This window comes from Bacteroides sp. L10-4, assembly GCF_013373675.1.
GTDB lineage: Bacteria > Bacteroidota > Bacteroidia > Bacteroidales > Bacteroidaceae > Bacteroides > Bacteroides muris.
Map to the genome: position 1 here is coordinate 1 of NZ_JABXJH010000006.1, position 57,671 is coordinate 57,671.

General features: G+C 49.3%; 37 protein-coding genes and 1 pseudogene (1 of these 38 running past the window's edge). 26 read left to right on the forward strand and 12 right to left on the reverse strand.

What is annotated here, in order from left to right; genetic code table 11:
- Nucleotides 1-277 precede the first annotated feature (277 nt).
- A complete protein-coding gene (locus HU824_RS03335; protein WP_176468079.1) occupies nt 278-793 on the forward strand; it encodes an outer membrane protein in 516 nt (171 codons plus the stop codon).
- 153 nt (nt 794-946) lie between these two features.
- On the opposite strand, the gene HU824_RS03340 is transcribed toward HU824_RS03335, so the two are convergent.
- From HU824_RS03340 to HU824_RS03370, 7 genes are all read right to left on the reverse strand, one after another.
- On the reverse strand, nt 947-2,497 hold the full coding sequence (locus HU824_RS03340) for a right-handed parallel beta-helix repeat-containing protein (protein ID WP_176468080.1): 1,551 nt from the start codon (nt 2,495-2,497) through the stop codon (nt 947-949).
- 31 nt (nt 2,498-2,528) lie between these two features.
- Nucleotides 2,529-3,218, reverse strand: a complete 690-nt coding sequence (locus HU824_RS03345; protein WP_176468081.1) for an SGNH/GDSL hydrolase family protein — start codon at nt 3,216-3,218, stop codon at nt 2,529-2,531.
- An 18-nt stretch (nt 3,219-3,236) separates the two neighbouring features.
- Nucleotides 3,237-4,601 carry a trehalase family glycosidase gene (locus HU824_RS03350; RefSeq protein ID WP_176468082.1) on the reverse strand — a complete coding sequence of 455 codons (1,365 nt, stop codon included), beginning with the start codon at nt 4,599-4,601 and terminating at the stop codon, nt 3,237-3,239.
- Between the two features lie 25 nt (nt 4,602-4,626).
- On the reverse strand, nt 4,627-5,751 hold the full coding sequence (locus HU824_RS03355) for a glycerophosphodiester phosphodiesterase family protein (protein WP_255260452.1): 1,125 nt from the start codon (nt 5,749-5,751) through the stop codon (nt 4,627-4,629).
- Between the two features lie 38 nt (nt 5,752-5,789).
- Nucleotides 5,790-7,655, reverse strand: a complete 1,866-nt coding sequence (locus HU824_RS03360; protein ID WP_176468083.1) for a beta-L-arabinofuranosidase domain-containing protein — start codon at nt 7,653-7,655, stop codon at nt 5,790-5,792.
- Between the two features lie 347 nt (nt 7,656-8,002).
- Entirely contained in the window at nt 8,003-9,508 is a 1,506-nt protein-coding gene (locus HU824_RS03365) for a RagB/SusD family nutrient uptake outer membrane protein (protein WP_176468084.1), read from the reverse strand.
- A 19-nt stretch (nt 9,509-9,527) separates the two neighbouring features.
- Nucleotides 9,528-12,752, reverse strand: a complete 3,225-nt coding sequence (locus tag HU824_RS03370) for a TonB-dependent receptor (protein WP_176468085.1) — start codon at nt 12,750-12,752, stop codon at nt 9,528-9,530.
- 800 nt (nt 12,753-13,552) lie between these two features.
- On the opposite strand from HU824_RS03370, the gene HU824_RS03375 reads away from it, so the two are divergent.
- Nucleotides 13,553-14,428, forward strand: coding sequence for an Rpn family recombination-promoting nuclease/putative transposase (locus tag HU824_RS03375; protein ID WP_176468086.1), 876 nt, complete (start codon nt 13,553-13,555; stop codon nt 14,426-14,428).
- 300 nt (nt 14,429-14,728) lie between these two features.
- Here the strand turns inward: HU824_RS03375 and HU824_RS03380 are convergent, their stop codons facing one another.
- Both HU824_RS03380 and HU824_RS03385 read right to left on the reverse strand, forming a co-directional pair.
- Nucleotides 14,729-16,543 (reverse strand): beta-N-acetylglucosaminidase domain-containing protein, encoded by a 1,815-nt coding sequence (locus tag HU824_RS03380; protein ID WP_255260453.1) that lies wholly within the window; start codon nt 16,541-16,543, stop codon nt 14,729-14,731.
- Nucleotides 16,544-16,682: 139 nt separating this feature from the next.
- Nucleotides 16,683-17,792 carry a glycoside hydrolase family 43 protein gene (locus tag HU824_RS03385; RefSeq protein ID WP_176468087.1) on the reverse strand — a complete coding sequence of 370 codons (1,110 nt, stop codon included), beginning with the start codon at nt 17,790-17,792 and terminating at the stop codon, nt 16,683-16,685.
- A 426-nt stretch (nt 17,793-18,218) separates the two neighbouring features.
- On the opposite strand from HU824_RS03385, the gene HU824_RS03390 reads away from it, so the two are divergent.
- The 15 genes from HU824_RS03390 to HU824_RS03460 all read left to right on the forward strand — a co-directional run bounded on the left by HU824_RS03390 (nt 18,219) and on the right by HU824_RS03460 (nt 43,950).
- Nucleotides 18,219-20,036: a glycoside hydrolase family 2 protein gene (locus HU824_RS03390; protein WP_176468122.1), complete on the forward strand. Its 1,818-nt coding sequence runs from the start codon at nt 18,219-18,221 to the stop codon at nt 20,034-20,036.
- A gap of 20 nt (nt 20,037-20,056) precedes the next feature.
- Nucleotides 20,057-24,040 carry a hybrid sensor histidine kinase/response regulator transcription factor gene (locus tag HU824_RS03395; RefSeq protein ID WP_176468088.1) on the forward strand — a complete coding sequence of 1,328 codons (3,984 nt, stop codon included), beginning with the start codon at nt 20,057-20,059 and terminating at the stop codon, nt 24,038-24,040.
- Between the two features lie 36 nt (nt 24,041-24,076).
- Nucleotides 24,077-25,855, forward strand: coding sequence for a DUF6057 family protein (locus tag HU824_RS03400; RefSeq protein WP_176468089.1), 1,779 nt, complete (start codon nt 24,077-24,079; stop codon nt 25,853-25,855).
- Complete coding sequence (locus tag HU824_RS03405; protein WP_176468090.1) at nt 25,852-27,315, forward strand: PD40 domain-containing protein; 1,464 nt, start codon at nt 25,852-25,854, stop codon at nt 27,313-27,315. Before HU824_RS03400 ends, HU824_RS03405 begins: the two co-directional genes overlap by 4 nt.
- Before the next feature lie 324 nt (nt 27,316-27,639).
- Nucleotides 27,640-28,749, forward strand: coding sequence for a DUF3575 domain-containing protein (locus HU824_RS03410; RefSeq protein ID WP_255260454.1), 1,110 nt, complete (start codon nt 27,640-27,642; stop codon nt 28,747-28,749).
- Nucleotides 28,746-29,684: a DUF5119 domain-containing protein gene (locus tag HU824_RS03415; RefSeq protein WP_255260455.1), complete on the forward strand. Its 939-nt coding sequence runs from the start codon at nt 28,746-28,748 to the stop codon at nt 29,682-29,684. The genes HU824_RS03410 and HU824_RS03415 overlap by 4 nt, the downstream gene beginning before the upstream one ends.
- A 32-nt stretch (nt 29,685-29,716) precedes the next feature.
- Entirely contained in the window at nt 29,717-30,982 is a 1,266-nt protein-coding gene (locus HU824_RS03420; protein ID WP_176468092.1) for a fimbrillin family protein, read from the forward strand.
- A gap of 27 nt (nt 30,983-31,009) precedes the next feature.
- On the forward strand, nt 31,010-34,294 hold the full coding sequence (locus HU824_RS03425) for a fimbrillin family protein (RefSeq protein ID WP_176468093.1): 3,285 nt from the start codon (nt 31,010-31,012) through the stop codon (nt 34,292-34,294).
- Between the two features lie 312 nt (nt 34,295-34,606).
- Nucleotides 34,607-35,029, forward strand: a complete 423-nt coding sequence (locus tag HU824_RS03430; RefSeq protein ID WP_138299126.1) for a polymer-forming cytoskeletal protein — start codon at nt 34,607-34,609, stop codon at nt 35,027-35,029.
- Between the two features lie 66 nt (nt 35,030-35,095).
- Complete coding sequence (locus HU824_RS03435; protein WP_176468094.1) at nt 35,096-36,247, forward strand: hypothetical protein; 1,152 nt, start codon at nt 35,096-35,098, stop codon at nt 36,245-36,247.
- Between the two features lie 37 nt (nt 36,248-36,284).
- Complete coding sequence (locus HU824_RS03440; RefSeq protein WP_176468095.1) at nt 36,285-37,061, forward strand: M15 family metallopeptidase; 777 nt, start codon at nt 36,285-36,287, stop codon at nt 37,059-37,061.
- A gap of 201 nt (nt 37,062-37,262) precedes the next feature.
- Entirely contained in the window at nt 37,263-38,528 is a 1,266-nt protein-coding gene (locus tag HU824_RS03445) for a class I SAM-dependent methyltransferase (protein WP_176468096.1), read from the forward strand.
- Between the two features lie 273 nt (nt 38,529-38,801).
- Complete coding sequence (locus HU824_RS03450; protein WP_176468097.1) at nt 38,802-41,570, forward strand: TonB-dependent receptor; 2,769 nt, start codon at nt 38,802-38,804, stop codon at nt 41,568-41,570.
- A 60-nt stretch (nt 41,571-41,630) separates the two neighbouring features.
- Nucleotides 41,631-42,560, forward strand: a complete 930-nt coding sequence (locus HU824_RS03455; RefSeq protein WP_176468098.1) for a metallophosphoesterase — start codon at nt 41,631-41,633, stop codon at nt 42,558-42,560.
- A gap of 184 nt (nt 42,561-42,744) precedes the next feature.
- Complete coding sequence (locus tag HU824_RS03460) at nt 42,745-43,950, forward strand: WD40-like domain containing protein (RefSeq protein WP_368044383.1); 1,206 nt, start codon at nt 42,745-42,747, stop codon at nt 43,948-43,950.
- Nucleotides 43,951-43,959: 9 nt separating this feature from the next.
- Here the strand turns inward: HU824_RS03460 and HU824_RS03465 are convergent.
- Nucleotides 43,960-45,574, reverse strand: a pseudogene (locus tag HU824_RS03465) (mechanosensitive ion channel family protein).
- A gap of 168 nt (nt 45,575-45,742) precedes the next feature.
- Here HU824_RS03465 and HU824_RS03470 point away from each other — a divergent pair.
- The 6 genes from HU824_RS03470 to HU824_RS03495 all read left to right on the forward strand — a co-directional run bounded on the left by HU824_RS03470 (nt 45,743) and on the right by HU824_RS03495 (nt 52,531).
- On the forward strand, nt 45,743-46,723 hold the full coding sequence (locus HU824_RS03470; RefSeq protein WP_016272294.1) for a calcium/sodium antiporter: 981 nt from the start codon (nt 45,743-45,745) through the stop codon (nt 46,721-46,723).
- A gap of 81 nt (nt 46,724-46,804) precedes the next feature.
- Nucleotides 46,805-47,941, forward strand: a complete 1,137-nt coding sequence (locus HU824_RS03475; RefSeq protein WP_176468099.1) for an N-acetyltransferase — start codon at nt 46,805-46,807, stop codon at nt 47,939-47,941.
- A 112-nt stretch (nt 47,942-48,053) separates the two neighbouring features.
- The gene (locus HU824_RS03480) at nt 48,054-48,305 is read left to right on the forward strand and encodes a hypothetical protein (RefSeq protein ID WP_136009197.1); all 252 of its coding nucleotides are present in this window, start codon (nt 48,054-48,056) and stop codon (nt 48,303-48,305) included.
- Nucleotides 48,306-48,524: 219 nt separating this feature from the next.
- Complete coding sequence (locus HU824_RS03485) at nt 48,525-50,435, forward strand: DNA topoisomerase IV subunit B (protein WP_016272291.1); 1,911 nt, start codon at nt 48,525-48,527, stop codon at nt 50,433-50,435.
- Nucleotides 50,432-50,890 (forward strand): pantetheine-phosphate adenylyltransferase, encoded by a 459-nt coding sequence (gene coaD, locus HU824_RS03490; protein ID WP_016272290.1) that lies wholly within the window; start codon nt 50,432-50,434, stop codon nt 50,888-50,890. Before HU824_RS03485 ends, coaD begins: the two co-directional genes overlap by 4 nt.
- A 24-nt stretch (nt 50,891-50,914) precedes the next feature.
- Nucleotides 50,915-52,531 (forward strand): S41 family peptidase, encoded by a 1,617-nt coding sequence (locus HU824_RS03495; RefSeq protein ID WP_176468125.1) that lies wholly within the window; start codon nt 50,915-50,917, stop codon nt 52,529-52,531.
- A 47-nt stretch (nt 52,532-52,578) separates the two neighbouring features.
- Here the strand turns inward: HU824_RS03495 and HU824_RS03500 are convergent, their stop codons facing one another.
- Nucleotides 52,579-53,181, reverse strand: a complete 603-nt coding sequence (locus HU824_RS03500; RefSeq protein ID WP_176468100.1) for a phosphatase PAP2 family protein — start codon at nt 53,179-53,181, stop codon at nt 52,579-52,581.
- A 297-nt stretch (nt 53,182-53,478) separates the two neighbouring features.
- On the opposite strand from HU824_RS03500, the gene HU824_RS03505 reads away from it, so the two are divergent.
- Genes HU824_RS03505 through HU824_RS03515 form a run of 3 tightly spaced genes read left to right on the forward strand, consistent with a single transcriptional unit; the run spans nt 53,479 to nt 56,949 of the window.
- Complete coding sequence (locus tag HU824_RS03505; protein ID WP_136009193.1) at nt 53,479-54,177, forward strand: succinate dehydrogenase/fumarate reductase cytochrome b subunit; 699 nt, start codon at nt 53,479-53,481, stop codon at nt 54,175-54,177.
- Between the two features lie 36 nt (nt 54,178-54,213).
- Nucleotides 54,214-56,160, forward strand: a complete 1,947-nt coding sequence (locus HU824_RS03510; RefSeq protein ID WP_136009192.1) for a fumarate reductase/succinate dehydrogenase flavoprotein subunit — start codon at nt 54,214-54,216, stop codon at nt 56,158-56,160.
- Nucleotides 56,161-56,193: 33 nt separating this feature from the next.
- Nucleotides 56,194-56,949 (forward strand): succinate dehydrogenase/fumarate reductase iron-sulfur subunit, encoded by a 756-nt coding sequence (locus HU824_RS03515; RefSeq protein WP_005830925.1) that lies wholly within the window; start codon nt 56,194-56,196, stop codon nt 56,947-56,949.
- Between the two features lie 606 nt (nt 56,950-57,555).
- Here HU824_RS03515 and dprA read toward each other — a convergent pair.
- A protein-coding gene (gene dprA / locus HU824_RS03520; RefSeq protein WP_136009191.1) for a DNA-processing protein DprA crosses the window boundary here: on the reverse strand, nt 57,556-57,671 show its end. Its footprint extends 1,003 nt past the window's final position; 116 of the gene's 1,119 nt are visible here — the last part of the coding sequence; its start codon lies beyond the right edge, outside the window; it ends in the stop codon at nt 57,556-57,558.

Consider the following 57,671-nt stretch of genomic DNA (forward strand, 5'->3'; position numbering starts at 1 on the left):
AGATACAAAGATAGCGATTTTATCTGACATTCACAAATAGAATCACTGTTATTTTGATGATAATCAGAGGATTATTCTAAAATTGTTGCTGACCAACCTGATTGTATTCGATTCGCTGAATAGTTACAAAAAAATGAAAAAGAAGTCATACTTCATATCGACATTTTTCATATATGTAATAATATACAGCAAACAAATGCAAGCAGCATTTGTTGTTTACATAAAAAGAGAACTGTTCTCTTTAAAAGAAACATTTTATTAACTAAATGCCTTAATTATGAAAAAATTATTTTTACTGGCCATGATTGCATTGGCATCAATGGGTATGAAGGCCCAGACAGTGAAAGGTGAAAGCTCTTTGATGGGCAATGTCGGTTATCAAACCAACTACGAAAGGTTTGGTCTGGGAGTACAAGGACGCTATGCAATAGCGAATAATCTTCGGATTGCTCCGGATGTGACGTTCTACTTTCCTAAAGACAAAGTTACCGGACTGGATGTAAGCGTGAATTTCCATTATGTCTTCAACTTCAAAGAAGACGGCCAAGGATTTTCGGTCTATCCTCTTGCAGGTATCGGTATGCAGAACAACTTTTATGGCAAAAAGAGTATTGAAATAGACGGGAAGGAAATGGAAATAGACCGGAGCAATTCTACTAAATTCGCTTTCAACTTGGGAGGAGGCATCACATTACCCATCTCCGAACGCAGTTATCTGAATGCAGAAGCCAGGTTTATGTTTGCCAAAGATGACAATGTGGCAATCATGTTGGGATATGGATACAAATTCTAAAAAGCCTGCACGCTGATAATCTAATTGTTCTTCAAACAATAAACACCTTTATCAGACATTTACAGTGTCATTTTACTTAACGGTAAAATGACACTGTATCTTAAGTAACACATCGCCCACGCTCTATATTACCTGCTCTTCTATTATACAAATTCAATGCAGAATGACGGGATTTTGATTTACCCCATAATCTTCCGGTTTATAATATCTGTCTTTGGAAGGAGTCGCAAAAAAACAACCATTTCCCAACACATCACAAATAGTAGGATACACTCTTCCTCGAGACATTCTCAACAGTAAGATACAATACTCATCCTTAACAACATACCCCAGCTGGAAGGAGGTTCCATCCGGACTTCTGAGCATCCTGCTATGTATTTCGGGCTTCTCTCTAGTAAAGAGCAAATCCAATTCTACCATACCATCTTTTGCCAAATCCAATTTTAACAAATTACGATACGGAGAAACAAATACTGCTCCCAAAACGTACCACTGCAAGCTATCCACTGCCTGCAAACCACTTGTTGCCTGCTCCGGTGCAGACAGTACATCATATCTTTTTCCCCTTATACGTTGCATCAGGGAAAAATCGAAAGGACTTAACAAGTGAGAATTCCTCATAGCACAATTTACAAACGAAAAATTCCCCTCCACATCATTCTTTATAGCCTCAGAGCTGACATCAAAAATCTTATAACCCTGTTTTGCCACTTCGATGATGCAGTTCGACATCTTCGCCTGAAACGGAGCCGCCGCCTTATGGTCCCGATAGAGGAAAGAAGTCCCGAAATCCGGCAAATAGGAATAGAAGATGTTCTTGTCCAGTACTAACGTAGGGTTCCTATCCGCCGCAACCACAATGCCACGGTCTACCGTATCATAATACACCTCGTTGAAAATGAAAAAGCCATCTGCTTCCACACGTATCCCTTCCGTAGAGCGGAAACCTTTCACCCCCAAGTCCAGACCGCCAGTGGTGTGCATGGAGAGAATATGCAGGTTATTCAAAATATGTCCCGCCGACTTTGTCACGAGTCCATACTTCGTGCTATATATGAAAGTATTGGAAATCTTACAGTCACAGCAAGCTTGGTCTATATAGATACCATATACCTCTTCGTTGGATGAAATGCCTTGTATCGTCACATTGTCTATTTTGGTATCACTGCTTCCCGTTCCTCTGAAGTCGTCGGTAACGCTGATGCGGATATGTGTGTTGCGCCCCTTAAACAAACTGATACTTTTCAGGGAAACCAGCTGTTTCAATCCGTTGACCATGATTCCGTTCTCCACATTATAGCAGTAGAACATCCCACCCTCGATATAAGAGAAGCGCCGGTGAGTAACGTCGGGCGTTGTCATCTCCGAATAACCCACTTTCAACAATGCTTCCATCGGCAAATCGGTCTTTATCAGCGCATTCTTATCAAAGAGGATGTTCACGTTCTTCGTATAGTCGTAGGGAAGTACAACGGGTTCCGACAGATTATATGTACCAGCGGGAAAATACAATGTCTTCCCGTAACTTCTCGTTACAAGTTCATTCAGCTCAGGGCCTATCACAGTCCCATCGTTCTGAATGCCATGCTTAATGACAGAAACAATGTCACTTCCCTCCCCTACTCGCTTTCCCGCCCAGAGCGGCAGGAAAGTATACAGAAGAAAACCACAAAGAATAATCAAACCATATTTCTTTTCTTTCATGATTCCATTTCTTCAAATTTAAAAGAAAGCATCATCGCAAAGTGTCGAATATCGCCTCAGCTATCTTTCGCATGCCTCGGTCGTCGGGGTGGGCAATAATAAACTCCTTAGTCACGGTATAAGGCTTTCCTTCCACATCATAGAGGGTATCGCCCACCTTGGGACGCGAATCATACAGACGGTCTATCCAGTCAATCGGAATAAAAGAAATGCCGTGAGTGCGGGCGGCATGAATGATGGCACGCTCCTTCTCGGCATCTTCCCAAAAACAACCGGTAATGACCACCCTGCCCACTTTCTGTTTGCAATATTCCACCAGGCGGAGAATACCCGAACGAAACGCTTGCTTATCTTGCACATTCTCACCCAGACGAATCACGATAAGGTCTTTGCTGCGAACTGCCGAACCTATCAATGAATCAATATCGCACGTCAGATTGCGTTCCCAGTAAGCAATGTTGAGTGGGGTAACCACCGTGCCGGGATGTTTTGTGCGGAGCAGTTTCTGCAACTGGTGGCAATAGTCGTTCTCTTCCTTCGAAGCTGCCATGCCCCACTCTGAAAACCATTCGATATCAGCCTTATATTCGTGCCGTGTAATGGAATTTCCCAAGCAAAGCACTTTGAGGGAAGCGCCGCCCGGTCTAGACTTCTTATTGTTTCCTCCCGAAGCGGGAAGACAGATTATGGCCATGATACAGGCCAGTAACAAATGTTTCATACTCTTGCTTGATAAAAATTAAAATTCATTCACCGTCTCTTTATCGTCCAGCCAGGCAGCCATGTTCAGCACCAGCAAATTCCAGTTCTGGAAGCCCTTGTTGAGGATGGGTTCACCATTGTCAGGCATGTAATATTCGTGCAACGCATCGAAACGCTCATAATCGCGTCCCAGCAGCAACACGGTCTTCTCCGCCAACTCCCGGGCATCTTCCGTATAGCCGTAGCGGAGTAGTCCCCGGAAAACAAAGTAGTTGACGCATATCCATACCGGTCCTTGCCAGGAAGAAGGATTGCCGCTGGCACGCACGTCGTACATTTTCTCCAATGGAGAAAGGGAACGCACACCTGCCGCTGCATTGAACAAACGGGAATCGCGATATTGCCGTTCCACGATTTCGCGCGCCTGCTCGGGAGTGGCAATTCCTGCCCACAACGCCATGAAGCCGCTCCACACACTGAAACGTTGTATCAAGCAATCGTAAGTACGGGGTTGTCCGGTGTGGTAATGAAAGCCCGGCGCAGCGGGCTTTTCCACCGGAAGCAGGTTGAGGTCTACACTGTAGTAGAAGCCGTCGCGAGGGTCCCAGCAATGCTTGCGGATATTTTCTTTCAGTTCCTCCGCTTCGCGGATGAACCGATTTTCCAGATCGGGCATGCGGAGCTGTCTTGCTAGATAAGCCATGGCAAGCAATTCCCTATACATCAAGGCATTGAGGAAGATGGAACCCGAGCTTCCGTGAGGACGATAGAAGGTACTGGGATCATTATCCACGCCAATCATTTCATCGTTTTCCCAATAGAGCAATCCGGTGGCCTTGTGACGATGGTAGTTGAGGTACTTGCCCACAAACGTCTGCAAGTTATAAAATCCCTCACGCAGCCATTCGGCATCACCGCCCGTCTGCTCCACTACGAAAGCAGCGTGCTGCGCCAGGACGGGTTTGTGCATATTTGTCTTCCAGGGATTGATTTTCTGCAACAACTGCCAGCGCTCTTCCGTATTGTCAAAGATGCAAATGGGAATCCATCCGTCGCCTCCGCCATAGCTGAGGAAGTTGAGAATACAACCTTTCTCGTATGCAATCAGTTCCTCACGGTCGTCACTGGTACCATTTTCCACGATGATTTGCCGCAGGGCTATGTCGCTCAGCCATGAATCCCAGTCCCACAACTGGTTGGCATACTGCCCGCTGCCGGGCACAAGAAAAGGATACTTCAATGCACCGACCGGTTGCCGGTACATACCCTTCATATTCTTATAAATATGCCGCCGGCATATCGCTTTGTATTTTTTCAAGTTATCAGCATTCCTTTCGGGTAATTGCGCCGTCAATGAAACGCTGACCACAAGCCCGAAGCACAAAAACAGTATCTTCTTCATATTTTTCAAAACACCTATTGATTTTTCATCTTAATCCCTTCTTCTCCAAGGCTGCAATCAACTCGGCAGGCACGTCCGTCTGAATCATCCTCACAGTGGGGAATATGTCAAACAGTTCGTCAAGTTGCCTATCGTCCAGTGCATATTCAGGTATGGCCTGGTCGAGCACCCACAGCAGGCAGACGGAGGGAATCATGCCCAACTCTACCGAATCGCCCAAAGAGGAGCTTCTGCCTTCGGTGGCATACGATGTCTGTACAAAAAACGTACGCGGCAATCCCTCCAGCAACTTGTGCCCTCCTACCCAAGGATAGATGTTGGCATCCTCCACCACACCGAGCACCTCACGGGTACCCTCTTCCACGCCACTGTAGAAGAATACGGCTTCCATCATACCCGTCCGGCACACCACGTCCGCCACTTTCCCGAAGATACCTTGTCCGGTACATTTGTCGATGTCTACATACGCCCGTCCGCGTACGGCGGTCAGATACTCTTCCAATGTGGGCATCTTCTCATCGGTGGGTTTTCCGGCACGGTCTTTCAGGTTGTACTGCAGGATTTCGTCATAGGTCATGTCGGCAATCCGGCCTTGTCCGGTGGTGGTGGCGTCGATGGTCTCGTCGTGACATACCACGAGAACACCATCCTTTGTCTGCCTGACATCGCACTCCAGAACTTCAACTCCGGCGGCCACGGCAGCCTCTATCGCACTGAGAGAATTCTCGGGAATGGTCTTGTCCTGCGTATGCGCCCGATGGGCCATGACCCACACCTTCTTGTACGAGGGGTCTTTGAACTGCCGCATGGCAACGCTGAGCGCCGGCAGGTTGCAGACGTGTATACCGGCAGTCAATGTTCCGGTTGCCGTCTGTGCCTTGATGGTGTAATCACCCTCCTTGGCATAGGCGTGTTTCAGGAGTCCGTTGTTCCTGCCCGTTACCACAGTTCCGTCTCCGAAATCCACCGTCAATTCCATGTCCGGATCAACGTTGTCCAGCTTTATCTTTATCACCTCATGCAACATGGCATATTCACTTACCGATATGCAGGGTATTTGTGTCTCTACTTCCTTTTTCGCTCCCTGGCAAGCCGTCAGAAGAACCAGCAGAAGGCCGATGCACAGATTCATTTTCTTGTTATAGTTCATATTTTATCTCTTTAAAGGAATTTCTATCAGTTTTTCCATCAATATTTCCGGTAAGGTTCCGTCATCATATGCAGGGTTTGCGGAATCCATACCTTGTAGCGGCCTTTCGGAGCCCAGTCGTTGCCCGAAGAGGCGAAGTCGCAGAAGCGTACGGGCCTGGCCGTCTTATTGGCAGCGTCTTCCAGGTCGGTGCCCAGCACAGCGGGAACTTCCAACGTAATCCAGGCAAATGAACCGGACATATTCTCGTGTACTGCGGCCTGCACCACACCTCGCTCATCGCTCCGGATGACGGCACACTCATCCACATCGCCGTCGTCGAAACGGCTGTCGCGGGCAAATACCAGCGGACCGCGCACCACTGCCTGGTGGTTATAGCTCTTCACTACTTTGGTTTGAAGGTCGAATTCCAATGTCACTTCATCACCCCGCTTCCACATACGATCCAGGCAAAGATAACCGCCCCGGTGCAGCACTTCCTGCTCTTGCCCGTTGACAAAGGCCTTCGCCCCGTCTACCTGCGAAGGAATGCGCAAGGAGAGTTTAAAGTGTTCGTCCCTCTGCGGTTCCACCCCGATACTTACCTTTCCATTTACGGGATAATCGGTCTCTACTTTCAGGGCCACTGCATTTTTCCTGCCCGTCTTCACCGTAGCTTCCATCGGCACATAGAGATTGAGGAATATACCGTCTTCTTTTGTCGCCACCGCCATCTTCGGAATCAGAGCGAATCCCCGGGGGCCATTGGCGTTGCAGCAGTTGATATGCATGCCGCATTGCTCCTCACCCGGCTGTCTGCGCCCTTCCAACGGACTGTACTTGGAAATCTGTCCTCCGTCGTGTTTCATTGAGGCGAACAAGGCATTGTACATCGTCCGTTCAAACTCCTCGACGTAGAGCGGGTTGCCCGTGTCGCGCCACAAACGACGGCAGAACTGCATGTAAGTGAACGTCACGCAAGTCTCCATCGTATGATAAGTCGGCAGAGTCTGCTTGTCCTTGCCTCCATACCAGCACTCGAAGGCTGCGCCCGAACCGGCAATGTTTATCTCGTCGCGCCGGATACTCTCGGCCGTACGCTCGGCGGCTTCCTTGTAAAGAGGGTCGTCCAGCACACGCCCCAGTTCGATCAGACCTTCGTAGCAGGACATCATCTCGTAAGCCTTCTGCCCGTTTTCGAACGACCACCACGATGCCGGATAAGCCGAACGTTGCGATACCGGCACATCTTTCAGCGCTTTGGCTATGAGTTGCGAACTGCCCTCCCGCTCGATGCCCGCCACGATGCTCTTGGCAAAGTCGAGGTAGCGTCTCTCGCGGGTAATGTCATACAGATAGACCACCGGTTCCAGAATGGAACAACTTGCCATACCAAAGTAATTGCCGGTACGGGCAATGTCGATGTGTTGTTCGTGCAACTGCTTCATCAGGTAATCCACCGAATGCATAGCGGTCTGCAATGCCGCCTTGTCGCCGGTCAGGCGATAGTATGCCACCAAGGCAAGTGCCGAATATTTCCTGCCCCAGATGTCCCAGTTGGTCAGCCGGGCTTCGGGGCTGTAGTTACCTATGTAGCCTTCCGGAGTCTGGGTCTGCATGAAACTCCGCACGCCGGTCTTTATCTGCTCCAGCAACGCAGAGTCCTTGCAATACTCGTAAGACGAAATGGCCCCCAGCAGCCACTTGCCAAAGAATTCGGACTGCCACAGGCTTGTCTCCCCGCGATGACGGAAAGGCTCTACCAGATGCTCCACATCCTGCGATTTCACCCGCTGCTCAATGCAGGTATGGATGCGTCCGCCTACAAAACCGCCAATGCGAATGTCCTCTACCCTGCTCTCCTGCCCCAAAACCGACAAAGAACTCCAAGCACACAGTCCTAACAACAATACTCTATAATTCATCGTATATCCATATTTTGATAATATCCATAAAAAACATGCAAGTGCAAACAGTATTTTTGTCCGAATTTATACACATGCAATTCTACATTATGTAAACAACTAATCATCAACCATTTACATATTATCCCATCTCAGTCGTATAGTGAGATACCCTAAGTATACGACTGAGGTAACCTCATTATATGATCTTGCCTGAAAACAATCCATCTTGTGATTTTTTTATACCTTATTCCCCCGAGAAGACAAAGTGCATATAAAAAAGACAAATCTCCCCCCGCAATCTTTTCCGGAGAACAGAATACGGAAGGAGATTCTTAGAGTTTGCATCCAATCATCATCCTGCTTTATCAATATCCGGGGTTTTGTTCAATCACACCGCCCGACTCGGTAATCACCTTCGGCGGAATGGGGAACAATACCATGTAGTCTTTAGCTGCGGTGCATCCGCGATTCTTGGCAAACTCGATGTATTTACCAAAGCGTATCAGGTCCTGACGACGCCAGCCTTCCATAAAGAGCTCGCGCCCTCTTTCCATCAGCAGGAATTCTTTAAACTTCTCCTTGCTGGATTGTATATCTGCCGGAATGGTATGCGTGACGCCCACACGGTCGGTAATCTGTTTCAGATAGCCCAGTGCCTTGTTCGTAGGTCCGTTCAGCTCGTTCTCTATTTCGGCCAGAGAGAGGAGTACGTCCGCATAACGGAAAGCCACGATATGTGTATTGCCATTGGAATACTTCTCGGAGTCATTACACAGATATTTCACCGGAACAGCCCCCTGCTGGATACGGTCATCACTTGCGCCACCTCCCCCAGGACGGGTATAAAGCGTGCCATCTGCGCTCTTGTAAGAGTCAAATATCACCTCTAAGCGTGCATCTGCCTTGTCATACGTATCGTAGAACTCCCACGGCATCAGATAACCTCCCCAACGGTTTGCACCGGATTTATACTCAAAGTCCTTTCCAAAGGTGATACAGTTGGGCGGGAAAGCATAGAAGAAATATTCATTGCCGGCAAGCTCGCCACTCGGAACAGCCCACACCGTCTCATCGTTCATTTCATTGATAAAGATATCCTTATAATCGTCAGACAGTTTGTAGCCCATTGTCTTCATACTCTCGGCATAAGGCAAAGCCTTGTCATACTGATGGTCATTCATATATGCCTTCATCAGCAGCATGGTGGCAAGCCCCTTGTTCACACGTCCCCAATTGCCCGTATTGTTGGTCTTGTCATAGAGGTATGGAAGCGATTCCTGCAAATCGCTCACCATCCGGTTGAAATAGGCCTCTTTCGTAGGACGTGGCGTATAACCGATATTGCTCAATTCTTCCGGTTCGAGTACACAAGATACCGGACCGTACAAGTCATAGAAACAGAACATCAGCCATGCACGCAATGTCTTCGCCTCGGCTATCTTGGTAGCCTTTGCCGCTTCGGGCAGACCACCCACCTTCTCCAGCTGGTCGAGAATGAAGGTGCACCGCGTAATGTTACGGCTGATGGTATAAGTCATGAACGTGTCCCAGGCACCTGCCCAGTTGAAATCGTATAAGCGGTTGCTCTGATGGCGGCATTCGTCCGAAGTAAATTCCGAATAAGCCCACCAGCCATCGCCTGCCGCATAGATAGGCATGGCCCAGCCACCGTTTGAATCATCCCACATACCGCCTGAATTGGCCTTGAAATTGGCATACATCCCTACCATCAACGCATCAATATCTTCTACCGTTTGCGGAAAGTTTGCATTTGTCAGGCTCGAAAATACTTTTTGGTCCAAGTCGCATGAGTGGAGCATCACACCCATGCACAAGGCAACCGCCCAACTGATTATCTTTTTTGTTTTCATCTCTTCTTGGTATTTTAGTTTAGAAATTAATGTTAACACCCAATACGACTGTAAACGGAATGGGGAACGGTGCAAAGTTGGTTCCCATTTCCGGATCCAGACCCTCGTAATTTGTCAGCATCAGCGTGTTCTGCAAATCCACGAACACAGAAGCATCCGAAGCAATCTTATTTCTCTTCAGGAATTTCTCAGGCAGCATATAGGTCAACTTGATATCTTTGAAGCGCCAGAAATGTACGTTCTTCAGTGTAAAGTCGTGCATGCCGGTCTTATTATTTCCGCCCGTCACATCTTGTGCAATACCGGGATACCAGCCGGTAGGATTGTAGGAAGTCCATCTGTCCTTTACGCGTACACTGGTGTTATCGTCACCGATGCCTCTGAAGTGCCATGCATCATGTGATTTTCTGCCCAATACACCATACGTGTCAATATCCAGCATCCAGTTCTTGAAGCGCAGACTGGCACCCAGACCGAAATTGGCCTTCGGGTCCCATGTACCCAATTTCACGATGTCATTATCATCCATCACACCGTCTCCGTTTACGTCCACATACCTCAGATTACCCGGTTTGGCATCTGGCTGGAGCACCTTGCCATTCGAAGTATAGGCTTGCACCTCTTCCAAAGAGTGGAAAATTCCATTGGTTTTCCAGCCGTAAATCGGGCTAAGATCATCTTTTTCCTTCAGCCACGGGCTGATAGCCACTTCCGGATTACGTTCTACCCACTTGGAACGGTTATGCGCCACATTGGCATACGCCGTCAGCGTCCAGTCTTTCTTGTCGATGAGGGTACCTTTCAATGACACCTCGATACCTTGGCTTCGGGTAGAACCTACATTCTTGGCAATATTCGTCACCATACCAGTCACGGGAAGCGGAGTGAAATTGAGCAAATCCTTAGCTGTGCGCACGTAGTAGTCTACACTACCGGTCAAGCGATCATCGAAGAAACCGAAGTCGAGTCCGGCATTTATGGTAATGTCCGTTTCCCACTTCAAATCCGGATTACCTTGCTGTTTTTGGATGATACCCTTATGATAAACTCCACCGAAGTAGTAATAGTCACCGTTAATGGCATTGCCATACGTAGTCAGCGAATAAGTACCGCCGGTCAGGATGCTTTCGTTACCGGATGTACCGTAACCGGCTCTCAACTTCAGGAAGCTCAAGGCATCAAAGTCTTTCATGAATTTCTCCTCAGAGATAATCCATGCAGCTGAAGCGCCGGGAAACCATCCCCACTTGTGATTATCGGCAAATACGGAAGAGCCGTCGTTACGGAGCGTAACTCCCAAAATGTAACGGCTCTTAAACGTATAGTTCAAACGGCCGAAGAAAGAGAGCTTGTTGCGCCAGGTCTTCCACGAACCCAGATTGCTTCTTTCAAGGTCGGCCGTAGAGCCGATGTTGTTATTCTCGTATACATCAGTAGGAAAGTTATAGCCCATCACGTTGTGCGCCTTGGAAGTGGTGATGTAGTATCCCGTACCCACCACTGCATTCAGGTGATGATTCTTGGCGATGTCCTTGTCGAAAGTCAGGTATTCTTCTATTCCGTAGTTGTCGTTGAACGAATCGGAGAAACCACCGTAGTTCTTTTCTATCTGTGCCGGCAACTTAGCCTTAGATGAACCGAAAATCTCGCGGTTCTCGTCTGTCTTGTCCACGCTCAACTGCACGTTTACCTTGAGCCACGGCAGGAATTTCACTTCCAGATTGGGCGAGAACATCAGGCGCTTTGTCACAGTCTGGTTCTTGATGTGGAACCAAACGGCCGGATTAGGCGTCAGCGGAGAGATGGAAGTGGTCGTATTTCCGTTTTCATCGTATAGCGGCATGTTTGACGGGAAATAAATGGCAGCGTTGGTCTGCACCGCCTCATTGGCATTCGAATGGGTACCCGCATCTCCCGCCGACGGATTGTTTGCCGACAAATGGGAGTACATGCTTGCCACGCTCAGCTTGACGTTTTTATTGAAGTTGGCCTCAAAGTTGAGACGGCCGCTGAAACGTTTCATGTCACTGACCTTCAGAATGGAATTCTGGTCGTAGTAGTTGAACGAAGCATAAAGCCTGAACTTCTCCGAACCGGCATTAATAGCCACATTGTGATTATGAATAAGTCCGGTACGCGTAATCTCGTCCACATGATCGTAAGTCTGCGCATTGCGTATTTCCTCGGCCGTAAATGCCTCTGCCCACCCCGAAGCTGGAGCCGGTTCCGTACCGTAAGGGAAGTAGTTGCCGCGATAGAGGAACTGCTCCATTCTGGAAAGGTTGACGTTGGTCATGTATTCCTGAGCATTGAGTACGTCATAATATTTACTCAGCCCCTGCACTGAAAAAGAGCCATTGTAAGAGATACGGGGCTTTCCGGCCTGTCCTTTTTTGGTGGTAATCAGAATCACACCGTTGGCAGCAGACGAACCGTAAATGGCGGCAGCACTGGCATCCTTCATCACATCGATGGAAAGGATGTCATTGGGATTCAGCGTAGCGAGCGGACTTCGGTCGGCACCGTCGCGCAAGCTCAACTGGTTGGGACCTCCGTTGGAAGCCTTGTTTCCGGTACTGCTTATCACCACACCGTCAATGACGTAAAGCGGAGAGTTGGAGCCGTTGGGCGAGAGGTTTCCACGAATGTTCACACTCATTCCCGCACCGGGCTGTGCAGAGTTCTGCGTAATGGTAAGACCGGCCACCTTGCCTTGCAGCAGATTGTCGGCACTCACCGCATTGGGCGCTTCAAGCTCCTCGGACTTTACGGAAGAAATGGCACCCGTCACCGAGCGCTTCAATTGTGAACCATATCCCACAACCACCACTTCTTCCAGCAACTCGGCATCGTCCTGAAGAACGACGGTATATTCCGACTTCGAGTCTACCGGAAAAGCGTAGGTCTTGAAACCGATAAACGACACTTCTATCACCTGCCCTGCTCCGGCAGAAATCGTAAAGCGTCCGTCTATATCCGTTATCACACCCGACGTAGTGCCTTTCACTATCACGTTGGCACCAATGACCGGTTCACCGGTCTTGTCTTTCACCACTCCGGTCACATTCTTCTTTTGTTGTACCACTTCCGTCCCGTCTGCTGAAGGATTTACTGCTTCTGCGTGTAGGCCCTGAACCGAACCGAATGAGAACAAACCTACCATTCCCACCATCTGGAGAAAACGACGGCCACGGTATGTTCCGTTCAGGATTGTGCTTACCAAAAGCGTTTCATGCTTTTTCATAATACGAATGCATTTAAGAATTAAATAAAAAATTTGCTGCAAACTTACCTGCAAAAAAGATTAAAAAAGGATAATTGCTCTTCAAAAAAGGCAAATATCCGCTCATTCATGCGTTTTGAACAGTTTGTTTTCATCCTTCACCACCTTCACCTTTTCCCTCAACCTGCCTATCCACAGGCTTTTCCAGTGAAACCGGTTTTACCCTATGCCGCTTTCCCGATGAAACCTCTTTTCTTCGCACTTCCAATTCCCGACAACTCCAAAAACATCTGCAGTTCAAATCTGTTTCACTATAATATAACTATGTATAAATCAACAGATAATTACTGCAAAATTCTGCAATAGTTTTGCAGTAACACTGCAACCATACTTGCAGTAACGCTGCAATAGTTTTGCAGTGACGCTGCAACCATACTTGCAGTAACGCTGCAACAGTTTTGCAGTGGCGCTGCAACCAATTTGCAATGATGCTGCAAATCGGTTACAGTGAAGTTCGTCGCCGGCAATTGACAACTCCCGAAACATAAACGCGAGTAGCGAACACAGAATTAAACCGGTTTCACCGGAAAAGCCTATGAATAGAGGGATTGAAGGAAAAGGTGAAGGAAGTGAAGAATAAAAAAAACGCTTTTATACCCATGCCAAAGGAGTGAACCGTCGAGGCGAGACGAAGCGGATACAGAGCAGACGCAGTCCGGGCGTCGCCGTAAACATTCGCCCATATCCTTTGGTTATTAAGATTTTAATCCGTTACTTTGTAACCGACTGACAGTAACAACAAAAAAAGAGGAGGAGAAAACATGTCCAACTACATCCGTTTTGACTGGGCCATGAAACGACTGCTGCGAAACAAAGCGAACTTCGCGGTGCTCGAAGGGCTTATGACCACCCTGATGAAAAAGAAAATCATCATCAAGCGACTGCTGGAGAGCGAAAGCAACCAGGAAAGCGAGTACGACAAATACAACCGCGTGGACCTCTTGGCCGAGGACGAGCAGGGAGAACTGCTGCTCTTCGAGATACAGAACAACAACGAGTATGCCTACTTTCAGCGGATGCTCTTCGGCACATCCAAACTGGTGACCGAGTACATCAACCGCGGAGAGGGATACGAGAAAATCAGGAAGATATACAGCATCAACATCGTCTACTTCGCCCTTGGCAGCGGCACGGACTTCGTCTACCACGGAAAGACCGAATTCCGCGGACTGCACAACAACGAGCTGCTGCAGCTGTCACCCTTCCAGAGGCAGACCTTCAAGGCAGACGAGGTGAGCCAACTCTATCCGGAATACTACATACTGAAGGTGAATGACTTCAACCGGTGGTCTAAGGTGCCCTTGGAGCAATGGATATACTTCCTGAACACCGGCGAGATACCGGAAGACGCCACCGCGCCCGGACTATCCGAAGCCAGGGAAAAGCTGCAACTGGACAAGCTCTCTTCCGATGAACTGAAAGCTTACTACCGCCATCTGGACAATGTGGTCATCCTACGGGACAACATCCATACCGAAAGGGCGGAAGGACGTGCGGAAGGACGTGCGGAAGGAAGAGCAGAAGGAAGGGAAGAAGAAAAGAGAGAAATGGCACTGAAGATGAAAGCGGAAGGCATCTCCGTGGAAATCATAGCACGGTGCAGCGGACTTTCGGTAGAAGATATAGGGGCATTATAACTCGCCCAAGCAGGCGTTCATCATTATCCTTCGGGAATTAGGATTTGGTTTCCTCAGCATCTTCTGAGAGTTGTTTTCGGTCTTTTTATCTCTTTTTCTTCGTCACATAGCCCACTATGCTCCTCGGTAAAACAGATAAAAATCCTCAAAGACAATTCGAACTGAATGCAATCAAGCTTGCTTGAATTGCTGAAGTGAAGCTTATCTTCCATAAAAACAACTCTCAGAAGAAAGCTGAAATAAAACCAAAACAGTTTCTAAAAAAGCAATCCGAAAACGGGATTAAAAGACACCCCCTATTTACCGATACGTTGAACCACCTCCTGATACAACCGGTCGAAAGCAGGTTTCAGATGGCAGTTTCCGGTCTTTACACCCGGCTGAAATCCGTTCTGGTTGTAAGGTGGCGTCTATTCTCTTCATCAATACCTGAAGGGCCCCAGCATGGGATGCGGCTTTCTCCAGTTCCGTCTTTTTGCCGTCACACTGTGCCGCCAACATACACAGTACTTCTCTTCCATACTCACCCAGCAACTTGAACTGCATCAGCCAAGGGCTTATTTCCTTGATTAATGCCGGATTTTCATCGGAAGCCAGCAGCAGATTGGCAGAAGCAATCATACGTTCGCACTCCTCGGTTACAGCCGATGCAGCGGCGACCTCCCGCTTTCCTTCGCGGCAATAAGCATCCAGCAACCGTTCCAAAGCAGGACGAATCTGTTCTGACTCTTCACGACGGAAATCATGTTCGTTTCCGCCAAGGTCGGCATTATGCGAGGCAAAGACCTGAAGAGCTGCGGCATGGCCGGGCATCAGGCACCGAACAGCTCTTCTCCACGATGCATCACTCTTATAAGCATCCATGTTCCAAGCATAATCGGCTATACTGAAAAGGGCGATTTTTGAGGCCTCGGCATGTTCCATAGGATTGGATATAAAAGCACTTATGTCGTCATTGATATCTGTTCCATTACCATAGACGGCCCCCATCAAAAGGCGGTCGCGCACATAGTCGGATACGGGAAAATTCCACCATATGAATGCTTTACGCTTCAACAGCGGATTGACAAACTGCATCGTAGGCTTATCAATACAAGCCACCACTTTATCGCCCGTCCACAAGATGCCTATGTCCGGATGAAGCTTGCCGCCCAGCGTCGCGAGATAACCGCCCTCGAGTTTAGTCCACAAACGGTTGTACTCCGTAGGACACATCAGCAACGGAGCAACATCCCCTTTCACTTTGACGAAGTTATGATAAATATCATTCAACAGTTCCACCTGCTTCTCCGCCGAAGTCCCTTCACCGGAAATGTCATCAAAGAAGACGGCAAAGGCCCTTATCCCCAAACGATACATGCTTTCGAACTTTTCCATCAGCAAATCGCGATCTTCCGTATTCCAGCGGATGTCCTTTCCCGGATGGATGGCCCAATAGAAAAGCACTTCATTCTGCCGCGCACGTTCCACCAGTTCTTTCAGCTGTTCGGCTTCCTGAGCAGGATAGGGTTTGCGCCAGCTGGGCGAACTGTGGTAAGGGTCGTCCTTAGGACCGTAAATATAGATATTCATCTTGTTGCGGCCATAAAAATCAAGCTGCGACAAGCGTGCTTCCCTGCTCCAGGGAATGCCATAGAAACCTTCCACCACACCACGGTAGGGTACGTCGGGATAGTCCGTCACCTCCGCCAGCGGCAGTTTGGGCAATGCAATCAGTTGGGCCAGTGTCTGCACACCGTAAAAGGTTCCTCTACGGTCGGCACCGGCAATGACAATACCTTCCTTGTCTATCTTCAGATAATAACCCTCTGCCTGTTTAGGGATACGTGCAGCATACTTCCTCACGGACTTATCCCCCTTCATACCGATACAAACGGAAAAATCGGCAGTCACCGCGGCATCCGGAAAAAGACCGGCCAGCAACTGCTCCGCTGCACTTCCCCGCAAAGCGGCTCCTACCTGCAAACTATATTTTGCGGGGATAGAAATAGAATCCTCACTTCCCACATATTTCTGCGGAGTGGGCTGGAGGTGAAAATCCTGCGCATCGGTTTCTGCCCATGAACAGAGAAACAAAATGCACAAAAGCAATACCATGTTTTTCATCGATACCATATTTTTTTAAGATTCATACTCACAGCAGAAGCCTACGCAACTGCCGGATGCAAAATAAGGGTATTTCCCATGGAAAAAAGAAGAATTTCCGACCGAAAAAGGAGAATTTCCGCATCCATGTGGTAATCTCGTGCCGATTTCAATCATCATTCGCACGTGGCGTCCCCGACGGTTTGCGCAACAGCGTATCCTGCTTCTGCGGACATCCCAGTATCGGAATACCGTCTTTGTCCCACTCCACCTTCTGCATACAGACTTCATACTTGTCCAGAGAGATGAACATGTCTTCCAGATTCTTACGCACATTATACAGATAGTAATACTCCGTCTCGTCCGGCGAAGGTATGAAACAGACGATGCTGGGAGCATAAAGTTTATCGGCGGTATTCTGACTGAATACCGGAACCGGAGATTTCTTCCATGAAGTGGAATCGAGCAAATCGGCAGAAGCATCAGCCATCAGCATGCCCTCACAGTAATAAGGCGTCCAACGGCCACTGGCTGCATAATAGAGCAGAATCTTGTCCTGACGAAGCGACCTAAACACTTGAGGACACTCATTCACATAAATCGGATAAGCCGTGCGGTTGCCGTCAATGCCTACCCACTGGCACTCCCACTCGTATTCGGGCTTCGATATCAGCACACGCTCCGAAGACAAAGTCCAAGGATTCTCCATTTCGGCAATATAGATACATTGGGTTTCTTCATAAATCCTGCGGGAAGGCCAGCCGCACCACACCAGATACAAACGGTCGTCCTGCTGGAATACCGTAGAGAACATGGCCACATGATTCTCCTTATCGGTGTCAATGCGCCCTTTCAATCTGAACGTACCCTTCAACGGATCGGGCGAATCATTCTCCAACACATAGATGCAACGATTATCCAGATTATTGTCATTCCCGGTGAAATAAACATACCATTTGGAATCAATGTAATGCAATTCGGCATCATCTATGTTTCCGACAGAAGGATCGGCAGAACTCCACACATTCCTGAATTCTTTCTCCTTAAGCAAAGTGACATCTTCCGCCATACGCAAGTATATACTCGACATCCATCCCTGAATGCAATAATACATGCCCTGATGAAACAAGACATGACGCCCCAGGAAACCCACAGAAACTGGATTGACATAGAACTGCAAGGAATCTACTCCGTCCGCGTTCTCAGAACGCTTTCCCGAATGGCAGGAACTGAACCACCCAACAAGCAAACAAAAAAAAGCATACTTGATTCTCATCATACGGAAATCATTTAATTTAGAAACTGCCTTGATTTTATTTCAGTTTTCTTCCAAGAGTTGTTACCGAGGATTCTTATCTGTTTTACCAAGAAGCATGGCAGGCTATGTGACGAAGAAAAAAAGATAAAAAGACCGAAAACAAGTTCAGAAGATGCTGAGGAAACCTGAAGAAAGAAAATCAAAACTGTTTCTTAAGATATATATACTCAAACAGAAATATCCTGAGACTATTTCTACTCGACTCTAAATCTTCCAAAGCCGTCGCAAAGTAATGGATTTTATTCTTAAGAAAAAGCAACTGAAACAAAATTCGTCTTTTTTGGTCGGTTTTTATCCTTTCATAAAGACTAATTGGAGCACCTTTGCCCAAATTCCGCACAACAGACGGAAACAACTATAATTTATAAACAACAGATTGTTATGAGAATGAAAAAATTGGCGTTAGCATGTGCTTTGGTATTGGGCCTGCAAACCACTTCCCTTGCCCAATGGAAACCGGCAGGCGACAGAATAAAGACGGAATGGGGAGAGAAACTGGACCCTGCCAACGTTCTGCCGGAATATCCACGCCCGATGATGGAACGAAAAGAATGGAAAAACCTGAACGGACTGTGGAACTATGCCATACGCCCGTGCGGAGAAGCGGAACCGAAAACCTACGACGGCGAGATACTAGTGCCATTCGCCATAGAATCATCGCTATCAGGAGTAGGCGTGCACTTGGAAGACAGTCAGGAATTGTGGTATACACGGCAATTTGAAGTACCTGCCGGATGGAAAGGGAAAAGAGTACTGCTGCACTTCGGTGCCGTAGACTGGAGAGCCCATGTGTGGGTGAACAATATCAACGTAGGCAAGCATGAAGGCGGTTATGCTCCTTTCTGCTTCGACATCACCGATGCACTGCAAAAAGAAAGCAACAAACTGACCGTACGCGTATGGGACCCCACCAACAATGGCCCGCAACCTGTAGGAAAGCAAGCCAACCGACCGCAAGGCATCTGGTATACGGCTGTCTCAGGCATCTGGCAGACAGTGTGGCTCGAACCGGTGAATGAAAATCATATAGCCTCCATGAAAATCACTCCCGACATCGACCTCAACCGACTGCGTATCGAAGCCCAGACCGGCGAGAGCGAATGGAAAAAAGGATGCCGCCTGGAAGCGGAAGTATATGACAACGGCAAACTTGTAGCCTCGGGAGCCGCCGTCCGTGGAGAGGCGATAGACATCACCATACCCGGAGAAGTAAAGCTGTGGTCGCCCGACACACCTTTTTTATATACACTCAAAGTACGCCTGAAACAAAACGGCACAGAAACGGATGCGGTGGACAGCTATGCAGCCATGAGAAAGTTCTCGTCCAAGCGTGACGAAAACGGTGTGGTGAGAATGCAACTGAACAATCACGACCTGTTCCAGTTCGGCCCGCTGGACCAAGGATGGTGGCCCGACGGCCTCTATACCGCCCCCACGGACGAGGCTCTGATTTACGACATACAGAAAACGAAAGACTTCGGCTTCAACATGATTCGCAAGCATGTGAAAGTGGAACCCGCACGCTGGTACGCACACTGTGACCGGATAGGCATCATTGTATGGCAAGACATGCCCAATGGTGACAAAATGCACGAATGGAACCAACGTGACTACTTCACCGGTGCCGACCTGACCCGCACCCCACAATCGGAAGCCATTTACTTCAAGGAATGGAAAGAGATTATGGATTACCTCTACTCCTCACCCTGCATCGGCGTATGGGTACCCTTCAATGAGGGATGGGGACAGTTCAAAACAGAAGAAACAGCCAACCTGACCAAACAATATGACGGCACCCGACTGGTGAACGCTGCCAGCGGTGGCAACCACTATACATGCGGCGACATGCTGGATATACACAGCTATCCGGGTCCCGAACCGTTTCTATATGATGCCCGACGGGCCAACGTGATAGGAGAATACGGCGGTATAGGCTATGTAGTGGAAGGGCACGTATGGGAGGCCGACCGCAACTGGGGATATATCCGGCTCAACACCGTAAAAGAAGTAACCGACGAATATGTGAAATATGCGCAAGAACTGAAGAAACTCGCTCTGAAAGGTTTCACAGGTGCTGTATATACACAGACCTCGGACGTAGAAATCGAAGTGAACGGCCTGATGACGTATGACCGTAAAGTAATTAAAGTAGACGAAAAGCGTATCAGGGAAATCAACCTGGAAATTTGCAATTCTCTCAAATAAGCTCTACTTTCGCCTTCACCATGAAAAGACTGTTTCTCATATTGTGCTTTCTTGCCGGAATATCCGGTTATCCGGCCACTGCTTCCGAAATATTGTCGGTAAGGAGGCTCAATGTGGAAAACGGTCTTTCCTACAATACCGCCACTTGTTGCCTGCAAGACAGCTACGGCTTCATCTGGATTGGTACGGAAAACGGCTTGAACCGCTACGACGGCTGCAACAACCGGATATACCGAAGCAGCAACCACAAGCACTCCTTGGGCAACAGCCACATAAAAACACTTGCAGAACTAAACCAAGAGTTGTGGATAGGAACCGAAAACGGCATCTATATCTACCGCCATGATTCGGACGATTTCTCACACTTCGACATCACCACACAATTCGGCGTCATCATCAGCAGCGAAATACGAAAAATAGTCAGAACACACAACGGCCTCATGTGGATAGCCACCATAGGCCAAGGGCTCTTTATCTACAATCCTCAAACAAACACAATGAAGCAGGACTGTGTGTGGAACTCCTTCATCAACGACATTTGCGAAGATGAAGATGGCTGTGTCTACGTACTTTCGCGCCAGAAAGGATTGATGATATATGATGAAGACGGAAACCGGAAACCCACCGACACCCCTTTGGCCGAAATTGCCGAAGGCACCGGAATAAACTTCCTGCAATGTATCGGAGGTAACCTTTGGTTCAACCAAGGCAGCAAGCTGTACTGCTACCAGAAACTGCTGGGAAAAACCGAAGTGTATGAAATAAACGGGAAACGGTTCGGAGCCATCTTCTGCCTCATCAAATATAGAGAGAAAAGCCTGCTGGTAGGAACCGACAAAGGTATTTTTGCCCTGCAACTGCCACAACGTACCTTCGAAGAAATCAGCCTGCCCACCGGCTTCCTGAACATAAAGCAACCGCACATCAACGACCTTATGTGTGACAATGAGGGCAACTTCTGGATAATGACCAACTACAACGGAGTGGAAATCATCAACAACCAGCTGAAACGTTTCGAATTCTATGCCATTCCCGCCACAAACGTACAACCGGAAACCGGAGGAAAAGAAATAAGAGCCTTCTATGAAGACAATCAGAAGAATATATGGCTGGGCACCGCCGAAGGCTTGTGGATATTCGACCCTGCCACCGGAAATCTCAGAAAATACCTGTTTGAGAATATGCCCCAACACCAGCCCGACATCTGCTGCCTGCTGCCAAACAAGGAAGAACTGTGGATAGGTACTTACAAAGAGGGCATCTACAGACTGGACATGAGCACCGGAAAATGGAAGAACTACCGCCACTCACAGCAAACACCACATACAATACCCAGCAATGACGTATTAAGCCTATATCAAGGACACAACGGAACCATTTACGTAGGCACGAATATCGGCCTGTGCCGATATCGCGCAGAAACAGACTATTTTCTGCCTATCATACAAGTGGGGGCAATGACGGCAGTAACGGACATTCTGGAAGATTCGCACCAACATCTCTGGATAGCTACCTCGAACAGCGGGGTTTTCAAGATGACAAACCTCAATGCGGAAAGCACGGTGTGGAGTCATTATAAAAAAACATACCAAGATACCAACAGCATCATCAGCAATTCCATCACAAGTTTGTTTGAGGACAAAGATGCCCAGATGTGGTTCGGCACCAATGAGTCGGGCATATGCCGTTTTTCCGAAGCAACCGGACATTTCTCAGTCCCCCTTCCCGGCAGCCAGACATCGCTGACCGGCAACATGGCATGTGCCGTCAAGCAAGACCGCTACGGAGACTTATGGATATCAAGCAATAACGGCATCTTCCAGATACCATCGGATAACCGGAAAAACATCAGGCAGTTCACGATGAACGATGGCTTGCAAAGCAATCAGTTCCTGCCCAAGGCATCCCTGCTCTCTTCAGACAACAAACTCTATTTCGGCGGTATCAACGGATTCAATATTCTGAGCCCCGAAGATATAAAGAACAACCCATACATTCCTCCCGTGTACATCATGGAGATAGACTTCCCCCACATAAATGACAAGGAGCAAGCAGACTTTGGCAATGCACTCTACATGCAGAAAGAAATACGACTGCCGTACGAATACAACACTTTTTCTCTACGATTCGCAGCCCTTAGCTATGAAGATCCACTCAAAAACCAATATAGCTACCGTCTGAAGGGTGTTGACAAAAAATGGATTGCCAATACCTCCAGCCACTCGGCATCCTACACTCACCTGCCACCCGGAGAATATGAATTTCAAGTGAGAGGAGCCAATAACGACGGCTTATGGAACAACCGTACCGCTTCGTTGCGCATCGTCATTACTCCCCCGTGGTGGCTGAGCATACCGGCCTACATAACTTATGCACTGGCTTTCTTTTTCGTCATCGCATATATCACCTATCTCTGGAGGCTGCACATCAAACGCAAGTACCATCAGATGATGGAAGACTTCCGCACTACACAAGATAGGGAAATCTACAAACAGAAGATAAGTTTCTTTATCAATCTGGTGCATGAAATACGCACCCCACTCAGCCTGATATGCCTGCCGCTGGAGAAATTACGCGACGGAAAAACAGAAGAGCATGACAAACACCTGGCCCTGATTGAGAAAAACGTCAGCTACCTGCTCGAAATCACCAATCAGCTTCTTGATTTTCAAAAGATAGAGAACAAGAAAATGAAACTCAATCTAAAAAAACATGATGTAAACGCCATCATTAAAGATATCGCCGAACAATTTAAAGATGCGGCATCCATCAAAGGCTTTGAACTCTCTGTCAGCCTGCCTGCACCCGGGGTGGAAGCCATGATTGATAGTGACATCATCCGGAAAATCATAGTCAACCTGATGAGTAATGCACTGAAGTATGCCGCATCAATGATTGAGCTAAGCCTGAAGGAATCGACCGACCGCATTGTAATTTGTGTCAACAACGACGGGCCCCAGATTCCCGACGAACAAAAGGAAAAGATATTCCAAATATTCTATCAGATACCGGACAGCCGGAAACAAATGCCGGGAACCGGCATCGGACTTGCTTTCTCCAAATCGCTGGCGGAGTCTCACCAAGGCACTCTATCCGTAGAGAATCTGCCATCAGGAGGATGTTCGTTCATCCTCTCACTCCCCCTGAAGAAAGCTACGGAAGCACTTCCGGAAGCGGAAAGCCATCCGGAAAACGAAGGGCTTGAACCGGACTTGCCCCTGGCAGAGAACAAACGCCACACCGTGCTGATTGTGGAAGACAACATCGAATTGCAGAATGAAATACAGGAAGCATTGGGACAATGGTATAAGGTATATACCGCCAACAACGGGAAGGAAGCGCTGGAGAAACTTGAAACGAATGATGTCACAGACGTTATCGTCAGCGACGTCATGATGCCCGAAATGGACGGTATAGAAATGTGCCGCCACATCAAGAGCAACCTTGCTTACTCACACATCCCTATCATCCTGCTGACAGCCAAGACCAACCTGGAGTCAAAGACAGAAGGCATGGAAAACGGTGCGGAGGTATATATGGAAAAGCCGTTCAGCATCAGTCAACTACACAACCAGATAGAAAATCTACTGAAATTGCGTCTGGCCTTCCACGAGCTGATGCTACGTTCGGCAGGAACCACACACGAAACGCCTTTATCGGAATATATCCTGTCTGAATGCGACATCACCTTCATGAAAGAGGTGGATACCACCCTTACAAAACATCTGGACGAGGAGAGTTTCTCCGTAGACAACCTGGCCGATGCCATGAATATGAGTCGTACGAACTTCTACCGGAAAGTAAAAATGCTGACCGGAATGGCTCCCAATGTCTATATCAAGAACTTCAGGCTCAATCAGGCAGCCGAACTGCTTACCCAGAACATGCGCATCAACGAAGTGATGTTGCGCGTAGGCTTCATGGCTCCATCCTACTTTGCCAAATGCTTCAAAGCCAAATTCGGCAAACTGCCTAAAGAATATCAAAACACTATCAACAAGTAAGCATGAGAAAACTACTTGCAAAAAACATATACTGATATGAAACCACTATCACAGAAGTTATGGAAAACCGGATTATCCCTCCTTTGGGGCACGGCAATATGGCTGTTCTGGAAGATAGTCTATCCGGCCCACCTCCAATACCACGAGCAATACCAACTTTTTTTGTCCGACATGGAATATTGGAGAGAAAGAATCGCCATCCCCGGCGGATGGGCCGACTATACAGGCGAATTTCTGGTACAGTTTTACTATCATACGTGGATGGGCGCAACTATTCTGGCGCTCTTGTTCATAGGACTGCAACTCCTGACATGGAAATTAGCCAAAAGACAAGGAACACCGGAAATGTATTACCCGTTGAGTTTCCTACCGGCAATAGCCGTATGGCACTTTATGTGCGACGAAAACGCCATGTTGTCGTTTGTGGTGGCGTTGCTGATGGCATTGGCTGTCAGCTATTTCTATACCTTCCTGCACACCAAATGGAAACGTGCGATGTACGTGCTGGTATGTTTTCCGCTCCTTCTTTGGATGGCGGGAGCAACACATCTCATCTTTATGGGTTGGATTATCATCAGCGAACTGCACATCTGCTTCAGAAAGAGAAAATTCCTCCAAGGAATCGGAATCATGGTAGGGATGTTCGCATTGAAAGCCACCTGCACGCTACTGACAAGCATGCAAGTACAGAACCCTATCTACCAGCTAAACGGATTCCTCGGCTACTACCGTTTCCCTGCGGTGATTCCCCAGATAGAAATGACAATCATTCTTCTGTTCATCATACTCCCCTATCTTCTGGCCCGGCTGCCCCGGACTCACAAGCATGTATCTGTATACATGGCATTACAAAGCATGGCATTAGTAGCAATAAGCTACCCCTATATTATTTCAGGCTGCAATTTTAGCAAGGAAGAGGCGATGGAGTACGATCAATTGGCAAGAAACCGGCAGTGGAACCAAATCATAAAAAAAGCGGAAAACAAGTCCCCGGTTTCCCCGCTCAGCGTAACTTGCCTGAATCTGGCTCTGAGCAAGACCGGACAACTGGGCAACCGGATGTTCGAGTTCTACCAAAACGGAACGGAAGGTCTGATAGCCAAATTCCAGCGAAACTTCGTCACTCCGCTTCCTACAGGCGAAGTATTATACCATCTGGGGATGATTAACGACGCACAGCGTTTTGCCTTCGAAGCCATGGAAGCCATTCCCAACTTCCGAAAAAGCGGGCGCTGCCTCAAACGGTTGGTCGAAACAAACCTGATTAACGGACAGTATGAAGTAGCGGCCAAATACCTGCGTATTTTAAGCAAAACACTGTTCTATAAAAGCTGGGCCGAAAATACGATGACCTATTTATACAATGAAGAGAAAATCGAAGCACACCCGGAATGGGGACGGTTGAGGCAAATGCGATATACAGAGAACTTCCTGTCCGGAAGCCACGAAACGGATATCCTACTGGCACGCTTGTATGAACAAAACCGGCAAAACCGGACGGCTTTTGAATATCTGCTGGCATATACACTGCAAAAACGCGACCTGAAAGGTTTCATGAATCACTATCCTTCAGACGCAAATATCGGTCATGAACCCATTCCGCGCAGTTACCAGGAAGCGCTGGTATATATATGGGGGCAGACTCACAAGGATTTCCGGGATATACCCTGGAAACTATCTCCGCAAGTAATACAGGATTGCAAAGAATTCATGCGGATTTACACATCACAACCGAATGGGCGGCAAATGCTGCAAGCACGGTATACCGGCACATTCTGGCATTATCTGTTATTCCCAAAAAAGGATAAAGAATGAAGAAGTATTTGATTTGCATATTATCGGGATGGCTGCTGACAGCTTGCAGCCATCCGGTAAACAATCCGGAGAAGACGGAAGAATGGCCGGAAATCTATCCCGACTACATAGGAGTGACAATACCCGCCACCATTGCTCCGATGAATTTCGACTACATCGGCGGAAAACATGACCGCATAGACGTGACCGTAACAGGAAGCAAATCCGGAAAAATACACGTAAATGCCCGAACAGCCTCCTTTCCGGAGGACGAATGGCACAAACTCCTGGAGTCCAACAAGGGAGACAGTCTGTTGTTTACAGTATCTGTCAAGAACGAAAACAAATGGAAGCAGTATCGCCCTTTCTCCATGTATGTCGGTGACGCTCCCATAGACTATGGAGTGGTATACCGCAAAGTCATCCCGGGATATGAAATATATAGCAAAATGGGAATCTGTGAACGGAACCTTTCATCCTTTGAAGAACGCGTCTTGCTGGAGAATGCGATGGTACCGGGCATGTGCCTGAACTGCCATGCCTTCAACCGGACAAATCCCGGTCACCTAAGTCTGCATATACGCGGACAGCACGGTGCAACCCTCATGCAGATAGAAGGAAAACGCGAACTTCTGAATACCAAGACAGACTCCACACTCTCTGCTTGTGTCTATCCTTATTGGCATCCGGAAGGAAAATACATTGCCTATTCGGTAAACCGGACTACACAGTCCTTCCACACAGCCAAGGCGGAACGCATCGAAGTGATGGACATGGCCTCGGACGTATTGGTATACCAACCGGAGACACACGAACTGGTGCTTTCTCCCCTACTGCAGAAAAAAGAAGTTTTTGAAACCTTCCCCGCATTCTCGGCAGATGGAAAGAAATTGTATTTCTGCTCGGCAGCGGGTAAACCGATGCCCGAGAAATACGATGAGATACGCTATAGCCTTTGCTGCATAGACTTCAATCCGGACAACGGCACGTTCGGCGAACGGATAGACACGCTGATAAATGCCGAAGACCTGAGAAAGAGTGTTTCCTTTCCACGTCCTTCATACGACGGGAAATATATCATGCTCACATTATCCGACTACGGAAACTTCTCCATCTGGCACAAAGAAGCAGACCTATGGCTGCTGAACCTGCAAGACGGTACCATGCACGCCATTGAAGAAGCAAACAGCAACAATACGGAAAGCTACCACAGTTGGAGCAGCAACTCACGCTGGTTCGTATTCAGCAGCCGACGCGACGACGGGCTATATACCCGCCTCTATCTGGCATACATAAGACCGGACGGCCACGTATGCAAACCTTTCATGCTGCCTCAGGAGAAACCGCTGGAATATTACGACCGGCTGATTTACTCTTACAATGTGCCGGAGTTTACAAACAGACCGATACAACTGGAACATCGTAAGATAGAAAATGAGATTGTATCAGGCAAGCGTGTAAAGGTAAAAATCCACAAATAGTGAAGCACCATTTTCCATCAGTATTATGCTGATGTGGAAAACTTTAGCTCATACCACGTTAAAAAACAATAATTCTATTGCGCATCAAATGCCTTTATATATTTTTGCAAAAAAAATTATAAAGAATCACTCCATACTAAACAATAGAAAGAGTCTTTATATTCTATGAAACGGGTCATTGTTGTATCTCATTTAATACTATTTTTCTGTATCAGTACCTGTTTGTCTGCGCAGGACACGAGTATACACCGGGACACATTATATGCAAATATCAAGTTCCGGCAGGGATATTCGCAGGTAGACTCTGCTTTCAGTGACAATCAAATGCACTTGGAACGTCTGATTGCATTACTGGACAGCACAGCACTCCACTCATCTTCAGTCCTCAAGTCCATAACCATAAAAGGGAGTGCCTCGCCGGAAGGATATACCCCCATGAACCGCAAGCTGTCGGAAAAACGTGCCCGCAACATGCAGGCATACATCGTCAACCACACATCCCTGAAAGACCTCAATGTAAAAACCGCCCCTTCGGACGTAGATTGGGAATTGCTGAGTGAGATGATTGCCGGTACCGACCAGCCGTGGCGTGACGAAGCCATGAGGATTATCGCCAATACTCCTATCTGGGTTTTCAAAGACAAGAAAATTGTGGACGGAAGAAAAAAACAGCTCTGCATGCTGCAAGGAGGACGTGCGTGGGAATACATGTCGAAGAACTTTTTCCCCACCCTGCGCAACGCCCGGTTCCGGATTATGTGCGAATGGGAAACAGAAGAAAGATTCGCCGATACCGGCAAGGATTCGGCAGCCACGTTACCTGTGCCCATAGCCGACACCGTCTTCACCGAATCCGTCGTCCCCCCGGCAAAAATAAAAATAGAGAAAGACCGGAAGTTTGTCATGCTATTGAAAACAAATATGCTGTATGACGCTATGGCTATACCTAATATAGGAATAGAGATACCCATCACTTCCAAGTGGTCGGCAAGCGCCAACTGGATGTATGCCTGGTGGAGCAACGACGCGCGCCACCGCTTTTGGCGGACATATGGCGGCGATGTGGAACTGCGGCGTTGGTTCTCGCCCCGACGCGAGAGCCGTTCACTGATGTGCGGCCACCACATAGGCGTGTACGGGCAGATACTGACCTACGATATCGAGTGGGGCGGACGCGGATACCTGGGCGACCGCTGGAGCTGGGCTGCCGGGCTCTCCTACGGATATTCGCTGCCGGCAGGAAGACACTTCAACATCGACTTCACACTGGGAATAGGGTATCTGGAAGGAGACTACAAGAAATACCATCCGGAAGACGGATGTTACTTCTGGGAATCGACCCACCGACGGAAATGGTTCGGACCCACCAAGGCCGAAGTTTCACTAATCTGGTTTATAGGCGGACGTTACCAACGGAAAGGAGGTGAACAATGATGCGTTCTGTAAGATACTTGTGGGCAATGCTCGCAACATTGGCGTTTCTCACTCAGTCGTGCGACCACAAAGACCTTTGCTACCGCAACGAGCACCATACCGAACTCGAAATCAAGTTCGACTGGAGCAACGCTCCCGACGCACAACCCCGCACCATGGTGGTGCAGCTGTTCCGCATGGACGGAAGCCACTACCAGCGCCGCGAGTTCACCTCGCGCGAAGGCGGCAAAATCAGCATCGAGAGCGGCGAATACAAGATACTCTTCCACAACGGGGAGATGGAATCCGTGACCGAACGCGGAAACACTTTCGACGACTATCTGCTTGCCACCGTGCCGCAGCCGCTTCTCGCCCCCATGGGACGCGGAGACCTCAGCACGCCTCCCCTGCCCGAAGGAGCCGAAAATCAACCCGTGCGGGGCGTGCCTGCCAGCGTATGGGGCGGCAAGTGCAGCTACCTGCAAGTGCAGGAAAACGTGTCCGGACAATCGCTTACCCTAACCCCCGAAGCGGCTACTGTGGAATATACGGTAGAGGTGCGGAACGTGGAGAACCTGAGCGACCTGATTGACTTCAGCGCCGCACTGAGCGGCATGTCCGAGGGATGGAGCCCGGCAAACGGACAGTCGACCGGAGAACCGGTAGTTATGCCCCTCGAAATGCAACGGCATACTGATGAGAAGATGCTCTCGGCGCGCTTTGCCACCTTCGGCCACTGCCCCCACGGACAAGAAGGAAAGCACATACTGACCATCTACACTTCCAATCAAAAATACTTCCACCACGATGTCACCGGGCAGCTGCACGAAGCCGCCGACCCCACCCACATCCATATCGTGATAGACGGGTTGAAGATTCCTTCGGGAGGTGGAGGCATGAGCCCCGACATTTCGGGATGGGACAACATAGTGGAAACAGACATTGATATGAATTGAAAAAATAACAATAAACTTAAGGGAAACAGATTATGAACGGAAATGTAAAATTACTGGGAATGGTTGCTACCGCCTCCATTATGCTTGCCTCTTGTTCAAACGACGAGTTGAAGGAAGTTTACAAGGGCGAAAAGATTTCATTTACCACGCAGGTAAAGACGCGTGCCACAGAGACAACTATCAATAACCTTAACGGCTTTTATGTCTATGCAGATGCTGACAACTATGAAGATATGTTCATAAACGGACGACCGGCTAAAAAAGAAGCAGGCAAAGACAATACCTTTACAATCAAAGACGAGAATGGAGGCGATTATTTATGGCCGACCGGAGTAAAAGAGGTACGTTTCTGGGCATACGGTCCCGACAATCTGGACACAAAAACGGCATTCAAGCCTACCATAACCACACATACACAGCAATTTGAAACTCTTCTGGAATCTTCCATGGAAAATGGAGGTACGAACCAACAAGACTTTATTGTAGCTTATCAGAACGTAAAACAGGAAGACGTAACGGGAGGCGCCGTTAAGTTGGACTTTTATCATGCGTTATCGCAAATTTGTATCAATGCCAAGTGTCCAGACCACAACAATAGAAAAGTGAACATCAAAGGAGCATGGCTGGTAAACATAAATCAGAAAGGCATTCTTTCATTCTCAGAGAGTGCAACAGATACATACCACATGCAATGGACACCCAGTCTACCAAGCACTTATGGCGTCAAATTAGAGAATCTGCCATTGCTTACCAGCGCAAATACCACCCTAATAGGACAAGCAGAAGGAACTACCGGAGATAAATCCAGCAGTCTGATGCTTATTCCGCAAAAACAAGATAAATGGACGACTGACAAACCTAAGGGAGCATACATTTTGTTTCTTTGCCGTATTGAGGCCATTCACAAAGGCACAGTCCATTCCGATAAAGATAGCAACGGAGCGATACACGTAGAAGGAGATTACCATTATCACCAGCTATTCCCTACTCCTCAATCCGATAAATGGAATCGCAACGAATACGGATATACTTGTGTAGGTATTGATATCGACTGGAAGCCCAACCATAAATATGTATATAACGTCATATTCTGCGGACAAGGCAGCGGCGCGGGTGTTTATCCTCCTATTGAATTGCCTGATTTGCCCAAAATAGAGGGTATAGAGATTGTACCCAACAAAGATGAAGATAAAGTGGGAGAAACAGTACTTGACAGCCCGCTATCTTTCGAGGTAAAAGTAGAAAAGTGGGCTAACGGCACTACCGGAAACAATGATGGTAATACAAACATGGACTAATCGACTAACATCAAAAGAAACGTGATTATGCGACATTTTCGTATATTTCGACCATCCTTCGGGCTGATGCTCCGTATGCTTGCAGGTGTTGCGGTCTGTGCCGTGTCGTCCTCTTGCACGGACGACACTTTCGACAAGCACGGACATCAGGGTGCTTCGGGCATGCTTGCGTTCGATGTGGCGGCACCGGGCAGCTGGGCTGATGGTTCGGCGGCCACGCGCGTTGCCGACAAAGACATAAGCATCCGGAAGCTGACACAGTCCGAAGGGGGGAAACCCTTATATTTAGTTACTGAAATTGCGGAAGCTGCTGTGGATACAGCGGCTTCCAATGCTATAACCCGCGGCACCACGACAACCGGAGAAACATTTAAGAACCATAGCTTCGGACTCTCGGCGACATGCTACACCGGAGATTGGCCCGGAGAAGAGGAGACAAACAAGTGGACCACCAACTTTGCCCACAACATAAAGGTGAGTTATACCGAAAGCGATAGCAAATGGAAATCCGAAAAATCCCTGTACTGGGTAGGTTCGGAGAATATCAAATTCTTTGCCTACTCCCCCTACTCTGCTGCCGCACCTGCATCTTCCGAAGAAGGCGCGGCTGATGCCGACGATGCCACTCCCTCCGTCATCCACTCGGCAGCGGATGCCACCGGTATTCCCACGCTGACTTATACAGTTCCTACAGACGTGACCAAGCAGATTGACCTGATGTATGCCACCGCAGACTGTGGCGGAAACGGCACGGGAGACGTCCGGAATGGAGCAGTGCAATTGAACTTCAAGCACGCACTGACTGCCGTCACCATAAAAACCGGCGAAAAGATGCTTGCCGGAAAAGTGACCAAAATAGAGATTTCCGGAGTGCATGGTAGCGGCAGTTACCCGATAGGAGCAACTAGCTGGACCATTACAGACGAAACCGCCGGACGCACGTTCAGTATAGACAATGAAACTGCATTGGACGGGAATAAAGACAAGAATGAAATCATGACCAAACCCGGCACCATACTGAACGGTGACGATAAGGGATACACGTTCATGATGATTCCCCAAGAACTCACGGATGATGCAAAGTTAACAATCTCGTTCACAGACAAGCTTACAAATACGGAACGTACTCTTACAGCCAAACTAAAGGAGTTTACGAAAAACGGGATATGGGAGATAGGAAAGCAGTATACCTACTCCATCAACTCCACCGGAATCGTTATTACACCGGTGATTGAATTGAAAGTCAACCGGGATAATACACTGTATCCTAATGGAGGCTATAAAGGAACTTGGAACGCAGGTAATCCGCATCCTAATTCTCCATCTCTATACATAGAAATGACAGATGAAGAAAAACAAGCATATCTTCCGGTCAGCGGTGTTCTGAATGATGTAAGTATTGCCGCATACATGAAGGTGGCACAAGCTAATGCAGAATCAGCAGCCGCGAAAAAGCAAATAAGGAAACTTGATTTCACGATTGAGTGGTCTATTGATGGCGGCACAACGTGGAATTCATCGAAAGAGAGCCCTGAACTGGGCTGGAAACCGGCCACCGGTTCCCAAAGCAGGGCGGACGATACCGACCCGACGCAGCCCGTAAGCGGAAGCATAATCCTGCCTGCCCAATCCCAATTTACATACATGCGGAATTTCTTGTACGGGAAAGGAACCACTATAGAAGGCCAAACACCGGGCAAGACTATTACCGATGCAGGAAATGGCTCGAAAGACGCCCCATACGATTTGGTTGACCGCAATGTGGTAGCACAAGAGAGTGCCAACTGCTATATTGTGAATGACCATGGCTACTATAAGTTTCCGACTTACTATGGCAATACTTATAATAAAGAAAGCGATACTTCGTCTTACAAGTATGTAGGTGACATAGATACTATTTCAGACGCAACTCGCAATTTTGTACTCAAAAAGTTCGTGAAACATGATGATAACCCCGTTACAAGTGGTGAAATTTCAGGAATAGAAGATGCAATACTACTATGGCAAGACAGTCCGGACCTTGTAACAGAGGTGAAATACGATAATGGCTGGGTATCTTTCCATGTGCCCGAAGAAAGCATCAACCAAGGCAATGCCGTGATTGCCGTACGCGGTTCTGAGGGTATCTTATGGAACTGGCATATATGGGTTACCCATCGCAAATGGGACGAATCATCTTGTCATACAATGTCGGATGATAACCTGAATCAATATGACAAGCCATTTATCATAGCCCCTTGCAACCTTGGTTATTGCGAGCCACATGTCGAAGACGTTGAAAGAAATATACTCATACGTTTTGTAGCCAATGGCGAACAAGTAGGTGATAATGAAATTGCACTAACCGTCAGCGGAGCATCGCAACCCGGGAAAGATGAAAAGAAGGGCATCATTACATTTACCCAACCCGAGATTGCAGCATCCGCAGCAGGCGACAACACTTATTACCAATGGGGACGTAAGGACCCGATGCTCCCGGGCATTCACAATGATGACACTTACAATACTGACAAAGAATTAGACATGGTAAACAAAATGTTCTATTCTACTGAGCAGTATCGTTTCACTTCATCAGAAAGTGCTAGAAGTATCGGAGAAAGCATACGATTTCCATATCAGTTTTTTATGCACCAGCGGCCACTATCTGATGATGCTACTGAGCAGAATAAGATTGATAACTATAAGCGACGCCACTGGCATGATGGAAGAAATGCTTCATATGGAAATAGAACCATCATGAACTATTGGAATACACAGTTGACAACAAGTGGATACGCTAACTTTATCTATGGCAAAGAAGTCCAATATTACAAGCAATCCCCTAATAACCTATATGTCATCAAAACAATATACGACCCCTCACCGGCAGGATTTAAAATTCCGCCTATTAAGGCTTTTGCTGATTTTTTTGATATGGTAAATTTGAAGGAAGTGACTGATGCAACTAAACCCAGCGGAAAAAAAACCGTAAGTGCAGGCCCAAATGTAGAGGAATCCACGAAATTCAAAGGATGGACAATTCAGATTCACGACCAGGGCTTTTATTTTCCCGCTACCGGAGTACGTGATATGGGAGTAAAGGACCAAGAGGTAAGTTATGGCACATTTCCAGGCTTCTCTTCAATAACATATATAGCAACATCCGGATTTCATGGTGAATATACGGGAGATAATAATGCCAACTCCAGTTGCTTGATATTATCTATTGATAGAAGAGATGGAGATTTTAAAAACTGTACCAAGCCTATTGAAGGAACCAACAACGCATACGGCTTTACCGTCCGCCCCATCCGCGACGGTCAGAAGAAGTAAAGCCGCCACCTAAAGAGGGTGTCAGAACCCTCTTTTTAACAAAATTACCCTTGCTACAGATATCTGTGACAGGGGTGATTTTCATATTTTTGGTGTTTTGACACATTCCCCACAACTTTCATTCATTCTGCCATACCGGGCCAGCCGGCCGGCAATCTTCTCCATCCTGAGAGAGGCGCCTCCCGCAAGCCGAGTATGGCAGATTTTCTGTCTACCCAAAAATCTCCATCCCCCTCTTTTACCATTTGTTTTTTTTGCCTACTTTTGCAGAAAATACAAGGAAAACAACAAACTTCAAACATCATCCATACTATGTTTAGCAAGAAGAAGAACAACAACGAAGAGTATCTCAGCCCCACAGCCCAACCCTTGAAACTGACCACCATAGCCGTAGGCACCATCCTGAAAGGAACGGTGGACGTGGAAGGAAGCCTACGCATAGACGGAACCATCGAAGGAGACATCACATGCCACAAAACGGTGGTGGTAGGCCCCCAAGGAAAGGTGACGGGAAAGGTGACTTCCGCCTCGGCCATACTGGAAGGCACGCTGAAAGGAGACATACATATATCGGACAAACTCATCCTGAAATCGGGATGCCTGATGGAAGGAGACATCTACACCTGCAAACTGGAAGTGGAACCCACCGCCTGCTTCAACGGCAACTGCAACACCATCAAAGAGACCAAGCAACCTGCCGCCCCCACACCCGACCCCTCTGCAAAGAAGAAATAAACCGGTTTACCGGATAATACCCTCTGCCGGTATGCCCTTACCGGTAGAGGCCACCACAGAACCAGAATGAAGAAAATACTCAATCTCGCAGGAAGCTTCATAGTCGGAGCGTGTATCGGCGCGGGAGGAATGATAGGCGTAAGAACGCTGGTCATAGGAGACTCGCTCGACAGTGTATGCAGCAGGTTTTCCGAATTCGGCGCCCTGCAGATGGCAGGAGTCTTTCTGGCCGCCATACTGCTTCTGCTGCTCTCCATCTTCCTGCAAGTGATTCTGCACGAAGGCGGGCATCTTGTCTGCGGACTGGCCACCGGCTACCGCTTCGTCTCCTTCCGCATCTTCAGCCTTACCTTCATCCGCAAAGACGGAAAATTGTGCATCAGGCGCTTCAGCATTGCCGGAACGGGAGGGCAATGCCTGCTTGCCCCGCCCGAAAAGCCTCTGGCATACATCCCCACCGCCTTGTACAACCTGGGCGGAGTGCTTGCCAATCTGTCGGCCGCCATCCTTGCCTTCCTTCCGCTGCTCACCGCAGACGGACTGCCCTATCTGCTGAAATTCTTTCTCCTGACGTTCTCCCTGACGGGCCTCTTCCTTGCACTGATGAACGGAATCCCCATGAAGATAGGAGGCATCGGCAACGATGCCGACAACATGCGCCTGCTTCTCAAGGACAGCAAAAGCAAGCAGGCACTGGTCACCCAGCTACGCGTCAATGCACTGGTGCAGGAGGGCATGCGCCCCAAAGACATGCCTGCCGAATGGTTCGGCCAAGCGGAAGGCATCGACTACAAGAATGCCCTGCAAGCCACCATAGCCTTGATGCACGCCTCGCGCCTGCTCGACCTCGAAGAATGGGAAGCCGCCCACCACGCGTTCGGCAGAGTGATGGACCACCGGCACGAAGTCATCGGGCTTCTGATAAAGGAAACCGCTTGCGAACTGCTCTTCACCGCCCTGGTGACAAACAGGACCGCGCAGGCAGAAGAATTATATACCGACGAACTGAATGCCTACATCCGGCAATACAAGGATGTGACGTCTTCCAAGCAGCGCTTGCTCTGCGCCCTGGCACTCTGCCGGGACAAGGACGCGGCAAAGGCAAAGGAGATTTACGAAGCCACCTGCCGACGGAAAGACAAATACCTGATGCAGGGAGAAGTCCGTTCGGACATAGCGCTGATGAAATCAATCCTTACTGCCGCGAATGTCTTGTAGCGGAAATGCCCCTTGTAACAGGAATATGTCTTGCAAAATGAAACAACTCCTCTTCTGCCTGCTACTGCTGCCGTCGGCCTGCGCGCTGCACGGTTGCAGCGGGAAGCAACCGCCGCAAAGGCAAATACAACGCGCGGACACAATGGAAAGGGATGCCGCATGTTCCGACTCCATAGAAGAAGCCCCCGCCCCTCCTGCCCCGGTCAAAAGCCGTACGGCCCGCTATCTGGACTCCCTCGGTTTCGTCAACATCGCCGAAGCGGACAGCAGCATCGCCATCGACCTGATGTACACCCGTGCCGACAACTTCACCGGAACCCTATTATACGAAGACCTGAAAGAAGCCTACCTGCACCCCGATGCCATGAAAAGCCTGAAGCGGGCACAACGCCTACTGAAAGAACAGTACCCCGGCTACAGCCTCATCGTCTACGACGCAGCGCGCCCCTTGTCCGTACAGCAGAAGATGTGGGACGTAGTGAAAGGAACCTCCAAATACATCTATGTCTCCAACCCCTCACGCGGCGGCGGCCTGCACAACTACGGATTGGCGGTGGACATCAGCATACTCGACGATAAAGGAACTCCTCTGCCCATGGGCACCCCGGTAGACCATCTGGGCAGGGAAGCCCACATCACAGAAGAAGCCGTGCTCGTGGCACAAGGCAAGCTGACGGAACAAGAACGCGCCAACCGCCTGCTGCTCCGGCAGGTAATGAAAGAAGCCGGATTCCGCCCGCTACCCAGCGAATGGTGGCACTTCAACCGCGTCAGCAGGCAGACGGCAAAGGAGCGATACCGGGTCATCCCTTAACTCTCACCCCCAGCTTGTCCGGAAACTTAAATTTGCTATCGCTTTGACGCGGATGACGCAGATGACGCGGATTTTTAATATTCTTAATCTGTATTATCAGCGTCATCTGTGTCTGAAAAATAATCAGACAGAAAGCTGCGAATTTATGCCCCACTTTGTCCTTTTTGAGATAACTTTGCATCAGAATAAATAAGCCAAGCCATGCCTTTATCCCAAGACACCCTCCGCTTCATCCGCGAGCATCGCCGCGACGACGTGCGCAGCCTTGCCTTGCAGGCACGCCGCTACCCTTCGGTAGACATGCCCGCCGCCATCACACAGATTTCAGGCCGGCAGATTGCCAAAGAGAAGATACCCGCATGGGCCGAGAACGAGAACATACTCTACCCCGCCCACCTTTCTCTGGAGCAATGCTCCTCCCAGGTGACGGCACAATATAAAGCGGAAATCATAGGCAACCTGCCAAGAACAGGACAAGAACATCCCGCGAAAGCCGGCACTCACGCGAAAAACAGCACTCCCGCATCGGCCGGCACCCTTACCGACCTCACCGGAGGTTTCGGCATCGACTGCGCCTTCCTCTCCTCCTGCTTCGAGCACGCCACTTACGTAGAGCGCCAGGAAACACTCTGCCGGATAGCCGCGCACAACTTTCCCGCCCTCGGCCTGAACCACATCTCCGTGTGCCACGCAGACAGCGTCCGCCATCTGCAAGAGATGGAACCCGCAGACTGCATCTTCATAGACCCTGCCCGCCGCGACGGACACGGCGGAAAGACCGTAGCCATCGGCGACTGCGAACCCGATGTGTCCGCCCTCGAAGAACTGCTGCTGCGCAAGGCACGGCACGTACTGGTAAAGCTCTCCCCCATGCTCGACCTCACCCTCGCCCTGAACGATTTGAAGCATGTACGAGAGGCACACATCGTCTCCGTGGGCAACGAATGCAAGGAGCTGCTGCTCTTGCTGGGGCAAGGCGAAACACTGCCTACAGACGACATTCCCATACATTGCGTCAACTTCACCTCCGCCCCGGCTCCCCAAGCCCTCGTCTTCACCCGCGGACAAGAGAAAGAGTGCGCATGCCCCTGCACCCCTCAACTGAAATCATACCTCTACGAACCGAATGCCTCCGTGCTGAAAGCCGGAGCGTTCCGTAGCCTCTCCTCATCGTACAAGGTGGAAAAACTGCATCCCAACAGCCACCTCTACACTTCGGACAGCCTCCTTCCCGACTTCCCCGGCCGCAAGTTCCGGATTACCTCCTCCTGCGGCTTCGGCAAGAAAGAAGTGAAAGAGATGCTAGCCGCCGAGAAAAAGGCGAACCTCACCGTACGCAACTTCCCCGCCACCGTGGCCGAACTGCGCAAACGCCTGAAGCTGGCCGAAGGGGGAGACACTTATCTCTTTGCCACTACTCTGGCAGACGAGAAGAAGGTACTTATCCGCTGCCAGGCTACGGGATAAGACACCAACCCCTATACCTTCCCCTGCACGAGATGTACATCTCATGTTGCTCGATATGTACATCTCATACAGTCCGAGATGTACATCTCGTGCATCTTTAGCGTCAGTCTGCCAGATGACGGCAAAGGGAGATACCGCCGAAAAGGTACTACCTCCAAGAATTTATGTAACCTCATTGTAACTGAATCGTTATCTGTTCTTCAACGCTCCGCAATCTCCACGTAACGGCAACCCTCTACTTTTGCGGCAGATTATTAACAGATAATAACAAGTATGAAACAGATTTTGAGAGCATTCTTATTCTTACTCCTATTCACCGCCACCGTCAATACGGCCATTGCCGACGAAAAAGCAAATGTCACGAAACAAGGAACTGTACGCGGACGTATCATTGACGCCACTAAACAAACTCTCCCGGGCGCATCCATCTACATCGAGAAACTACACACTGGCGTGACGAGCGACGTCAACGGCTTCTACACTTTCTCTAACCTTGACCCGGGAACCTATACAGTAAAGGTGAGCTACGTGGGCTACTCTCCCGTAGAACTGAAAATCACCATCCCCGCAGGCCGTACACTGGAAAAAGACGTCGTGCTGAACGAAGGTGTGGAGTTGCAGGAAGTGGTGGTAGGCGGCGCCTTCCAGGGACAGCGCCGTGCCATCAACTCACAGAAAAACAACATGGGGATTACGAATGTAGTCTCTGCCGACCAGGTAGGCAAGTTCCCCGACTCCAACATCGGTGACGCCCTTAAACGCATCTCCGGCATCAACGTGCAGTACGACCAAGGCGAGGCACGCTTCGGGCAAGTGCGGGGCACGAGTGCCGACCTCAGTTCCGTCACCATCAACGGCAACCGCGTTCCCTCTGCCGAAGGCGATACGCGCAACGTACAGCTCGACCTCATTCCGGCAGACATGATTCAGACCATCGAAGTGAACAAGGTAGTAACCGCCGATATGGACGGCGACGCCATCGGCGGCAGCATCAACCTCGTCACCAAGAACTCCCCCTACAAGCGTACCATTGCCGCCACCGCCGGAACCGGCTACAACTGGGTGAGCGAAAAGGCGCAACTGAACCTTGGCTTCACCTACGGCGACCGCTTCTTCAACGACAAACTCGGCTTGATTGTATCGGCCTCCTATCAGAACTCACCTTCCGGTTCCTACGACACCGAATTCGTGTGGGAGCAGGATGACAACGGCAAGACGTACGTCAACGACTACCAAATCCGCCAATACTACGTCACCCGCGAACGCCAAAGCTACTCTGCCGCACTGGACTGGGACATCAATGCCAACCACAAACTGACCTTCAAAGGCATCTTCAACAACCGCAACGACTGGGAGAACCGCTACCGTACCACGCTGAAAGACCTTGACCCCGACGGCAACGCCACCGTACGCATACAGACCAAAGCCGGTACGCCGGACAACCGTAACGCCCGCCTGGAACGCCAGCGCACCATGGACTTTGCCCTCGGCGGCGAACACCTCTTCGGCGCCCTCTCCATGGACTGGCACGCCAGCTATGCCAAAGCCAGCGAAGAACGTCCCAACGAACGCTACATCGACTTCCAACTGAAGAAACAGAAGTTCGACATGGACCTGAGCGACGAACGCCAACCCTTTGCCAGCCCCAAAACAGGCTCTACCATGACATTGAACGATGAATTCAGCCTGAAAGAGCTGACGGAACAGCAGGAAGACATCAAGGAGCAGGACCTGAAGTTCTCCGCCAACTTCAAACTTCCCTTCAAGAACGGCAACAAGCTGAAGTTCGGCGCAAAGGTAGTACGCAAGACCAAGGATAAAGAAGTGGACTTCTACGAATACTCTCCTCTGGACGAGGACGCCTTCATGACGAACAGCCTGGCAAATACAGTGGACCAGACCAACAAGAACTTCATGCCCAACAACAAATACCAGGCAGGCATCTACGCCAGCAAGGAATACACCGGCTCTTTAGACTTGAACAACGCTTCCCTCTTTGAGAAAGAGCAGGTGCAGGAAGAACTTGCCGGAAACTTCAACGCCCGCGAAACCGTGACTTCCGGCTACCTCCGCTTCGACCAAAAACTGACAAAAGACGTGGAACTGGTGACCGGACTCCGCATAGAGAACACCAACCTTGCCTATACGGGACGCACCTACGATGCCGACGAAGACCTCACAAGCAAGACCGACCGTCAGCGCAACAGCTACATCAACTTCCTGCCGTCGCTGCTCGTAAAGTGGAATGTAAACGATGACTTCAAAGTGCGCGGTTCGTTTACCCAAACCTTGTCACGCCCCAAATACTCGGCCCTCGTGCCCAGTGTGAACATCAAGCGTTCCGACAACGAAATCACCATCGGAAACCCGGAGCTGAAACCTACCGTCTCCTACAACTTCGACTTGAGTGCCGACTACTACTTCCGCAGCATCGGTCTGATAAGCGCCGGCATCTTCTACAAGAAGATAGACGACTTCATCGTAGACCAGGTGAGCACCAACTACGAATACCAGGGTAACACCTACACCCGCTTCACCCAACCCAAGAATGCGGGCAACGCCAACCTGGTAGGGGTAGAGTTATCCTACCAGCGCGACTTCAGCTTTATTGCTCCCGCTCTGAAATGTGTAGGTTTCTACGGAACGTACACCTACACCCACTCCCGTGTGGAAGACTTCAACTTCGAAGGCCGCGAGAATGAGAAAGACTTGAGCATGCCAGGCTCTCCGGAGCATACCGCAAATGCTTCCCTATACTTTGAGAAAGGCGGTCTGAATCTGCGCCTGAGCTATAACTTGGCTTCCGACTTCATCGACGAAATGGGAGAAAGCACCTTCTACGACCGCTACTACGACAAGGTGAACTATATGGACGTAAACGCCAGCTATACCTTCGGAAAGAAGTTCAAGACTACCTTCTACGCCGAAGCCAACAACCTGCTGAACCAGCCGCTACGCTACTACCAGGGCACAAAAGACCGTACCATGCAGGCAGAATACTACGGCGTGAAAGTGAATGCGGGAGTGAAGATTAATTTTTAAACAGCGAATTCTATCTCAACAAGTTATCAACATTAACTACTCAACAATTTAATAATGACAATGAAGAAAATATTCCTTTTACTGTTTATTGCCCTACTTGGCAACGCAGCCATTGCCCAAATCACCGATTACTCCATCTTCGACAAGAAGTTCAACTTCTACGTAGCCAACGACCTCGGCCGTAACGGCTACTACGACCAAAAGCCCATCGCCGAACTGATGGGACAAATGGCAGAAGAAGTAGGCCCCGAATTCGTTCTTGCCACCGGCGATGTACACCACTTTGAAGGCGTACGTAGCGTGAACGACCCGCTTTGGATGACCAACTACGAACTTATTTACAGCCACCCGGAGCTGATGATAGACTGGTTCCCCCTGCTGGGCAACCACGAATACCGCGGCAATACGCAGGCTGTGCTCGACTACAGTAATATCAGCCGCCGCTGGACCATGCCCGCCCGTTATTATACCAAGACGTTCGAGGACAACGGCGCTACCATCCGCATCCTTTGGGTAGACACCGCCCCGATGATTGACAAATACCGCAACGAAAGCGAGACCTATCCCGATGCCTGCAAGCAGGATTACCAGCAACAACTTTCCTGGATAGATTCCGTACTGACTGCCGCCAAAGAGGACTGGGTTATCGTTGCCGGACACCATCCCATCTATGCCGAAACCCCGAAGGACGAGAGCGAACGCGCGGATATGCAGGCACGTCTCGATCCCATCCTGCGCAAGCACAAGGTGGATATGTACATCTGCGGGCACATCCACAACTTCCAGCACGTACGCGTGGCAGGCAACGACATCGACTATATCACCAATTCTGCCGGTTCGCTCGCCCGCAAGGTGAAGCCCATCGAAGGGACCGTATTCTGCAGCCCCGAACCGGGTTTCTCCATTGTATCGGCCAGCAAAAAGACACTGGAACTGCGCATGATTGACAAGAAAGGGAATGTATTGCACACGGTGACGCGCAGCAAATAATCCAAGCCGGCACGCAAGCAGGCGCATTCCCCCGAAGCCCTGCCGAACAACCACTTTCCTCCCACGAAGCAGAAGACCATGTTTCGTAGGAGGATTTTTCCAGAAGAAGATACACTTCCTGCTACTAATCAGCCTGCTACTTGCCGCTTGCAGTGATGACGACAAAGAGAAACAACCCGCTTTTGTGACCAATATCACCATATCCGATGCCGGAAAGACCTTCAATCCCGGTGATGCCGTGACCGTCAAAGCCGACGGCTTGCAGAGCAACGACCAAATCATATTGGACATCTACTGGCCGATAGCCGACAATCCTCTCTTTCCCGAAGGGTATTCACGCTACACACGCGCCGTTACCACAGAGCAAACCACCAACAGCATTACTTTCCTTGCCCCCGGACACTGGCCCGCCTCACGGGTAGAAATGTTCCTGGAACGGGCAGGACAGCTTCAGCCTCTCGGCCAGATTTCGGTAGCCGACGGACAATCCCCCGAAGAACCATATCTCTACGGTATCACCAACTCCCACGCCATTTACACACCGACCGTTCCCCGCGGCATCACCCGTATCGACCTGGCAACACAAGAAATATCGGAAGTAATCCAGTTCCATGACGGCGAAGATTTCTGCCTTGCCGCCAACATCCCCGGCACCAACATCCTCTGCGGGATACGGGAGAAAGACGGCAGTAGTTTCATCGACGGATACGACCTCTGCATGCACTATTGGTGTAACCCGGTAGAACGTAACGCAATTACCATCTGCTCGGACTTCAACAACACTGTTTCCCTGGAAATGGCCGGAGATAAGCTCCTCACCTACTGTAGCATCTCTTATCCGGTATATACCCGGTTGAATATGCCACCGATACATACTCCCGAAATACCATTACCGGATGGACTGAAGCCCGAATCCCTCTCACGCTATCCGGGCGTGATAGCCGACGCCCACATGCTGCTCTCGGCCAACAACGGCGACGGCACCTTCTCGCCCGTCGTGATAGACATCGCCAAAGAAAAGATGCACTGCTACGACCCCATCAAGGCCGAAGCCTTGATACCTTTCCGGATTATGGAACCATCCCCCGAAAACCCAAACAGCCTGCAATGCAAAGGAGGCTATATCGTTTCCCGTGCCAATGGTGGAGATACGCAATTCTGCTTATGGGATACTACTGCCGGAAACTTGAAAGAGCCTTTCGCCACCTACCCCAACGCCGTACGCTCCGCTGCCATGTACTACTCCAAGGACGGGCAGACAAGGAAACTCTACGTGCAGTTTGCAGGCTATCGTGAAGGCGACTTCATCGAAACTTATGATTTCCAGACAAAGGAATGGAGGATGTTTATGTTCTACGTACCGTTTGCAGAGATTTTACTGGCACGATAACCGGCTCCCTTACTGCTTTTTCTCCCGTAAGTCATCCTTGGGTATGGTCGTCTCACTGCCGTCACGCGTAGCTATATAGTGAGGAGACATGATTTCGATGCCTGCCTCGTCAAAGACATCCTGGATATTCTGATGCAAATCAGAATAAATCTGGCTAAGGCTGTTGGCATCCCTGATATAGGCATTCACTTGATAAACCGGATAATAATCCTGAAGGGAAGTCTCCAATACAAACGGACGGGGATCATCTATCACTCCAGGAGTATTCAATGCAGCCTCTATCAACAGCTGATGTGTCTTCCGCCACGGAACATCGTAGCCAATACTGACCTCCGAATGGATAATCAATCCATACTCACGGGCAGACTGGCTGTAATTGACCGTATGGGAAGACATGATGAAAGAGTTCGGAATGGTCACCACCTCATTCTTCGGAGTACGGATGCGGGTGACGAGCGGTGTTTTCTCAATGATGTTACCAGTAGTGTCATTCAGCTTGATGCGGTCACCCAGCTTGAAAGGCCGCATGTAGGTTATGACCAGTCCTGCAATGATATTGCCGATAACCGTACTGGAACCGAGCGAAACAATCAAGCCGACAAACACGGAGATTCCCTGGAAGACTCCCGACTTGGAACCCGGCAGATAAGGGTAAATCATGGCAATCATAAACGCATAAAGCAAGAAGCGCACAATATGATAGGTAGGAATGGCCCAATCCGGATAGAAGCCGTTTATCTTCAGCCGTTCAGCCTGCACCTCATTGGCAAGATAACGCACCAGTCTGACCAGGTACTTCACCGCATAGCATATCACAAAGATAGTGAACAGATTGGGTATATAGTCGGCTATTCCATTCAAGATGATCTTTATAGGATTCCAGATGTAGGAGAATAATGTATAAGCCAAGCTCTTGGTCTGAGGGAAAATGGAGAATAATAACGGAACCGTCAGCAGCAGCTGCAACAGCATGACTACATAACGCACCAGGTTGGCAACAAACACCAGCAGGTTGACCTGCTTCTGCGTATCCAGCAATTCATAATCCTGAATAGAGATCGGTTTCAGCTTGGTATCCTTCAGCTTCTGAATGCGTAGTTTGAGTTTTCTGAAAGGAAATGATGACCTTTTCGCCATACATCAAGTCTGTAACAATATCCGTACTCTCTAAATAAACAGAGTCCGGACGCAGATTGAAACGCGTGCCCAATGCTTCGATGACGTTGCTTACATCTTTGGCCCGCTGTTGAGGCGTATGCCCTCCACGCTTGGCATACAGATAGAACAAAGTGTCCTTCTCCACCACCACCGGAATACCAGGCGTCACCGTCCGCAACGAATCAATGCGTTGTTTCTGCAATGCCAACTTCACCGAATCGGCCGCATAGCTCGCCAGCTTCATCTGCTCCATTTCCATCCGCAGATCCGCTTCGTTCAGCCGGGCTGCTTCCAATTCCTGCCTGATGAGCGACAATTGAATCGAATCGGAGTCGGCCTTTACTACTGTAACAGTATTCACACTGTCTTCATCCAAAACACTGAGCACTTTATCTACCAGCTGAGCTGACACTCCTCCTGCCAGCATCAACAGCCAACAGAGACAGAAAGCACGGATTACTTTCATATATAAACTTCTTTATTTGATTCTTTAATTATGCAAACATACTCAATAAATGCTTCAAACATACGGAATGTTTTTAACTTCCTACCCTAATCGACATAACTTTTCTTTGCAAACATGGCAGTTCTGCATTCAGTTTGCACTATCTTTGCACCCAAAATCAACACACCTATGGATATATTGCTTCTTGTCGGAGGACTGCTCCTCATTCTTCTGGGCGCCAATGGGCTGACAGACGGCGCCGCATCCGTTGCCAAACGTTTCCGCATACCGTCCATCGTCATCGGGCTTACCATTGTCGCCTTCGGCACTTCCGCACCGGAACTCACCGTCAGCATATCCTCCGCCCTGAAAGGCAGCGCAGACATCGCCATCGGCAATGTGGTGGGAAGCAACATATTCAATACCTTGATGATTGTGGGCTGTACGGCCCTTTTCGCTCCGATAGTCATCACCCGTAATACGCTGAAACGCGAAATCCCCCTTTGTATACTTTCGTCCGTCGCCCTGCTGATTTGCGCCAACGACGTCTTTCTGGACGGCAGTGAGGAAAACATGCTCGGCATTGCCGACGGACTGCTGCTGCTGTGCTTCTTTGCCATTTTCTTGAGTTACACCTTTGCCATCGCAAAAAGGGACGGAGACACGACGAACCCCGAAAAGGAGCCCCTGCAGGAAGAGGATGAAATCAGGCTGCTGCCGGTGTGGAAGTCTGCCCTATACATTCTCGGCGGACTTGCCGGACTCATCATCGGGGGCAATTTCTTTGTAGACGGCGCCGGCGGCATAGCCCGCGGATTGGGCGTCAGCGAATCCGTCATAGGCCTTACGCTCGTGGCAGGCGGCACATCACTGCCCGAACTTGCCACCTCCATCGTAGCCGCCCTGAAGAAAAACCCCGAAATAGCCATCGGGAACGCCATCGGAAGCAATCTCTTCAACATATTCTTCGTGCTGGGCTGTTCGGCTTCCATCACCCCAATGCGTCTGACGGGCATCACCAATCTCGATTTGTGGGTACTCGTGGGGGCGGGCATCCTGCTCTGGCTGTTCGGCTTGTTCTTCGGGAAACGCACCATTACCCGAATCGAAGGAAGCATTCTGATGCTCTGCTACGCGGCCTACATGGCTGTACTGATATGCAACCTCTGACACAGGGCATAAAAAATAAGCAAGCTTATTTTGTTCTGCTCTCAGTTTGCATTACCTTTGCGAACCCAATATTGAACAATTATGGCAATTACAATCAAGAAAGTTACCACACGACGGGAACTGGAGCGCTTTATCCGCTTCAACTACCTGCTATACAAAAACAACCCTTATTCCGTCCCCGACCTTTTCGACGACATGCTCAATACCTTCAACAAGAAGAAAAACGCTGCATTCGAATTCTGTGAAGCCGACTATTTTCTGGCCTATCGGGAAGGTAAAATCGTAGGACGTGTAGCTGCCATCATCAACCACAAGGCAAACCAAACCTGGAACAAGAAGGAAGTACGCTTCGGGTGGATAGACTTCATCGACGATGCGGAAGTATCCGATGCCCTGATACGCACCGTGGAAGAATGGGGAAAAGAACGGGGAATGACGTATATACAAGGCCCGCTGGGATTCACCGACTTCGATGCCGAAGGCATGCTTGTCGAGGGATTCGACCAACTGGGCACCATGGCCACCATTTATAACTATCCCTACTACCCGCAGCACCTGGAACGCATGGGCTTTGAGAAGGATGCCGATTGGGTGGAGTACAAAATCTACATTCCCGACGCCATACCCGACAAGCACAAGCGCATCTCCGACCTCATCCGGCGCAAGTATAACCTCAAGGTAAAGAAATACACATCTGCCAAGAAGATTGCCCAAGACTACGGTCAGGCCATCTTCGAACTGATGAACGAAGCCTATCAGCCACTCTATGGCTATTCTGCACTGAGCCAACGGCAGATTGACCAATACGTCAAGATGTACCTGCCCATCCTCGACCTACGCATGGTGACTCTGATTACCGATGCCGATGACCAGCTGCTTGCCGTAGGCATTTCCATGCCGTCACTCGCCGAAGCGTTGCAAAAAGCCCACGGGCGCCTGCTTCCTATGGGTTGGTATCACCTGGCCAAGACCATCTTCTTGAAGAAATATCCCAAGATGCTCGATTTGCTGCTGGTTGCCGTAAAACCGGAATACCAGAACAAGGGCGTCAATGCACTGCTGTTCTCCGACCTTATCCCCGTCTACCAGCAACTTGGTTTCGAGTATGCCGAAAGCAATCCGGAGCTGGAGCTGAACGGCAAGGTACAGGCGCAATGGGAGTACTTCAGGACGGAACAGCACAAGAGGAGAAGATGCTTTGTGAAGGAGATAGGATAACCGCAGATGGCATAGTCCTTTGGAGTATGTGAACTTTCAATAAACACAAGACCTTCCTTTTGTATATATCATATATAAATTATATATTTGCGAAGAAACAAAAAGAAGAGATATGGAAGCCACAATAATGCCCAAGAAAAGAAAAGTGATTGATATACCCGAGAATGTATTCAAATATCTTTCCATAAAAGCAGCTGCCAATGGAATGAATCTGAAGAAATATATCGAAAACCTGATAGCCAAAGATGTGGAAGACATTGACGACTCCGCCACCTATCAGCAATTGATAAAAACCGATCCGGAGGGACTCTCTCCGGCAAGCGAAGAAGAACAGGAGCAGTTCCGTAAATGGCTTGGAATATGAAAGCCTCCTTCTCCAAATCATTTATAAAATCAGCCGAAAAGCTGTTACCATATCCGCATAGGCAGTTATCGGGCGTTCTTTATATTTCATGTCCAAATAGTAGATGACACCGTTCTATTTGAATATCTTTTGCCCAAAGGCGAGGCATATACCAAGAAAACGGAAAAGAACTTAAGGCAGAAAGACAAATGACCAAGTATCCCTAACAATCAAAATTCCATGGAAGAAGAACTGAATATCAATGGTAGTCTGCAATTCAGCGAACCAACAGTATCATATACCGACGACAACATCCGCCACCTGGACGACATGGAGCATATCCGTGTCCGTTCCGGTATGTACATCGGTCGCCTGGGCGACGGCTCACAGAACGATGACGGCATCTATGTGTTGCTGAAAGAAGTGATGGACAACAGCATCGACGAGTTCAAGATGGGTGCCGGAAAACGCATAGAAGTGACTATAGAAGACAATCTGCGCGTCAGCGTGCGCGACTACGGCCGAGGCATTCCGCAAGGCAAGCTGATAGAGGCGGTCAGCAAGCTGAACACCGGAGGAAAGTACGACAGCAAGGCTTTCAAGAAAAGCGTCGGGCTGAACGGTGTGGGTATCAAGGCGGTCAATGCGCTGAGCAACCGTTTCGAGGTACGCAGCTACCGCGACGGCAAGGTACGCACCGCCATCTTTGAAAAAGGAACGCTGTTGAGCGACGCAACCGAGGATTCGACGGAAGAAAACGGAACTTATATCTTCTTTGAGCCGGACAACACGCTCTTCTACAACTATTCCTTCCAGAACCAGTTTGTAGAAACGCTGCTGCGCAACTACACCTACCTGAATACGGGGCTTACCTTTATTTACAACGGACAGCGCATAGTTTCCCGCCACGGACTGGAGGACTTGCTGAAAGACAACATGACCAGCGAAGGCCTTTACGACATCATACACCTGAAAGGAGAAGACATCGAGATAGCCTTCACGCACACCAGCCAATACGGCGAAGAGTACTACTCCTTTGTCAACGGACAGCACACCACCCAAGGCGGTACACACCAGACTGCCCTGAAGGAGCACATTGCCCGTACCATCAAGGAGTTCTACAACAAGAACCAGGAGTATGCCGACATACGCAACGGCCTGGTAGCCGCCATCGCCATCGACGTGGAGGAACCCATGTTCGAGAGCCAGACCAAAACGAAACTGGGAAGCAACAACATGTGGCCCGCCGTGCCGCAGGAAGGCAAACCCGCCGGCCCCACAGTAAACAAATACGTGGGAGACTTCATCAAGACGGAAGTGGACAACTACCTTCACAAGAACCCGCTCGTCTCCGAAGTGATGCTGCAAAAGATACAAGACTCCGAGAAAGAGCGCAAAGCCATTGCCGGTGTCACCAAGCTGGCACGTGAACGTGCCAAGAAAGCCAACCTGCACAACCGCAAGCTGCGCGACTGCCGCTACCACCTGAGTGACGGCAAAGGCAAGGACCAGGAGGCCGAATCGTGTATCTTCATCACCGAGGGAGACTCGGCCAGCGGCTCCATCACCAAGAGCCGCGACGTGAATACACAGGCGGTATTCAGCCTGCGCGGCAAGCCGCTAAACTCCTACGGACTCACCAAGAAGGTGGTTTATGAAAACGAAGAATTCAACCTGCTCCAGGCGGCCTTGAATATAGAAGACGGCATAGAGACGCTGCGCTACAATAAAGTCATCGTAGCCACCGATGCCGATGTGGACGGCATGCACATCCGCCTGCTGATTATCACATTCTTCCTGCAGTTCTTCCCCGACCTGATAAAGAAGGGACATGTATACATCCTGCAAACCCCGCTCTTCCGCGTGCGCAACAAGAAGAAGACAAGCTATTGCTACACCGAGGAGGAACGTGTGAAAGCCATTGACGAGCTGGGACCCAATCCCGAAATCACACGGTTCAAAGGTCTGGGAGAAATCTCGCCCGACGAGTTCCGCCACTTCATCGGCAAGGACATGCGTCTGGAGCAAGTGTCGCTGCGCAAGACCGACCTCGTAAAAGAGCTGCTGGAGTTCTACATGGGCAAAAATACCATGGAGCGGCAAAACTTTATTATCAACAACTTGGTTATAGAAGAAGATTTGGCATCATGAGAAGAGCTATCTTTCCGGGAACATTCGACCCGTTTACTATCGGACACTCTTCGGTAGTGAGCCGTGCGCTGACCTTCATCGACGAAATCGTCATAGGCATAGGCATCAACGAAAACAAGAACACGTATTTCCCCCTGGAAAAGCGCGAGCAGATGATACGGGACTACTACCGGAACGAGCCGCGCATCATCGTGCAGTCATACGATTGCCTGACCATCGACTTTGCCCGGCAGGTAGACGCCGGCCTGATCATACGCGGCATACGCACCGTGAAGGATTTTGAATACGAGGAAACCATTGCCGACATCAACCGCAAGCTGACCGGCATAGAAACCATCCTGCTCTTCACCGAGCCGGAACTTACCTGCGTCAGCTCCACCATCGTGCGCGAACTGCTGCAATACGGAAAGGACATCAGTATGTTCATACCCGAAGGAATGGAAATCAAGAATTAGGGATTAAGAACCAAAATGGAAATGATGAAGAAACTATTTACAATTATAATATGTATATGCGCAGTGACGGCGCAAGCGCAAAAGCCGAATAATAATGAAGCCCTGCGCAAACTGCAAATGGCAGAGTTTGCCATCACCAACCTTTATGTGGACAAGGTGGATGAAGACAAGCTGGTGGAAGAAGCCATCATCAAGATGCTGGCGCAGCTCGACCCGCACTCCACCTACAACAATGCCGAAGAAGTGAAAAAGATGAACGAACCGTTGCAAGGCAATTTCGAGGGTATCGGCGTACAATTTCAGATGATGGAAGATACGCTGCTCGTGATACAACCCGTCAGCAACGGCCCCTCCGAGAAGGTGGGTATCCTTGCCGGCGACCGTATCGTAGCCGTCAATGACAGCGCCATTGCCGGAGTAAAAATGAGCACGGAAGACATCATGAGCCGCCTGCGCGGACCGAAAGACTCGGAGGTGAAACTGACCGTCGTGCGCCGTGGCGTGGATGATGCATTATACTTCACCGTGAAGCGTGACAAAATTCCCATTCTCAGTCTGGACGCCTCTTACATGATACAGCCCCAAACTGGCTATATACGCATCAACCGCTTTGGAGCCACCACCGCCGAAGAGTTTGCAAAGGCCTTGAAAATACTGCAGAAGAAAGGAATGAAAGACCTTATCCTCGACCTGCAAGGAAACGGAGGAGGATATCTGAATGCCGCCATCGACCTTGCCAACGAGTTTCTGAAACAAAAGGAACTCATCGTCTACACCGAAGGAAGAGCCGCACGCCGCAGCGACTTCTTTGCCAAGGGTACGGGCAACTTCAGGAACGGCCGCCTCATCGTATTGGTAGACGAGTACTCCGCTTCTGCCAGCGAAATCGTGACCGGAGCCATCCAAGACTGGGACAGAGGTGTGGTAGTAGGACGCCGTACATTCGGCAAGGGACTTGTACAGCGTCCCATCGACCTGCCGGACGGTTCCATGATTCGCCTGACCATAGCCCGCTACTATACTCCCTCGGGCCGCTGCATTCAGAAGCCTTACGACAGCACCGCCAACCTTGACAGCCGTCCGACCGGCGAAAACAACCAGAAGAAATACAACCAGGAACTGATAGACCGCTTCAACCACGGAGAAATGATTCATGCGGACAGCATCCACTTTGCCGACTCCCTGAAGGCGCAGACCAAGCGTATGGGACGTACCGTCTACGGAGGCGGAGGCATCATGCCCGACTTCTTCGTGCCCATCGACACCACCCAGTACACAGACTATCACCGCAATCTTGTGGCCAAAGGGGTGGTTATCAAAGCCACTACGAGCTACATAGAGAAGCACCGGAAAGAGTTGCAGGGAAAATACAAGAAGTTCGAAACCTTCGACGGAAAGTTCGAGATAGACGACAACTTCCTGACGGAGATACGCACCCTGGCAGAAAAGGAAAAAATCAAGTTCGACGAGAAGCAGTACAGCCAATCCCTGCCGCTTATCAAAACACAGCTCAAAGCCCTGATAGCCCGCGACCTATGGGACATGAACGAGTACTTCCGGGTGATGAACACCACGAACAACAGCGTGCAGCAAGCCTTAAAGGTGTTGAACGAAGACATCTACAGCACCATCATACGATAGCAATATACCCGTTTGACAGGCACAAGTGTCTGTCAAACCCTCCCGTATCAGTCTGCAAACAGCCATTTATTCAGCCAGCGGTTAACGTAGACGTTGACTACGGCGCATCCCGCGCCAATCGCCGCCCCCGCCAGTACGTCCGACGGATAGTGCACCCCTTCATTCATGCGGGAAACTCCCACGGAACACGCCCACAAGGCAGACGGAGCTATCACGTACCATTTAGGGTACTTTACACTGAGAGAAGTGGCAAGGGCGAAAGCCGTCGCCGTATGTCCGGAAGGGAAAGACGGGCTGCCTTCACGGCTATATGCATGCACTCTGTCGGGATATTTGTCGTACGGGCGCTCACGACCCACCAGATGCTTCATTCCGTATGTCACAACAAAAGCTCCGGCCACGCTTGTGCCCACATAAACCGCATCCTTCAGCAAGCCTTTGTCATGTTTTATCCAGGCGGCAACGGCCATCGCCACCGGAACACCGACAGCGATGTATGGCTCCGAACGCGAAATCAGCTTATTATAGTTACGGACAAACTTACCATCCCAACTGTTAACCCGATGCAAGGTGTTGATATCCCAATTCTGTGCCAAAAGACCGGATACAACAAGGCACATAAAAAATACAAAAAAAACAGCCTTCTTCATAAGTCCTTCATATTAGTTTGACGCAAAGATAGGATAAATAGATAAAACTTTCGGTATTTCGTCATGCAGAACTACGACAAGATGAAGAATGTGGAAAAGTTTGCCCACTTCTGCAAAGACCCTTTCGGAGACACACCCCGCGCGCTGAGAACAAACTTCGCATTCTGCCGGATTACGGAATTATTTCTTTAATCGCTTGCTTTATCGCTGGATTTCTCCTATTTTTGCGAGACATTTACAGAAGTATCCTGATAGAACAAATTTTCAAACTATTAAATAACTTAAATTCAATCATTTATGTGGTTAAGTAATTCATCTGTAGGAAGGAAAGTGGTGATGAGCGTTACCGGTATCGCCCTTGTCCTGTTTCTGACATTTCACATGGCGATGAACCTGGTAGCATTAGTCTCGGCTAATGGCTACAACATGGTTTGTGAGTTCCTGGGAGCAAATTGGTACGCGCTGGTGGCCACGGCAGGTCTGGCGGCCTTATTCATCATCCACATCATCTACGCTTTCTGGCTGACTATGCAGAACCGTAAGGCACGTGGTAGCGAACGCTATGCCGTTACAGAAAAGCCCAAGACTGTGGAATGGGCTTCTCAGAACATGCTCGTACTGGGTATCATCGTAATCGTAGGTTTGGGTCTGCACCTGGTAAACTTCTGGGCTAAAATGCAGCTTCCCGAGTTGATGCACAACATGGGCATGCATGCCGACACCCTCACGCTGGCATATGCAGCCAATGGTGTCCATCACATTCAAAACACATTCAGCAATCCGGTATTCGTAGTGCTTTACCTCGTTTGGCTGGGCGCATTGTGGTTCCACCTCACTCACGGTTTCTGGAGCTCCATGCAGTCTTTGGGCTGGAACAACAAAGTATGGATTAACCGTTGGAAATGTATCTCCAACATCTATTCTACTATCGTTGTCCTCTGCTTCGCTCTGGTAGTTGTCGTATTCTTTGCAAAATCATTGTGCGGCGCTTGCTAAATTCAAATTGTAAATGACTAAATTGTAAATTGCATTATGACTAAGATAGATTCTAAAATACCGGAAGGACCGGTGGCTGAGAAATGGACCAATTATAAGGCTCACCAAAAATTAGTAAACCCTGCCAACAAACGTCGTCTGGACATCATCGTAGTAGGAACCGGACTTGCCGGTGCCAGTGCTGCCGCTTCTCTGGGCGAAATGGGGTTCAGAGTATTCAACTTCTGCATTCAGGACTCTCCGCGCCGTGCTCACTCCATCGCTGCGCAGGGCGGTATCAATGCTGCCAAGAATTACCAAAACGACGGTGACTCTGTGTACCGTCTGTTCTACGATACAGTAAAGGGTGGCGACTACCGCGCCCGCGAAGCCAACGTTTACCGTCTGGCCGAAGTATCCAACAATATTATCGACCAATGCGTTGCACAAGGTGTTCCCTTCGCCCGCGAATACGGCGGTACGCTGGACAACCGTTCTTTCGGTGGTGCCCAGGTATCACGTACTTTCTACGCTAAAGGCCAGACCGGACAGCAGCTGCTGCTGGGTGCATACTCTGCATTGAGCCGCCAGGTGAACGTAGGTACCGTAAAACTGTACACACGCTACGAAATGGAAGACGTTGTCCTCATTGACGGACGCGCCCGCGGTATCATCGCCAAGAACCTCGTTACCGGTAAATTGGAACGTTTTGCCGCCCACGCCGTGGTAATCGCTACCGGTGGTTACGGCAATGCCTACTTCCTTTCTACCAATGCAATGGCATGTAACTGCTCTGCTGCAATGGCTTGCTACCGTAAAGGTGCCTGGTTTGCCAACCCCGCTTACGTACAGATTCACCCCACTTGTATCCCGGTTCACGGTGACAAGCAGTCCAAGCTGACTCTGATGTCCGAATCTCTGCGTAACGACGGCCGCATCTGGGTTCCGAAGAAGCTGGAAGACGCCAAGAAACTGCAGGAAGGCACACTGCAAGGAAAAGATATTCCTGAAGAAGACCGCGACTACTATCTGGAACGCCGTTATCCGGCATTCGGTAACCTCGTTCCGCGTGACGTTGCCAGCCGCGCTGCCAAAGAACGTTGCGACAAGGGTTATGGCGTAAACAATACCGGTCTTGCCGTATTCCTCGACTTCGGCGATGCCATCAACCGTCTGGGCGTTGACGTGGTTCGTCAACGTTACGGCAACCTCTTCGACATGTACGAAGAAATCACCGACGTGAACCCCGAACACAATCCGATGATGATTTATCCGGCTATCCACTACACTATGGGTGGTATCTGGGTCGACTACGAACTGATGACCTCCATCAAGGGTCTGTTTGCCATCGGTGAATGCAACTTCTCCGACCACGGTGCAAACCGACTCGGTGCTTCTGCGCTGATGCAAGGTCTGGCCGACGGTTACTTCGTATTGCCTTACACTATCCAGAACTACCTGGCCGACCAAATTACAGTTCCCCGTTTCTCTACCGACCTGCCCGAATTTGCAGCCGCAGAAAAGGCCGTTCAGGACAAGATTGACTGGATGATGAACATCAAGGGTAAGAAGTCTGTTGACTCTATCCACAAGGAACTGGGCCACATCATGTGGGAATATGTAGGTATGGGACGTACGGCTGAAGGCCTGAAGGAAGGTCTGAAGAAACTGAAAGAAGTACGCAAGGAATTTGAGAAAGAACTGTTCATCCCCGGCGACAAGGAAGGCATGAATGTAGAGCTCGACAAGGCCATCCGTCTGTACGACTTCATCACTATGGGCGAACTGGTTGCTTACGATGCGCTGAACCGTAACGAGAGCTGCGGCGGTCACTTCCGTGAAGAATACCAGACTGAAGAAGGCGAAGCCAAGCGTGACGATGAAAACTTCTTCTACGTGGCTTGCTGGGAATACCAGGGTTCTGACGAAAAAGAACCGGTATTGCTGAAAGAGCCGCTGGTCTACGAAGCAATCAAGGTACAGACTCGTAACTACAAGAGCTAATCGGGAAGTTGAACATTTAAAGAACTAAAGAAAATGGATAAAAATATATCATTTACGCTCAAGGTATGGCGCCAGAAGGGTCCGAAAGCAAAAGGCGCTTTTGAAACATACCAAATGAAAGATATTCCGGGCGATACTTCATTCCTCGAAATGCTGGATATCCTGAACGAACAGCTGATTTCTGAAGGTAAAGAACCGGTGGTATTTGACCACGACTGCCGCGAAGGTATCTGCGGTATGTGTTCGCTCTACATCAACGGACACCCCCACGGTCCTGCAACCGGCGCTACGACTTGCCAGATTTATATGCGCCGCTTCAACGATGGTGATACCATCACTGTTGAACCGTGGCGTTCTGCCGGTTTCCCGGTTATCAAGGACTTGATGGTAGACCGTACGGCTTACGACAAGATTATGCAGGCAGGCGGCTATGTCAGTGTACGTACCGGCGCTCCCCAGGATGCCAACGCCATCCTTATTCCGAAGCCCATCGCTGACGAGGCAATGGATGCTGCCAGCTGTATCGGTTGCGGCGCATGTGTAGCTGCTTGCAAGAACGGTTCTGCCATGCTGTTTGTTTCTGCCAAGGTAAGCCAGTTGAACCTGCTGCCTCAGGGCAAACCGGAAGCATTGCGCCGTGCCAAGGCTATGTTGAGCAAGATGGACGAACTTGGTTTCGGTAACTGTACGAATACCCGTGCATGCGAGGCCGAATGTCCGAAGAATGTTTCCATCAGCAACATCGCCCGCTTGAACCGCGACTTCATCATTGCGAAGCTGAAAGACTAATACGGTCTTTCTGCAAATAATATAGGATGTGCTTCGGATAAACCCTTGAACAAACTCAGATTTATCACCCAGCTTTCACTATATTTGATTAATATCACAAGAGACTCCTCCGCCGGGAAACCGTCGGAGGAGTTTTTTTAACCATTTTCTTCCCAGACATATACACAGGCTTCATTTAAGGGAGCTAGAAGGAGTTATCGCCCTTAAATGAAAAGAGCCGTATAGACATATATCATATAGACATACGTAAGTCTTCATATTCTCTCAAAAAGTCAATCCGTGTGCGGAAACAGTGAAATTCAGTGAAAGAAATACAAAAGAAGTAGCAGGAGAATACAGAAATTTGGAGGACTACAAAAAGAGTCCTATATTTGTGACGTGATTTTTTTCATAGTATTAGATTTAAGGTTAACAAAGGTTGGAGTACAGCGGTACTCCTTTTTTTATGCCCATACGTTTCTCCGAGCCCATGATGAAAAAAACGGTACTCGCATTTCTTTCCATAATCCTATTTGCCGCAGGCTGTTTCCAACGGCCTGCCGCCACCACCAAGATGCCCATATGAGATACGGGAAACCGTCCATATAAGGCAAAAGAGCTGCGCACTCAAGCCAGCAAGTGATAGACCCCGCCCACCATTGCCTTGACCACTCCCTTCATCTCCAGTTCAAAAAGCAAGGCACTCATCCGGTTGACGGGGATATCCGCTTCCACCACCAACG

Coding starts and splice junctions, on each gene's coding strand:
- HU824_RS03335 (WP_176468079.1), top strand. CDS start 278: ATGAAAAAATTATTTTTACTGGCCATGATTGCATTGGCATCAATGGGT.
- HU824_RS03340 (WP_176468080.1), bottom strand. CDS start 2,497: ATGAAAGAAAAGAAATATGGTTTGATTATTCTTTGTGGTTTTCTTCTG.
- HU824_RS03345 (WP_176468081.1), bottom strand. CDS start 3,218: ATGAAACATTTGTTACTGGCCTGTATCATGGCCATAATCTGTCTTCCC.
- HU824_RS03350 (WP_176468082.1), bottom strand. CDS start 4,601: ATGAAGAAGATACTGTTTTTGTGCTTCGGGCTTGTGGTCAGCGTTTCA.
- HU824_RS03355 (WP_255260452.1), bottom strand. CDS start 5,751: ATGAACTATAACAAGAAAATGAATCTGTGCATCGGCCTTCTGCTGGTT.
- HU824_RS03360 (WP_176468083.1), bottom strand. CDS start 7,655: ATGAATTATAGAGTATTGTTGTTAGGACTGTGTGCTTGGAGTTCTTTG.
- HU824_RS03365 (WP_176468084.1), bottom strand. CDS start 9,508: ATGAAAACAAAAAAGATAATCAGTTGGGCGGTTGCCTTGTGCATGGGT.
- HU824_RS03370 (WP_176468085.1), bottom strand. CDS start 12,752: ATGAAAAAGCATGAAACGCTTTTGGTAAGCACAATCCTGAACGGAACA.
- HU824_RS03375 (WP_176468086.1), top strand. CDS start 13,553: ATGTCCAACTACATCCGTTTTGACTGGGCCATGAAACGACTGCTGCGA.
- HU824_RS03380 (WP_255260453.1), bottom strand. CDS start 16,543: ATGGTATCGATGAAAAACATGGTATTGCTTTTGTGCATTTTGTTTCTC.
- HU824_RS03385 (WP_176468087.1), bottom strand. CDS start 17,792: ATGATGAGAATCAAGTATGCTTTTTTTTGTTTGCTTGTTGGGTGGTTC.
- HU824_RS03390 (WP_176468122.1), top strand. CDS start 18,219: ATGAAAAAATTGGCGTTAGCATGTGCTTTGGTATTGGGCCTGCAAACC.
- HU824_RS03395 (WP_176468088.1), top strand. CDS start 20,057: ATGAAAAGACTGTTTCTCATATTGTGCTTTCTTGCCGGAATATCCGGT.
- HU824_RS03400 (WP_176468089.1), top strand. CDS start 24,077: ATGAAACCACTATCACAGAAGTTATGGAAAACCGGATTATCCCTCCTT.
- HU824_RS03405 (WP_176468090.1), top strand. CDS start 25,852: ATGAAGAAGTATTTGATTTGCATATTATCGGGATGGCTGCTGACAGCT.
- HU824_RS03410 (WP_255260454.1), top strand. CDS start 27,640: ATGCACTTGGAACGTCTGATTGCATTACTGGACAGCACAGCACTCCAC.
- HU824_RS03415 (WP_255260455.1), top strand. CDS start 28,746: ATGATGCGTTCTGTAAGATACTTGTGGGCAATGCTCGCAACATTGGCG.
- HU824_RS03420 (WP_176468092.1), top strand. CDS start 29,717: ATGAACGGAAATGTAAAATTACTGGGAATGGTTGCTACCGCCTCCATT.
- HU824_RS03425 (WP_176468093.1), top strand. CDS start 31,010: ATGCGACATTTTCGTATATTTCGACCATCCTTCGGGCTGATGCTCCGT.
- HU824_RS03430 (WP_138299126.1), top strand. CDS start 34,607: ATGTTTAGCAAGAAGAAGAACAACAACGAAGAGTATCTCAGCCCCACA.
- HU824_RS03435 (WP_176468094.1), top strand. CDS start 35,096: ATGAAGAAAATACTCAATCTCGCAGGAAGCTTCATAGTCGGAGCGTGT.
- HU824_RS03440 (WP_176468095.1), top strand. CDS start 36,285: ATGAAACAACTCCTCTTCTGCCTGCTACTGCTGCCGTCGGCCTGCGCG.
- HU824_RS03445 (WP_176468096.1), top strand. CDS start 37,263: ATGCCTTTATCCCAAGACACCCTCCGCTTCATCCGCGAGCATCGCCGC.
- HU824_RS03450 (WP_176468097.1), top strand. CDS start 38,802: ATGAAACAGATTTTGAGAGCATTCTTATTCTTACTCCTATTCACCGCC.
- HU824_RS03455 (WP_176468098.1), top strand. CDS start 41,631: ATGAAGAAAATATTCCTTTTACTGTTTATTGCCCTACTTGGCAACGCA.
- HU824_RS03470 (WP_016272294.1), top strand. CDS start 45,743: ATGGATATATTGCTTCTTGTCGGAGGACTGCTCCTCATTCTTCTGGGC.
- HU824_RS03475 (WP_176468099.1), top strand. CDS start 46,805: ATGGCAATTACAATCAAGAAAGTTACCACACGACGGGAACTGGAGCGC.
- HU824_RS03480 (WP_136009197.1), top strand. CDS start 48,054: ATGGAAGCCACAATAATGCCCAAGAAAAGAAAAGTGATTGATATACCC.
- HU824_RS03485 (WP_016272291.1), top strand. CDS start 48,525: ATGGAAGAAGAACTGAATATCAATGGTAGTCTGCAATTCAGCGAACCA.
- coaD (WP_016272290.1), top strand. CDS start 50,432: ATGAGAAGAGCTATCTTTCCGGGAACATTCGACCCGTTTACTATCGGA.
- HU824_RS03495 (WP_176468125.1), top strand. CDS start 50,915: ATGAAGAAACTATTTACAATTATAATATGTATATGCGCAGTGACGGCG.
- HU824_RS03500 (WP_176468100.1), bottom strand. CDS start 53,181: ATGAAGAAGGCTGTTTTTTTTGTATTTTTTATGTGCCTTGTTGTATCC.
- HU824_RS03505 (WP_136009193.1), top strand. CDS start 53,479: ATGTGGTTAAGTAATTCATCTGTAGGAAGGAAAGTGGTGATGAGCGTT.
- HU824_RS03510 (WP_136009192.1), top strand. CDS start 54,214: ATGACTAAGATAGATTCTAAAATACCGGAAGGACCGGTGGCTGAGAAA.
- HU824_RS03515 (WP_005830925.1), top strand. CDS start 56,194: ATGGATAAAAATATATCATTTACGCTCAAGGTATGGCGCCAGAAGGGT.